Annotated in this window: 48 protein-coding genes (2 of these 48 cut by a window edge); 32 read left to right on the top strand and 16 right to left on the bottom strand. The window is 69.5% G+C overall.

Going from position 1 to position 56,702, the window contains the following annotated elements; genetic code table 11:
- The 10 genes from WIX39_RS01370 to WIX39_RS01325 form a co-directional block, all read left to right on the top strand.
- A protein-coding gene (locus tag WIX39_RS01370) for an FUSC family protein (protein WP_409194379.1) crosses the window boundary here: on the top strand, positions 1-453 show its 3' portion. The gene continues 585 nt to the left of window position 1, outside the view; 453 of the gene's 1,038 nt are visible here — the last part of the coding sequence; the start codon falls outside the window, past its left edge; it ends in the stop codon at positions 451-453.
- Positions 454-509: 56 nt separating this feature from the next.
- On the top strand, positions 510-1,028 hold the full coding sequence (locus tag WIX39_RS01365; RefSeq protein WP_409194378.1) for an RDD family protein: 519 nt from the start codon (positions 510-512) through the stop codon (positions 1,026-1,028).
- Between the two features lie 6 nt (positions 1,029-1,034).
- A complete protein-coding gene (locus tag WIX39_RS01360; RefSeq protein WP_106937653.1) occupies positions 1,035-1,772 on the top strand; it encodes an RDD family protein in 738 nt (245 codons plus the stop codon).
- A complete protein-coding gene (locus WIX39_RS01355; protein WP_409194377.1) occupies positions 1,769-2,770 on the top strand; it encodes a stage II sporulation protein M in 1,002 nt (333 codons plus the stop codon). Before WIX39_RS01360 ends, WIX39_RS01355 begins: the two co-directional genes overlap by 4 nt.
- On the top strand, positions 2,760-3,491 hold the full coding sequence (locus WIX39_RS01350) for a hypothetical protein (RefSeq protein WP_081266031.1): 732 nt from the start codon (positions 2,760-2,762) through the stop codon (positions 3,489-3,491). Before WIX39_RS01355 ends, WIX39_RS01350 begins: the two co-directional genes overlap by 11 nt.
- Positions 3,478-4,254: a DUF4129 domain-containing protein gene (locus WIX39_RS01345; RefSeq protein WP_409194376.1), complete on the top strand. Its 777-nt coding sequence runs from the start codon at positions 3,478-3,480 to the stop codon at positions 4,252-4,254. The genes WIX39_RS01350 and WIX39_RS01345 overlap by 14 nt, the downstream gene beginning before the upstream one ends.
- Positions 4,251-5,501: a DUF4350 domain-containing protein gene (locus WIX39_RS01340; protein WP_409194375.1), complete on the top strand. Its 1,251-nt coding sequence runs from the start codon at positions 4,251-4,253 to the stop codon at positions 5,499-5,501. The genes WIX39_RS01345 and WIX39_RS01340 overlap by 4 nt, the downstream gene beginning before the upstream one ends.
- A gap of 17 nt (positions 5,502-5,518) precedes the next feature.
- A complete protein-coding gene (locus WIX39_RS01335; RefSeq protein WP_409194374.1) occupies positions 5,519-6,514 on the top strand; it encodes an AAA family ATPase in 996 nt (331 codons plus the stop codon).
- Between the two features lie 14 nt (positions 6,515-6,528).
- On the top strand, positions 6,529-7,887 hold the full coding sequence (locus WIX39_RS01330) for a DUF58 domain-containing protein (RefSeq protein ID WP_285414392.1): 1,359 nt from the start codon (positions 6,529-6,531) through the stop codon (positions 7,885-7,887).
- Between the two features lie 69 nt (positions 7,888-7,956).
- The gene (locus tag WIX39_RS01325; RefSeq protein ID WP_409194373.1) at positions 7,957-8,487 is read left to right on the top strand and encodes a DUF805 domain-containing protein; all 531 of its coding nucleotides are present in this window, start codon (positions 7,957-7,959) and stop codon (positions 8,485-8,487) included.
- Here WIX39_RS01325 and rocF read toward each other — a convergent pair.
- Complete coding sequence (gene rocF, locus WIX39_RS01320; protein ID WP_409194372.1) at positions 8,484-9,401, bottom strand: arginase; 918 nt, start codon at positions 9,399-9,401, stop codon at positions 8,484-8,486. The two genes, WIX39_RS01325 and rocF, sit on opposite strands and share 4 nt — an antisense overlap.
- Positions 9,398-11,461 carry a prolyl oligopeptidase family serine peptidase gene (locus WIX39_RS01315; RefSeq protein WP_409194371.1) on the bottom strand — a complete coding sequence of 688 codons (2,064 nt, stop codon included), beginning with the start codon at positions 11,459-11,461 and terminating at the stop codon, positions 9,398-9,400. The genes rocF and WIX39_RS01315 overlap by 4 nt, the downstream gene beginning before the upstream one ends.
- A gap of 210 nt (positions 11,462-11,671) precedes the next feature.
- Here WIX39_RS01315 and WIX39_RS01310 point away from each other — a divergent pair, with 210 nt between their 5' ends.
- The 5 genes from WIX39_RS01310 (at position 11,672) to WIX39_RS01290 (ending at position 16,129) form a co-directional block, all read left to right on the top strand.
- Positions 11,672-13,396: a WS/DGAT/MGAT family O-acyltransferase gene (locus WIX39_RS01310; RefSeq protein WP_409194370.1), complete on the top strand. Its 1,725-nt coding sequence runs from the start codon at positions 11,672-11,674 to the stop codon at positions 13,394-13,396.
- Between the two features lie 137 nt (positions 13,397-13,533).
- Positions 13,534-14,091, top strand: coding sequence for a hypothetical protein (locus tag WIX39_RS01305; RefSeq protein WP_409194369.1), 558 nt, complete (start codon positions 13,534-13,536; stop codon positions 14,089-14,091).
- 127 nt (positions 14,092-14,218) lie between these two features.
- Positions 14,219-14,596, top strand: a complete 378-nt coding sequence (locus WIX39_RS01300; protein WP_234382289.1) for a phasin family protein — start codon at positions 14,219-14,221, stop codon at positions 14,594-14,596.
- Between the two features lie 25 nt (positions 14,597-14,621).
- Positions 14,622-15,257, top strand: coding sequence for a TetR/AcrR family transcriptional regulator (locus tag WIX39_RS01295; RefSeq protein WP_081269805.1), 636 nt, complete (start codon positions 14,622-14,624; stop codon positions 15,255-15,257).
- 86 nt (positions 15,258-15,343) lie between these two features.
- Positions 15,344-16,129 (top strand): esterase/lipase family protein, encoded by a 786-nt coding sequence (locus WIX39_RS01290; protein WP_106936657.1) that lies wholly within the window; start codon positions 15,344-15,346, stop codon positions 16,127-16,129.
- 143 nt (positions 16,130-16,272) lie between these two features.
- Here WIX39_RS01290 and WIX39_RS01285 read toward each other — a convergent pair whose 3' ends face one another.
- Entirely contained in the window at positions 16,273-16,515 is a 243-nt protein-coding gene (locus tag WIX39_RS01285) for a hypothetical protein (protein ID WP_106936658.1), read from the bottom strand.
- On the bottom strand, positions 16,512-17,000 hold the full coding sequence (locus WIX39_RS01280; protein WP_409196305.1) for a colicin D domain-containing protein: 489 nt from the start codon (positions 16,998-17,000) through the stop codon (positions 16,512-16,514). The genes WIX39_RS01285 and WIX39_RS01280 overlap by 4 nt, the downstream gene beginning before the upstream one ends.
- A 413-nt stretch (positions 17,001-17,413) precedes the next feature.
- Here WIX39_RS01280 and WIX39_RS01275 point away from each other — a divergent pair, with 413 nt between their 5' ends.
- Entirely contained in the window at positions 17,414-17,539 is a 126-nt protein-coding gene (locus WIX39_RS01275) for a hypothetical protein (RefSeq protein WP_285414400.1), read from the top strand.
- A gap of 28 nt (positions 17,540-17,567) precedes the next feature.
- On the opposite strand, the gene WIX39_RS01270 is transcribed toward WIX39_RS01275, so the two are convergent.
- The 3 genes from WIX39_RS01270 to WIX39_RS01260 form a co-directional block, all read right to left on the bottom strand.
- On the bottom strand, positions 17,568-20,789 hold the full coding sequence (locus WIX39_RS01270; protein WP_409194368.1) for a bifunctional cytochrome P450/NADPH--P450 reductase: 3,222 nt from the start codon (positions 20,787-20,789) through the stop codon (positions 17,568-17,570).
- 422 nt (positions 20,790-21,211) lie between these two features.
- The gene (locus tag WIX39_RS01265; RefSeq protein ID WP_409194367.1) at positions 21,212-22,474 is read right to left on the bottom strand and encodes a branched-chain amino acid ABC transporter substrate-binding protein; all 1,263 of its coding nucleotides are present in this window, start codon (positions 22,472-22,474) and stop codon (positions 21,212-21,214) included.
- Positions 22,475-22,499: 25 nt separating this feature from the next.
- Positions 22,500-23,192, bottom strand: coding sequence for a TetR/AcrR family transcriptional regulator (locus WIX39_RS01260; RefSeq protein WP_081269811.1), 693 nt, complete (start codon positions 23,190-23,192; stop codon positions 22,500-22,502).
- An 85-nt stretch (positions 23,193-23,277) separates the two neighbouring features.
- Between WIX39_RS01260 and WIX39_RS01255 the strand changes: the two genes are divergently transcribed.
- The 4 genes from WIX39_RS01255 (at position 23,278) to WIX39_RS01240 (ending at position 30,086) form a co-directional block, all read left to right on the top strand.
- Positions 23,278-24,891, top strand: a complete 1,614-nt coding sequence (locus tag WIX39_RS01255) for an AMP-binding protein (RefSeq protein WP_409194366.1) — start codon at positions 23,278-23,280, stop codon at positions 24,889-24,891.
- Positions 24,892-24,904: 13 nt separating this feature from the next.
- Positions 24,905-28,198 carry a carboxyl transferase domain-containing protein gene (locus WIX39_RS01250; protein WP_409196304.1) on the top strand — a complete coding sequence of 1,098 codons (3,294 nt, stop codon included), beginning with the start codon at positions 24,905-24,907 and terminating at the stop codon, positions 28,196-28,198.
- A 122-nt stretch (positions 28,199-28,320) separates the two neighbouring features.
- Positions 28,321-29,586: an SGNH/GDSL hydrolase family protein gene (locus tag WIX39_RS01245; RefSeq protein WP_234382291.1), complete on the top strand. Its 1,266-nt coding sequence runs from the start codon at positions 28,321-28,323 to the stop codon at positions 29,584-29,586.
- A 125-nt stretch (positions 29,587-29,711) separates the two neighbouring features.
- On the top strand, positions 29,712-30,086 hold the full coding sequence (locus WIX39_RS01240; protein ID WP_081269814.1) for a YXWGXW repeat-containing protein: 375 nt from the start codon (positions 29,712-29,714) through the stop codon (positions 30,084-30,086).
- A gap of 1 nt (position 30,087) precedes the next feature.
- Here the strand turns inward: WIX39_RS01240 and purU are convergent, their stop codons facing one another.
- Positions 30,088-30,954, bottom strand: coding sequence for a formyltetrahydrofolate deformylase (gene purU, locus WIX39_RS01235; RefSeq protein WP_081269815.1), 867 nt, complete (start codon positions 30,952-30,954; stop codon positions 30,088-30,090).
- Positions 30,955-31,024: 70 nt separating this feature from the next.
- Between purU and WIX39_RS01230 the strand changes: the two genes are divergently transcribed.
- The 4 genes from WIX39_RS01230 (at position 31,025) to WIX39_RS01215 (ending at position 40,067) form a co-directional block, all read left to right on the top strand.
- Positions 31,025-32,359, top strand: a complete 1,335-nt coding sequence (locus WIX39_RS01230; RefSeq protein WP_081269816.1) for an aminotransferase class III-fold pyridoxal phosphate-dependent enzyme — start codon at positions 31,025-31,027, stop codon at positions 32,357-32,359.
- A 276-nt stretch (positions 32,360-32,635) separates the two neighbouring features.
- Positions 32,636-33,217 carry a hypothetical protein gene (locus WIX39_RS01225; protein ID WP_234382294.1) on the top strand — a complete coding sequence of 194 codons (582 nt, stop codon included), beginning with the start codon at positions 32,636-32,638 and terminating at the stop codon, positions 33,215-33,217.
- Between the two features lie 17 nt (positions 33,218-33,234).
- Positions 33,235-34,629, top strand: a complete 1,395-nt coding sequence (locus WIX39_RS01220; RefSeq protein ID WP_106936665.1) for a CsgG/HfaB family protein — start codon at positions 33,235-33,237, stop codon at positions 34,627-34,629.
- 104 nt (positions 34,630-34,733) lie between these two features.
- A complete protein-coding gene (locus WIX39_RS01215; RefSeq protein WP_409194365.1) occupies positions 34,734-40,067 on the top strand; it encodes a beta strand repeat-containing protein in 5,334 nt (1,777 codons plus the stop codon).
- Between the two features lie 64 nt (positions 40,068-40,131).
- Here the strand turns inward: WIX39_RS01215 and WIX39_RS01210 are convergent, their stop codons facing one another.
- Complete coding sequence (locus tag WIX39_RS01210) at positions 40,132-40,992, bottom strand: ChaN family lipoprotein (RefSeq protein ID WP_409194364.1); 861 nt, start codon at positions 40,990-40,992, stop codon at positions 40,132-40,134.
- Between the two features lie 24 nt (positions 40,993-41,016).
- On the opposite strand from WIX39_RS01210, the gene WIX39_RS01205 reads away from it, so the two are divergent.
- Positions 41,017-42,114, top strand: a complete 1,098-nt coding sequence (locus tag WIX39_RS01205) for an AbrB family transcriptional regulator (RefSeq protein WP_409194363.1) — start codon at positions 41,017-41,019, stop codon at positions 42,112-42,114.
- Positions 42,115-42,175: 61 nt separating this feature from the next.
- Here WIX39_RS01205 and WIX39_RS01200 read toward each other — a convergent pair whose 3' ends face one another.
- Both WIX39_RS01200 and WIX39_RS01195 read right to left on the bottom strand, forming a co-directional pair.
- Entirely contained in the window at positions 42,176-42,454 is a 279-nt protein-coding gene (locus WIX39_RS01200) for a BTH_I0359 family protein (RefSeq protein ID WP_172839907.1), read from the bottom strand.
- Between the two features lie 115 nt (positions 42,455-42,569).
- On the bottom strand, positions 42,570-43,745 hold the full coding sequence (locus WIX39_RS01195) for a DUF3108 domain-containing protein (protein WP_409194362.1): 1,176 nt from the start codon (positions 43,743-43,745) through the stop codon (positions 42,570-42,572).
- A gap of 115 nt (positions 43,746-43,860) precedes the next feature.
- On the opposite strand from WIX39_RS01195, the gene WIX39_RS01190 reads away from it, so the two are divergent.
- Positions 43,861-44,961, top strand: coding sequence for a fumarylacetoacetate hydrolase family protein (locus tag WIX39_RS01190; protein WP_409194361.1), 1,101 nt, complete (start codon positions 43,861-43,863; stop codon positions 44,959-44,961).
- Positions 44,962-44,976: 15 nt separating this feature from the next.
- Here the strand turns inward: WIX39_RS01190 and WIX39_RS01185 are convergent, their stop codons facing one another.
- Positions 44,977-45,756, bottom strand: coding sequence for a helix-turn-helix transcriptional regulator (locus tag WIX39_RS01185; protein WP_106936672.1), 780 nt, complete (start codon positions 45,754-45,756; stop codon positions 44,977-44,979).
- A gap of 89 nt (positions 45,757-45,845) precedes the next feature.
- On the opposite strand from WIX39_RS01185, the gene WIX39_RS01180 reads away from it, so the two are divergent.
- From WIX39_RS01180 to WIX39_RS01170, 3 genes are read left to right on the top strand one after another with little or no spacing between them, the layout of a single operon-like run.
- Positions 45,846-47,603, top strand: coding sequence for an FAD-dependent monooxygenase (locus tag WIX39_RS01180; RefSeq protein WP_106936673.1), 1,758 nt, complete (start codon positions 45,846-45,848; stop codon positions 47,601-47,603).
- Positions 47,600-47,812: a DUF2783 domain-containing protein gene (locus WIX39_RS01175; protein WP_081268043.1), complete on the top strand. Its 213-nt coding sequence runs from the start codon at positions 47,600-47,602 to the stop codon at positions 47,810-47,812. The genes WIX39_RS01180 and WIX39_RS01175 overlap by 4 nt, the downstream gene beginning before the upstream one ends.
- A 25-nt stretch (positions 47,813-47,837) precedes the next feature.
- Positions 47,838-48,812: a Bug family tripartite tricarboxylate transporter substrate binding protein gene (locus WIX39_RS01170; RefSeq protein ID WP_106936674.1), complete on the top strand. Its 975-nt coding sequence runs from the start codon at positions 47,838-47,840 to the stop codon at positions 48,810-48,812.
- 116 nt (positions 48,813-48,928) lie between these two features.
- On the opposite strand, the gene WIX39_RS01165 is transcribed toward WIX39_RS01170, so the two are convergent.
- Both WIX39_RS01165 and WIX39_RS01160 read right to left on the bottom strand, forming a co-directional pair.
- The gene (locus tag WIX39_RS01165; RefSeq protein ID WP_081268045.1) at positions 48,929-50,104 is read right to left on the bottom strand and encodes a toxin-antitoxin system YwqK family antitoxin; all 1,176 of its coding nucleotides are present in this window, start codon (positions 50,102-50,104) and stop codon (positions 48,929-48,931) included.
- On the bottom strand, positions 50,101-50,514 hold the full coding sequence (locus WIX39_RS01160) for a VOC family protein (protein WP_081268046.1): 414 nt from the start codon (positions 50,512-50,514) through the stop codon (positions 50,101-50,103). Before WIX39_RS01160 ends, WIX39_RS01165 begins: the two co-directional genes overlap by 4 nt.
- Positions 50,515-50,578: 64 nt before the next feature.
- On the opposite strand from WIX39_RS01160, the gene WIX39_RS01155 reads away from it, so the two are divergent.
- The 3 genes from WIX39_RS01155 to WIX39_RS01145 all read left to right on the top strand — a co-directional run bounded on the left by WIX39_RS01155 (position 50,579) and on the right by WIX39_RS01145 (position 53,373).
- Entirely contained in the window at positions 50,579-51,871 is a 1,293-nt protein-coding gene (locus WIX39_RS01155; RefSeq protein ID WP_409194360.1) for a TraB/GumN family protein, read from the top strand.
- Positions 51,872-51,882: 11 nt separating this feature from the next.
- Positions 51,883-52,254, top strand: coding sequence for a DUF2946 family protein (locus WIX39_RS01150; protein WP_081268048.1), 372 nt, complete (start codon positions 51,883-51,885; stop codon positions 52,252-52,254).
- A gap of 204 nt (positions 52,255-52,458) precedes the next feature.
- On the top strand, positions 52,459-53,373 hold the full coding sequence (locus tag WIX39_RS01145) for a copper chaperone PCu(A)C (RefSeq protein WP_409194359.1): 915 nt from the start codon (positions 52,459-52,461) through the stop codon (positions 53,371-53,373).
- A gap of 14 nt (positions 53,374-53,387) precedes the next feature.
- Here WIX39_RS01145 and WIX39_RS01140 read toward each other — a convergent pair whose 3' ends face one another.
- Both WIX39_RS01140 and WIX39_RS01135 read right to left on the bottom strand, forming a co-directional pair.
- Positions 53,388-55,118, bottom strand: coding sequence for a phospholipase D family protein (locus tag WIX39_RS01140; protein WP_106936678.1), 1,731 nt, complete (start codon positions 55,116-55,118; stop codon positions 53,388-53,390).
- Between the two features lie 114 nt (positions 55,119-55,232).
- Positions 55,233-56,702, bottom strand: the 3' portion of a protein-coding gene (locus WIX39_RS01135) for an ATP-binding cassette domain-containing protein (protein WP_106936679.1). The gene runs 435 nt beyond the window's last position; the window shows 1,470 of its 1,905 coding nt (coding positions 436-1,905); the start codon falls outside the window, past its right edge; its stop codon occupies positions 55,233-55,235.

Here is a 56,702-nt window from a genome sequence, read left to right as displayed (position 1 = left end):
GAGCGCATCGACACCGGCACGCGCGCGGCGCTGGGGCGGCTGGCCGTGCTGGCCGGCAGCGCCGACCTGGAGGCGCGATGGTGGCGACGCGGCACGGCTGCGGGCAATGCGCGCACCTACCGCGACAGGGCGCGGCTGGCGGCGCGCATTTTCCAGGATGCGGTCGTGCTGGACCGCGTGTTCCGGCTGGAGAAGGGCGACGAAGCGCCGGACTCGTTCCGGCATGACGCGGCGCGAGCGGCCGCCAGGGCCATTGCCGCAATGGCCGACGCACTCGAGGGCAAGGGCGCGCCGCCGGACACCGCGGAACAGCTCGAACGCTGCGCGCAAGCGTCGCGCGGCACCCCGTCGAACGCGATGCTGGCCGCGCCGCTGAACCTGCTGCTCGACGACCTCCGGCTCTTCCGTCACACGCTCCAACCCGCCCGCCATAGCCCGTCCGGCGCCGGCTGAGTCTTCGAATCACCCTAGAATCTTCCGGAAATCAATCGTTTCGGAGAGGGACGGGCATGGAAGACCAGACGCAGGACGCGCGCTACGCGCCGCCGCAATCCCATGTGGAAGACGTGCAGCAACCCGGCCAGCCGCAGCCAGGGCAGCTCGCGACGCGCGGCAAGCGCTTCCTGGCAGCAATGGTCGACGGCGGCATCGCGGTCGGCGCGCTGTGGCTGCTGTCGATGTTCACGCCCTACGACATCTGGAGCGACGACGGTCTCGGCCTCTGGACACCCCGCGTGACCGACACCGCCATCGGCATCGTTCTCTACCTCGCATTGCACGGCTACCTGCTGGCCACGCGCGGCCAGACCATCGGCAAGGCACTGTTCAAGATCCGCATCGCGCGGCCCGACGGCTCGAAGCCGTCGATCGGCCGCATCCTCGGCTTGCGCGAGAGCCCGCTGTTCCTGGCGAACATCGTGCCGATGCTCGGGCAGATCTTCGTGCTGGTCGACAGCCTCCTCATCTTCCGTGAGTCACGCCGCTGCCTGCACGACCAGATCGCCGATACGGTCGTGCTGCAGGCCTGAGCGTTGGTGCGCCTCGACACCCTCCACACCGCCGAGACTCCGGAAGGCATCGCGCTCTCGCTGCGCCCGGCCGGGCTGTTCGCGCGCGGGCTGGCTTACCTGATCGACTTCGCGATCCGGCTGGGCATCTTCGTCGGCATCTCGATCACGGTCGGCATGCTGGGCAAGATGGGCTTCGGCATCCTGCTGGTCGCCTACTTCTGCCTCGAGTGGTTCTACCCGGTGATCTTCGAGCTCACGCGCGCGGCGGCCACGCCAGGCAAGCGCGTGATGGGCCTGCGCGTGGTGATGGACTCCGGCCTGCCCGTGACGCCCGCCGCCTCGCTCACCCGCAACCTGCTGCGCGCGGCCGACTTCGTGCCTTCCTTCTACGGCGCGGGCATCGTGTCGATGCTGTGGCGGCGCGACAGCAAGCGGCTGGGCGACCTGGCCGCCGGCACGCTGGTGGTGTTCAGCGACCAGGTGAGCCTGCACGGCAGCGTGCCCGCCGCCGAGCCGCAGGCGCCCGCGCGGCCGCTGACCGCGCGCGAGCAGATGGCAGTGGTCTCATGGGCTGGCCGCGCGACGCGCCTGACGCCCGAGCGTTTCGACGAACTCGCCCGCATCGCGCAGCCGGTGCTGGGCCCCGACACCTCCGCGGGCGGCGGTGCCTCCGCGTCGCAGCGCCTGCTGGGCGTGGCGCAGTGGGTGCTGGGCCGGCGCGGCGGCGGCGCAGCCCAAACCAGAGGAGGCACGACGCGATGACGCCGCTGGATTTCGAAGCCGCCTATGCGCCCCTGTGGGCCGAACTCGAAGCCGTCATCGGCGTGGCGGAGACCAAGCGCAAGTTCGACGGCGCGCGGCTCGCCACGCTGTACCGCCGCGTGTGCGAGCACCTCGCGCTGGCGCAGGCCAGGGCTTATCCGATCCACCTCACGCAGCGGCTCGAAAGCCTGACGCAGAGCGCGCACCGGCTGATCTACCGGCAGCACGACTACGGCCTGGCGCGCTTCGCCCGGCTGGCGCTGGTCGACTTTCCCGAAGCCGTGCGGGCGCACCGCGTCTACCTGTGGGTGTCGGCGCTGATGTTCGTGGTGCCGCTGCTGGTGGCGGGCTGGGCCGCCTGGCGCGACCCCGGCTTCATCCTGCACCTGCTGGACGCCGACAACGTGCAGCAGTTCGACGCGATGTACAGCGACGACGCCGACGCCTTCGGCCGCACGCGCAGCGCCGGCGACGACTGGCAGATGTTCGGCTTCTACGTGATGCACAACATCGGCATCGGCTTCCGCTGCTTCGCGGCCGGCATCTTCGCGGGCGTGGGCAGCGCGGCGCTGGTGGTGTTCAACGGCATCCAGATCGGCGCGGTCGGCGGCTACCTGATCGGCGCGGGGCATGCGCAGAACTTTCTCTCCTTCGTCGTCACGCATTCGGCCTTCGAGCTCACGGCCATCGTGCTGGCCGGCGCGGCCGGGCTGCGGCTGGGCTACGCGTGGATCGCGCCCGGGCGCCACACGCGGCTCGAAGCCCTGCGGCTGGCCGCGCGCCATGCGGTGGTGATCGTCTACGGCGTCATCGGGCTGCTGCTGATCGCCGCCGCGGTCGAGGCCTTCTGGTCTTCGGCGCGCTGGATCGCGCCGGCCGTGAAGTACGGCGTGGGCGGCGCCTGCTGGGTGCTGGTGCTGGCGTACCTGGGCTGGCAGGGACGGCCGCGCGGTGCCGCCGGCACGGCGGCGGAAAAGGAGCCCGGCCGTGCAGGTTGACGGCCTCGCCATCGCGCTGCGGCCACGCCCCATGGCCGAGGCTGCGGACCTGGGCGCGCAGCTCGTGCGCAGCCATGCACGCTCGGTCTGGCGCACCTTCCTGCCGGTGTACCTGGCCACGGTGCTGCTGGCCTTCTGCACCGTCGAGATCGCGGGCTGGCTGCCGAGCCTGCTGATCTTCTGGCTCAAGCCCTGGCTCGACCGCAGCCTGCTGTTCGTGCATTCGCGCGCGGTGTTCGGCCAGGAGACGCGCTGGGCCGACCTGTGGCAGAACCGCCGCGCCGTATGGGGCGGGCAACTGCTGCGCACGCTGGTGTGGCGGCGGCTGTCGCCCTGGCGCTCGTTCACCCAGGCGATCGACCAGCTCGAAGGCCAGCGCGGCGGCGCACGCAGCAAGCGGCGCGCGCAGCTGCTGCGCGGGCGGCGCGGCGCGGCCACGGGCATGCAGCTGGTGTATGCGAACGTGGAGATGGCGCTCGACATCTGCCTGCTGTCGCTGCTGTTCTGGTTCGCGCCGGAAGGCAGCGCGCGCGAACTGTTCGGCTGGCTCACGCAGTCGGACGCGCCGCTGCAGAGCCTGCTGGCCGCGGGCGCCTACGCCATCGTCGTCGGCGTGCTGGAGCCGTTCTACGTGGGCGCCGGTTTTGCGATGTACCTCAACCGCCGGGTCGAGCTGGAAGCCTGGGACATCGAACAGGAGTTCCGCCGTGGCTTCCGCTGACGTCCGCCGATGGCTGTTCGCTGCCGTGCTGGCCGTGTGCTGCGCGGGGGGCACGGCCTCGGCCGCGAGCGACGCAGCCCCGACGCGCGAGCAGGTCAGGGCGGCCGCCGACAAGGTGCGCGCCGACCCCAACATGCCCGGCGTCAAGACCGAGAAGAAGCTGCGCTTCAAGGAGCGCGACGACGACGAGGAAGAAGAGCCCGAGAAGAAGACCGACAGCCTCGACTGGCTGCGCGACTTCGTGAGGGCCGTGGCCGAAGGCGCGCGCTGGCTCATCTGGGGGCTGGCCGCTCTGGCGCTGGCCTGGCTGGCGATCCGCATCCACCGCTGGGCGCGGGTGCGTGCCGGCGGCGCGCGGCCCGGCAAGGCGCCGCTGCCCAGCCATGTGGGCAGCCTCGACATCCGGCCCGAGAGCCTGCCCGACGACGTCGGCAATGCCGCCGCGGCGCTCTGGCAGCGCGGCCAGCACCGGCCGGCGCTGTCGCTGCTGTATCGCGGCGCGCTGTCGCGCCTCGTGCATGCGCACGGCGTGCCGGTGCGCGCGGCGAGCACCGAGGGCGAGTGCGTGGCCCTTGCCGCCGGCCGGCTGCAGCCGCAGGCACAGGCCTTCTTCGTGCGGCTGGTGGATGCCTGGCAACTGGCGGCCTACGGCGGGCGCCTGCCTTCCACCGCGCAGGTGCTGGCGATCTGCGGCGAGTTCGACCTGCACCTGCCGGCAGTCGCCGCGCCCGTGCCCGGCTTCGCGCAGGAGGCCGCCGCATGAAGGCCTGGGCGGTCCGCATCGTCGCGGTGCTCGTGCTGGTGCTGGCCGGCGGCTGGCTGGTTTCCGCCACCGAATGGGCGGAGACCGAAGTGCCGACGCCCGCGAGCGAGGAGGTCAGGAAGAACTCCTTCTATGCCGTGCAGTCGCTGCTGCGCCACCTCGGCGCCGAGGTGGTCAGGCGCGAGAACCTGGACGAGCTGCCGCCCGCGCAGGCGCGGCTGGTGCTCGCCTCCAGCTACTGGGACATGTTCCCCGAGCGCGGGCAGCGCCTGCGCCGCTGGGTGGAGCAGGGCGGCCATCTCGTGATGCCGGGCCACCTCGCGAGCGGGGACATGCTGGAGAGCTGGATTCCGCTGGTCCGGGAAAAAACCGTGCGGCCGGACGAGTCCGACGAACCCGTCGCGCCGAAGAAGAAAAAGTCCCGCTCGCTGCGCGATGAACAACGCACCAAGGATGCCGACTGCCGCATGCTGGCCGAGCCCGACACCGTGCCCGCGAGCTTTGCGGGCGGGCGGGGCTTTCGCATCTGCACCTGGGCCGAGCCCGTGCAGTTCAGTCCCTCCGACAAGCGGCAGCCGCCGCTGTGGATGGCGCGCGGCGCACGCGGCGCCGAGGCGATCCGCGTGCGCGTCGGCCAGGGCACCGTCACCTTGCTGCCCTCCGGCGTGTGGCACAACCAGAACCTGCTGCGCGGCGACAACGCGCTGTTCGCCGTGGCCGCGCTGCAGCTGCGCACCGGCTCGCAGGTCTGGTTCGTCGCCGAGGAGGCGCGCGAGCCCTTCCTGCGCTGGCTCTGGCACAAGAGCTGGGTGGTCTGGGTCGTGGGCCTGCTGGCGCTGGCCGCCGCGCTCTGGCGCGCGGCCGTGCGCTTCGGCCCGCTCGCGCCTTCGGCCGGCACGCATCGGCGTTCCATGGCCGAGCAGGTGCGCGGCACCGCCGGCTTCCTGCACATGCACGGCGGCGACGCGCTGCATGCGGCGCAGCTGCGCGCACTGAACGAATCCGCCACCCGCCAGCTGCGCGGCTATGCCCACCGCGACGCGTCGGCACGCGCCGACGCCATCGCCAGGGCCACCGGCCTGGAAGCGGCCATGGTCGTGCGGGCGATGGCCGAGCGCGCCCGCAACCCCGGGGCCATGGCCCTCGACCTGGAAGTGCTGGAAACCGCGCGCCGGCGGCTCGATGCCAACGGGCCGTTCGTGCCTTCGCCTCCGTCCGCTTCTTCTTCTTCCCCCTCCATACCCTGAACCGAGAGACGACGCCCATGCAAGCCATCCAACCCGAAGAACTGACGCGCGCGGCCCAGTGGCTGCAGACGCTGCGCGCCGAGGTCGGCCAGGCCGTGGTCGGCCAGCTCGAGGCGGTCGACCAGACGCTGGTGGCGCTGGTCGCGTCGGGCCATGTGCTGATCGAAGGCGTGCCGGGCCTGGGCAAGACGCTGCTCGCGCGCGCGCTCGCGCAGGCCATGACGCTGCGCTATGCGCGCGTGCAGTTCACGCCCGACCTGATGCCCTCGGACATCACCGGCCACGCGGTGCTCGACATCGCCTCGCGCGGCGACGGCAGCCTCGGCACCCTGCGCGTGCACCAGGGGCCGGTGTTCACCAACCTGCTGCTGGCCGATGAAATCAACCGCGCGCCGGCCAAGACCCAGAGCGCGCTGCTCGAAGTCATGCAGGAGTACCAGGTCACGCTCGAAGGCACGGCCATGCCGCTGCCGCGTCCCTTCATGGTGATGGCCACGCAGAACCCGATCGACACCGAAGGCACCTACCCGTTGCCCGAAGCGCAGCTCGACCGCTTCCTGCTGAAGATCGACATCGGCTTTCCCAGCCACAGCGAAGAAAACGCCATCGTGCAGCTCACCACCAACCAGCGCGCCGGCAACCAGTTTCCGCTCGACGCGGTGCGCCCCTGCCTCGACGAGGCGCAGGTGCTCGAGCTGCAGCGGCTGGCCTGCCTGGTGCAGGCCGACGAGCGCGTGATCGACTACGCGGTGCGCATCGCGCGCGCCACGCGCGACTGGCCGGGTCTGTCTTCGGGCGCCGGGCCGCGCGGCACCATGGCGCTGGTGCGCGCCGCCCGCGCCGCCGCGCTGATGGCCGGGCGCGACTTCATCACGCCCGACGACGTGGCGCGCCAGGCGCTGCCCGCGCTGCGCCACCGCGTGATGATCTCGCCCGACGCGCAGCTCGAAGGCGTCGGCGTCGACGCGCTGCTGCGCGCCGCCCGCGACAGCGTCGAAGCCCCGAGGCTCTAGGCCAGCGGATGCGCATGGCTGTTCCGATCCCCGCGCGCGCGGCCGTGCTGGCGCTGGCCGGCCTGGCCGTGGCCGCCGCCGCGGCGCTGCTGCTGGGCGCGCCGCTGGGCTACGTGGCCGCGGTCGCGGGCGTGCTGCTCGCGCTGGGGCTCGTGCTCGCGGCGTTCGACCTGTTGCACAGCCTGAGGCTCTGGCGCGCCGCGCCGCTGCGCATCGAGCGCAGCCTGCCGGGCGCGTTCTCCCTCGGCGTGCCGACGGTGCTCACGCTCTCGCTGGTGAATGAAGGCGCGCAGCCTTGGCGGGTGGCGGTGTTCGACGAACTCGACGCGCACTTCAGCTTCGACGGGCTGCCGCAGTCCGTCACCGTGCCCGCGGGTTCGCGCGCCGTGCTGCGCTACACCGCCACGGCCACGCAGCGCGGCGTGGCGCAATTCGGCGCCACCCAGCTGCGCTGGCGCACCCGGCTCGGCTGCTTCGAGGTGCGGCAGACGCTGGGCGAGCCGCGCCGGCTGCGCGTGTATCCCAACTTCGCCGCGCTGGCGCGCTACGCATGGCTGTCGGGCGACCGGCGGCTCGCGCAGATCGGCATCAAGACCTATGCGCAGCGCGGGCTGGGCACCGACTTCCGCCAGCTCGCCGACTACAAGACCGGCGACTCGCTGCGCCACATCGACTGGAAGGCCACGCAGCGCCAGCGCCGCCCGATCGTGCGCGAGTTCCAGGACGACCGCGACCAGTGCGTGCTCTTCCTGCTCGACTGCGGCCGCCGCATGCGCGCAGACGAAGGCGCGCAGGCACAGAGGGCCAACAGCCACTTCGACGAGGCGCTCAACGCGCTGATGCTGCTGAGCTACGTGGCGCTGAAGGAGGGCGACGAGGTCGGCGCCATGACCTTCGGCTGCCCGCCCGAAGAGCGGCGCGACTTCGCGCCGCGCAAGGGCACCGCCACGCTCAATGCGCTGATGAACCGGCTGCACGACATCCAGCCCGGCGCCACCCACTCCGACTACCTGCTGGCCGCGCAGGAGCTGCTGCTCACGCAGAAGCGGCGCGCGCTCGTCATCGTGCTGACCAACTTCCGCGACGAAGACGCCACCGAGCTGCGCCCCGCCATCAAGCTGCTGCGCCGCAAGCACCTGGTGCTGGTTGCGAGCCTGCGCGAACGCGTGCTCGGGCGCATCGCCAGCCAGCCGCTGGCGCAGCCGCGCGACGCGGTCGACGTGGCGGCCGCGCACCTGTTCGACCAGTCGAGGCGGGATGCCTTCGCGCGCGTGGTCGGCAACGATCCGCTGTCGGTCGACGTCGAGCCGGCCGACCTGGCGGTGGCGTTGGTGAACCGCTATCACGCTGTCAAAAGGGCTGGCCTTTTGTAGCGATCCCTGTCCAAAATGTTTGCGTTCAGTCAATCGTTCAACTACCAACAGTCAGAGGAGAAGAAACACATGACGGATTTCACCAACGCCAATCCCAACCTCAACCCGAACCCCTATGCAGCGCCCCGCGCTGCCGTGGACGACGTCTACGACGACAACGCGAGCGTGCAGCCCGTGAAGCTCTGGTCCGCCAAGGGCCGCATCGGGCGGGTGCGCTTCCTGGCGTACATGATGTATTCGTACCTGCTGTGCGTCGCGGGGGCTGGCGTGCTGGGCGGCATCATCGGCGCGGCGGGCCTGGGCACGCCGGTCGGCATCGGCATCGTGACCGTGCTGGCCCTGATTCCCTATTTCATCTTCTATGTGCTGGTGGCGATCCAGCGCACGCATGACATGGACTGGTCGGGCTGGATGCTGCTGCTGGGACTGATCCCCCTGGTCGGGCTGATCTGGGTCTTCAAGGGCGGCACCAAGGGCCGCAACCGCTTCGGCGCGCCGCCGCCGCCCAATGGCATCGGCGTCATCATCGGTGCGTGGCTGCTGCCCGTGGTCGCGCTGGTCGGCGTCGTGCTGGCCATCGCGATGCCGGCCACCCGCTAACGCACCAGCGTCGACTTGCCGAACAGGCTCTCGATGAGTTCCACGGCCACCTCGGCCGTCTGGTTGCGCACGTCGAGGGCCGGGTTCAGCTCCACCACGTCGAGCGAGCAGAGCCGGCCGGTGTCCGAGATCATTTCCATGCACAGCTGCATCTCGCGGTAGGTCGGCCCGCCGCGCACCCCGGTGCCCACGCCGGGCGCGATGCCGGGGTCGAGGCAGTCGAGGTCGAAGCTCACGTGCAGGTGCGTGTCTTCGTCCACGTCCTGCAGCGCTTCCGTCATGGTGGTGCGCATGCCGTGCTCGTCGATGTGGCGCATGTCGAAAACGTTCAGGCCCAGCGTGCGGATGGCTTCCTTCTCGTCGCTGTCCACGCTGCGGATGCCTATGAAGCGGATGGCCTCGTGCGCCAGCGCCGCGCGCTCGCCGCTCCAGCCGGTGAGCACCGAAGGCCCGTGGCCCAGCAGGCACGACACCGGCATGCCGTGCAGGTTGCCGCTGGGGCTGGTGGTCTCGGTGTTGACGTCGGAGTGCGCGTCGAGCCACAGCACGCGCAGCTTCTTGCCGCGCCTGCGCGCATGCCACGCCACCGCGCTGATCGAACCGATGGCCAGGCAGTGGTCGCCGCCCATCATGAGCGGCACATGGCCGGCGCCGAGCGCGCTGTCGACGGCGGCGTAGACCGAGCGGTTCCACGTGACCACCTCGTCCAGATGGCGCAGCCCGTTGGCCGGTGGCGCCCACGGCGTGGCGGGGCCGGCGAGGTTGCCGCGGTCGATCACCGCGAAGCCCTGTTTCGCCAGCGCCTCGGGCAGGCCCGCCACGCGCAGCGCATCGGGCCCCATGCCGGCGCCGCGCACGCTGGCGCCGATGTCGGTGGGGGCGCCTATCAGTTCGAGGGTGGTGGTGTTGGTCATGCCGGCTTCCCCAGGTGTTGCCACAGATATGCATAGCCCAGCGCATCCATGAACGCCGATTCCTTGTTGTCCGCAGCCGCGCTGTGGCCGCCTTCCATGTTCTCGTAGAAGCTGCTGTCGCAGCCCAGCGCCAGCATCTTCGCGTGCATCTTGCGCGCATGCACCGGCCCCACGCGGTCGTCGCGCGTCGACGTGGTGAAGAGCGCCGGCGGGTAGGCCTGGCCCGGCTTCGCGTTCTCGTAGGGCGAGAAGGTGCGGATGAACTCCCACTCGTCGGGCTGCTCCGGGTCGCCGTATTCCGCGATCCACGAGGCACCGGCCGACAGCTGCGTATAGCGCCGCATGTCGAGCAACGCGACCTCGCTCACGATCGCGCCGTAGAGCTGCGGGTACAGCGTGAGCATGTTGCCCATCAGCAGCCCGCCGTTGCTGCCGCCCATCGCGCCCAGGTGGGCGGGCGAGGTGATCTTGCGCGCGATGAGGTCCTCGGACACCGCCGCGAAGTCTTCGCAGGTGCGCAGCCGGTTCTCCTGCAGCGCGGCCTGGTGCCAGCGCGGGCCGTACTCGCCGCCGCCGCGGATGTTGGCGATGACGTACACGCCGCCCCGGTCCAGCCATGCGCGGCCGATGCTGCCGCTGTAGCTGGGCTGCAATGAAATCTCGAAGCCGCCGTAGGCGTACTGCAGCGTGGGGTTCCTGCCGTTGGCCTGCAGGTCCTTGGCGGCGATCTCGAAGTAGGGCACGCGGGTGCCGTCCTTCGACTGCACGAAGTGCTGGCTCACGCGGTAGCGCGAGGCGTCGAAGAACGCCGGGCTGTGCTTCAGCACCTGGGGCTCGCCCTGGCCGATGGTGCCGATGTAGAGCGTGGTCGGCTGCAGGAAGCCGCTCACCGTGAGGAAGTAGTCGTCGTTCTCGTCCTCGTCGATGCCGCCGGCCGCGATGGTCGAGAGCGCGGGCGCGCCGCCCAGGCTCTCGCGCTTCCACGGCCCCTTTCCATCGGCGGGCGGCGTGAGCACCTCGAGGCGGTTCACCACGTCGTGCATCACGTTGAGGATCAGGTGGTTGCGCGTCCACGAGTGGTCGTCCAGCGCGGTGGTGTCGTCGGGCTCGAACAGCACCGTCAGCTCGCGCCTGCCGGCCATGTAGTCGTCGAACTTCGCGGCCAGCAGCGAGCCTGATGCGTAGGTGCGGCCACCCACCGTCCAGTCCTCGCGCGGCTCGATCAGCATCCACTCGCGCGTGATGTCGGTGTTGGAGTCGTCGGGCACGTCGATCTTCACGAGCTGGCCGTCGGCGCCGCGCAGCCATGTCTCGCTCTCGTAGAAGTCGATCTGCCGCGTGACGAAGTCGCGCTCGAAGCCGGGCGTGTTGTCGCGCCAGGCACTGACGGACATGTCCTCGTGCAGGCCCTCGTACACCGTCACTGCATCGGCCAGCGGCGTGCCGCGCCGCCATTCCTTCACGATGCGCGGGTAGCTGGAGCTGGTCATCGAGCCGGGGCCGAAGTCGGTGGCCACGTAGAGGTGGTCGATGTCTTTCCAGCCCACGTGGTTCTTGGCCTCGGGCAGCGAGAAGCCGCCTTCGACGAACTGCGCGGTTTCCAGGTCGAACTCGCGCACCACGTCGGCGTCGGCGCCGCCGCGAGACAGCGAGATCAGGCAGCGCCTGTAGTCGGGCTCCAGGCAGTCGGCACCGTGCCAGACCCAGTTCTCGCCGTCGGCCGCGGCCAGCGCGTCGAGGTCGAGCACGGTCTCCCAGGCGGGCTGCGGCTTGCGGTACTCGTCCAGCGTGGTGCGGCGCCAGAGGCCCTTCGGATGGTCCTTGTCGCGCCAGAAGTTGTAGAAGCGCGCGCCGATCTTGCGCACCATCGGAATGCGTTCGTCCGAGTCGAGCACCTCGAGGATGCCCTGCTGGAGCGCATCGAACGCGGGCGACCGCGCATAGGCCTGCACGGTGCGGGCGTTCTGCGCGCGGGCCCAGTCGAGCGGCTTGTCGCCGTCGATGTCTTCGAGCCAGAGATGGTCGTCCTGGGCTTGCTGCGGGGGGAGGCTGGATGTCATGGCCTCAGTGTACGGAGGCTGTGTGAAACGGGCGACGCGAGCAGTCGCGGCCCTGCCCGCCGGCACATGGCACTTTTTCGCTACTTCGGGCAAACCCCTGCCTCCCGAGTGCCTTCCCCCGGTGGAAACACTGAATAACCAGCGGCCCCGGAACGCGGTGCCCGCGCTATCCTGCCAAGCGGCGCACGCCCCACCAAGGAGACACAACACATGAAACACCTGAGCGGACTTGATGCCACTTTCCTGCACCTGGAAACGCCGGAAATGCCGATGCACGTGGGCTCCCTGAACGTGCTCGACCTGCCCAAGGGCTACAAGGGCGACTTCTACGAAGACGCCAAGAACTTCATGGCCAGCCGCATCCACCTGGCCGACGTGTTCACGCGCAAGCTCGCGCTGATGCCCTTCGACATGACCAACCCGGTGTGGGTCGAGGACGACGACATCGACCTCGACTACCACGTGCGCCACATCACCCTGCCCAAGCCCGGAACCAACCGGCAGTTGCAGCAATACGTGGCGCGGCTGCATTCCACGCTCATCGACCGCAGCCGGCCGATGTGGGAGTTCTTCATCATCGACGGCTTGAAGAGCGGGCAGGTGGCGCTCTACACCAAGGTGCACCATGCGGGCATCGACGGGCAGGCCGGCGTGGAAGTGGGCAAGGCCATCTTCGACCTGGAGCCCACGGGCCGCGTGGTGAAGCCGCCGCGCTCGCGACCGCGCAGCAGCGGCTACCAGCTGGGCATGGCCGAGCTCGCGAGCGCCGCGCTGCGCAACACGGCGCAGCAATACGTGAAGCTCTTCAAGATGGCGCCGGCCATCGCGCGCGCCATCGGCGGCCTGGCCAAGCCCGACGAGAAGGCGGCCGAGAAGAACACGACCGCCGCGCCGAAGAAGTTCAACCTCTTCGCGCCGCGCACCTCGCTCAACGTGTCGATCACCAACCAGCGCACCTTCGCCGGGCGCACCATCTCGCTGGCCGAGACCAAGTACATCGCCAAGCACTTCGGCGTGTCGCTCAACGACGTGGTCATGGCCACGGTGGCCGGCGCGCTGCGCCACTACCTGGCCGACAACAACGAGCTGCCGGCCAAGCCGCTGGTGGCCGGCGTGCCGGTGAGCCTGCGCGAGGCCGGCGACCAGACGGCCAACAACCAGGCCAGCATGATCCTGGTGAGCCTGGCCACCGACATCACCGACCCGCTGCAGCGGCTGAAAGCGATCAATGCGTCTTCCACCGCGTCGAAGTCGACCATGAACCGCTTCAAGGCGGTGATCCTCGACGACTTCCCGACCTTCGCCGCGCCCTGGCTGGTGTCGGGCATCGCGTCGATGGTGGGGCGCTCGGGCATCGTCAACCTGCTGCCGCCGGCGGCCAACGTGGCCATCTCCAACGTGGCCGGCGCGCCGTTCCCGATGTACTTTGCCGGCGCGCTCGTCACCTGCTACTACCCGGTATCGATCGCCAGCCACGGCACGGCGCTGAACGTGACGGTGCAGAGCTACAACGGCCGCATGGACTACGGCCTGATCGCCTGCCGCCGCGCCGTGCCCGACATCACCGAGATCGGCGACTACCTGCTGGCCGAGCACAAGCTGCTGATGGAGCTGACGCAGAAGCACCCGGCCGCCGCGGGCGCCGCGCCCGCGCCGGTGCCTCCGAAGACGGTCGAGGCGCCTGCCGACGAGGCGGCGGCCGCCGCGCCGGTTGCCGCGAAGAAGAAGCCGGCCGCGCGCAAGAAGGCCCCGGTGAAGGTCGCGGCGGCGGGGAAGGCGGTGAAGGCCGTGAAGGCGAAGGCGCCCGCCAAGGCTCCTCCCAAGGCGGTGGCGAGGAAGGCCAAGCCCGCCCCCAAGCCCACGGCCCCCAAGCCGCCGGCGCGCAAGGCCGCTCCGGCCAAGCGTTCCGGCGCTTCGCGGGCCGCGGCGGCATGAAAAGAAAATTGGGGCAGTTGGACTAGTTTTCCGACCGTTCTAGTTTTCCAGGCCTAGGCCTTGCGGAAGAAGATGGGTCCATCGCGAAAGACACCCCGTTTCCTTCGCGAACCTTTCAACTTCAAGGAAACCACACCATGTCCACGCAAACCACCATCGCTTCCGCAGCCGTCCACGTCGTCGGCCAGTACAACGACGCGGGCAAGACCCTGGTCGGCGCCTACCGCGCCGGCGTGCATCGCCTGCTGAACGGCGCCGCTTCGCGCTACAGCGACTTCCTGGGCAGCCGCCAGATCCCGATGGTGAGCGAGAAGGTCAAGGCCAACCTGATCGGCGCGCAGGAGAAGGTCAACGGCTTCCTGGCCAACCGCTTGGACATCGACACCAGCCGCATCGTGAACGTGATGGACCGCGTGGCCGCGGGCACCACGACCGGCATCGAAACGGTCGCCGCCCGCGTGGCGCGCGTCGAATCGCCGGTGGCCACCTCGGTCATCAACACGCTGAGCGCCATCAACCAGCCGATCGCCACCGTCTCGGTGCAGATCGCCGACAAGATCGTCGCCGGTACCAGGCAGATCGAAGCCCGTGTGAGCGGCGCCGAAGAAGCCGCCAAGCCGGTTCGCACGGTGAAGTCCAAGGCTGCCGTCGCCAAGAAGCCGGTTCGCCGCGCTGCTGCCCGCAAGGCGGCCTGACCCCCGGGGCGCCTCTCGGCGCCCTTTTCATTTTTCCGGCATCTGGAGCACCTGCATGGCGACCCGTCCTGACGAAACCGCAAACGCGAAGAAGAGGGCGGCGCCTGCCAAAAAGAGGGCTCCGGCCGTGAAGAAGAAAGCGCCCGCCGCCAGGAAGCCCGCGGCGCAGCCCGGCAAGGCCGAAGGCCTGCTGCGCGCCGGCCTCAAGGCGCTGGACAACGTGCGCAACGACGTCGCCAAGCGCCAGGCCAACGTGATCGAAGGCCTGCTCGGCATCGGGCAGGGCAAGGTGCCCGGCCTCGGCCTCGACGGCTTCGGCATCCGCAAGTTCGAGGACGTGTTCGACCAGCGCGTCGCCACCGCCCTGCAGCGCCTGGGCATGCCCGGCGCGGACGAAGTGCAGGCCCTGCGCGACGAGGTTGCGCAACTGCGCGAACGCGTGGCGCAGCTCGAAGGCTCCGCCACTGTCGCCACGGCCGCCCCGCGCGCGCGCGGCAAACGCTGAGCGGCCACAACGCAACGCCCCGGTTGTGGCCAGCTCCAACACCACGCGCGACCGCATCCTGCAGGCCAGCCTTGCGCTGTTCAACGCACAGGGCCTCGCGGCCGTGTCGACACACAAGATCGCTGCGGAGCTGGGCATCAGCCCCGGCAACCTGCACTACCACTTCAAGGCCAAGCAGCTCATCGTCGAATGGCTGTTCCGGCGCTTCGAGCAGCGCATGGAAGCGCTGAACGGCTCGTCGGCCTCCATCGCCGCCATCGACGACCTGTGGCTGGCCCTGCACCTGCGCTTCGAGGCCATCGACGAGTACCGCTTCATCTACCGCGACATGGCCTTCCTGGCCGGCGAATACCCCGCGCTCGGCCAGCGCGCGCAGGCGCTGACGGCGCAGAACCTGCTGGCCGCGCAGGCGCTGTGCGAAGGGCTGGTGGCATCGGGCGTGATCGAGACCAGTGCCGAGCAGGCCCGCATCCTGGCGCTTCAGATGGTGTTCACCACCACCTGCTGGCTGTCGTTCGAGCGGCTCGTGCCGGGGCGCGACGCCCTGGCGCAGGCCGACCCCGGCCTGGCGGCCTTCTATACGCTCACGCTGGTTTCTCCGTATGTTTCGAGCGAATCGAGGGCTTACCTCGATTACCTGAGGGGCAAATACCTCGGATAAATGTCGTTGTTGTCCGACGGGGCATTGGCTGCTGCAGCCCCAACTTCGTCTTGAAGAAGATAAAAACCAGCAAGGATCCATCCACTATGTCCACCGCCACCCACGCCCGAGCCCACGACTCCATCGCGCCGCCGTCGCGCCTGCTGCTGCTTGCCGAAGCCCGCGCGCTGTGGGAAACCGGCGCGGGCATCGCGATGTGGCCGCTGCTGCAGCTCACGCCGCGCGGCGACGGCCATCCGGTGCTGGTGCTGCCGGGGCTGGTGGCGGGCGACGGTTCCACGCTGCTGCTGCGCCGCTACCTCTGCAGCCGCGGCTACGACGCGCACGGCTGGGGCCTGGGCCGCAACCTGGGTCCGCGCGAGGGCGTGGAAGACGGCATGGTCGAATTGCTCAAGACCCTGCACGAGAAGAGCGGCAAGAAGGTCAGCGTGATCGGCTGGAGCCTGGGCGGTGTCTACGCACGGCTGCTGGCTTCTTCCTATGCGCCGATGATCCGCAACGTCATCACGCTGGGCAGTCCGTTTTCGGGCAGCCCGCGCGCCACCAACGCATGGCGGGTGTACGAAGGCGTGAGCGGGCAGAGCTCGCACGATCCGCGCCGCATGAAGTTCGTGCAGCCCACGCCGCCGGTGCCGACGACCTCGATCTTCAGCCGCACCGACGGTGTGGTGGCATGGCGCTGCAGCATCGAGAAGACCGGGCCGCAGTCGGAGAACATCGAGGTGCTGGCCAGCCACCTGGGGCTGGGCGGGCATCCGGCGGTGCTCTATGCGGTGGCTGACCGGCTGGCGCAGCCCGAGGGGCAGTGGAAGCCGTTCAATCGCGGGTTGCTCGGGCCGCTGGTGTATCCGGATCCGGACCGCGACGCCTGACAAGACCTGGCTGGTGGCTGGCCGAGTGGATCGGCGCCGTCAATCGAATTGACTCGTTCGGGAACATCCGAACCCGTCTTCAAAATCCATCCGGTCCGAACTGTGCCGCTGCCACTCGGCCCAGCGCGGCCGATGTCCGGGCTCTAAAGGTCTAGCTCGGCTCGGAGCTTGCTCCTGATACTTTCCATCATCGACTTGTAGTCCGGGTCCAAGATGAAGTCGATCTCCGACTCGGCTGCAGATTCGATCTCCCTCAGGACGTGCTCCTCTTCCGGGGCGAGCCCGAACCGGGCAATCTTGGTGCAGATCTCCATCAGGATGGCCATCTTGGCTTGCGACAGGGTGATGTTCACTTCCTTGTCGAAATCGTACTTGTCGTTCGTCACAGGCTGCCTCTTGTTTGGACGTTGGTGATCTGGGCCGGATTGAGCCGCCATCCGGAAAGAAAGTTGTGCGAAGTATCTGTCATGACGTTCAAGCCCGTGGAGGGGTTGAGATAGTGGATGACAGGATCGCCACGATACGTTCCGCCGATCATCTGCGTGCCCGCACCCTGCACGTGTGCATCGAGGGCCGACTGATAGTTTGCGGCAGCATTCCTGCTCCAAGGATCGTTCACGCCGAAGTCTCTGGCATGTTTGTATTTGGCTTGTAGCTGCTTCTTGTCGTATTGAACCGTGGGCCGGGGCGGCGGTGCCGGGGGTGGAAGGCGTCGAACAACAGTGCCCTGCGCAGGGGGCTCTGGTGGTGGACTCTGCGTCGAAAACTTTCCTCCGACGGGCCGGCCGACTGGTTCGAGAGGAGCGCCGCGAGCGCTTTCCCCGGGTCTTGTCAGAGGCTCGGAACCACGCTTTCCGCCCCCAAGCCCCACGTGTGCAGCGGCCGCATCGAATGCGGCCGCGCCGACCTGATTGGCCGCTGCCACCTGCTCCTCGCTTCCTCCGAGAACACGTGTTGCTGCACCGGGCGCACCGAAGATCGGCCCCAGCAGGGCAATGCCCAGCGTATTGCCGAAGCGCAGGTTCTGCTCGCTCAGCCAGGCACTCTCGGCGCCGGACCTGCTGTTCTCCCAGCGCGGCCCCGGCGTATAGACGTCCTGCTTCCGTGGCTTGCGGCATCTCCGGCCTGCCTAAAACAATAGTGGCACCATGCACAGCCCGTCACCTGTCTATTCCCGCATAAAGCATGTCGGCTTCCTGGAGTCGATGCGCTCGATGCTCAAGCAGGTCGAGTCGTCACGCCGACCGGGGAGGGCATGGTGGAGACAGGGCTCGACCCACAGCGATGTATGAGCTGGCCATCGTCTCGGTCACCGAGGCGCTGGTTCGCATGTGCCGAGCCGCCATCGGTGTCAAGGCCGACGCCGGGCCGCACGGCCTCTCCGACAAGGTGATGGCGCTCGACGCCTGAGCGCCGCCGGGCCCTCGGGACTCCTTCTTCAGCTGCCCGCCCACACGTCCAGCACATAACGCTGGTCCGCAATCATCCTGTCCATCCACGCGGCGCTGTCGTGCCCATGCTCGCGCGCCAGGTCGCTCAGCGTGCGCCGCACGTCGGGCTCCATGCGCGAGCCGTCGCCGCACACATAGACCACGGCCCCTGCTTCGAGCAGTTTCCACACATGGGCTGACTGCTCGCGGATCAGGTCCTGCACGTAGACCTTGCGCTCGCCCGCGCGCGAGAACGCGGTGTGCAGCTTCATCACGCCGCGGTGCGCCCAGGCCTGGAGTTCGTCGGCGTAGATGAAGTCCTGCTCCGGATGGCGGCAGCCGAAGAACAGCAGCGCCTCGCCGAGCGCGTTGCCGGCTTCTATCTGCGCCGCGCGCTCCTGCAGGAAGCCGCGGAACGGCGCGAGGCCGGTGCCGGGGCCGATCATGATGAGCGGGCGGCTCGCATCTTCCGGCAGCCTGAAGCCCTCGGCGGTGGTCTCGCGCACCACGCCGTGCACCGTGTCGCCGGCCTCGGCGCGCGCCAGGAAGTTGGAGCACACGCCCTCGAAGGTGCCGATGCCCGACTTGGCCGGGCCGCTCACCACGCCCACCGTCACGCTGCACCTGCCCGGCGTCATCGTCGGCGACGAGGAGATCGAGTAGTAGCGCGGCGACAGCGGCGACAGCATTTCGAGGAACACCGCGAACGGCACCTGGCAGGCGCGGTGCTCTTCCAGCAGGTCGAGCAGCGACTTGCGCTTGTGGAGCACGTCGGCCTTGTATGCGGCCTGCGAAGCCTCGTCGCTGCCCGAGAGGGCCACCAGCTTGGGCTTGGTGAACGGGCACTCGGTGTAGGCCGCGAGCGTGGCGATCTGCTTTCGCGTGGCCACGTCCTGCAGCTCGACGTAGTCGCCCAGCAGGCGGTCGACCGCAATCACCTGCTCCACCGGCAGCGCTGCCTTGCGGCCCGCGACGGCATGCAGGCGCACATGCGCAGTGCGGTCGAAGCCGAAGCGCGCCATGGCACGCTCGACCTGCGCCGGGCTGTTGCGCGGCACCACGCTCAGGTGGTCGCCGGCGCGGTAGACCAGGCCCTCGGGCAGCATCAGCTCGACGTGGCGGGTGGAGCGGCCGGCTTCTCCATTGCCGCCTTTCTGCAGCTCGCGGTTCTCGATGACCCGCAGCGCCACCGCGCCCAGCGCATCGACGATGGCGTTCTTCTGCGGCGGCGGCAGCTCTTCCAGCGTGTAGAGCGGCTCGCTCTGCGCGGGCGTGTCGGCGCCGGTCTTGATGTCGAAGGCCTTCACCAGTTCGGGCCAGAGCGCGTCGCTCCAGTCCTGGAAGGCGCCGTCCATGTCTTCGCGCGCATCGCCCTCGCCGCGCGGATGCACCCGCGTGGCGCCCAGTGCCTCGAGCCGTTCGTCGATGCGGCGCGGCACGGCCTGGTAGGTGGCGGCCCAGTCGGTGTTGCCGCAGCCGAACACGCTGAAGCGCACGCCGTTGAGCGCGTCGTCGGCCTTGTCGAGCCAGCGGTGGAACTCGGCCGCGTTGTCGGGCGCCACGCCGTTGTAGGAAGCGCAGACGATCGCCACCGCGCCGTTGGCCGGCAGCCGCTCTGCATAGTCGTCGAGCGAGGCCAGCTGCGTGGAGAAGCCGCGCATCTCGCCCGCTTCGGCGAGCTGGCGCGCCAGGTCTTCGGCGGTGCCGAGGTTGGAGCCCTGCAGCACCAGCAGCGAGGTGCCGTGGCGCGCGGCCTGCGGCTTGCGCGCCGCGGCGGCCTGAACGGGCTGCACCGGCGCGGCCGCCGCGTCGGTCATGTTGCCGCGCGGGCGCGTGGCCGGGTCGCGCAACAGCGCCTTGATCCTGAAGCCCTCGGGCTTGATGGTGAGCGCTTCCTTGATCTTCAGCTTGTAGCCCGTGTGGTCCACCAGGTTGAAGCGCTGCAGGATCATGCCCAGCGTGAGCACCGCCTCCTGCAGTGCGAACTGCCGCCCGATGCAGGCGCGCTGCCCGTTGCCGAAAGGCTTGAAGGCGTTCACCGGCCGCTCGCGCTCGGCCTCGCGGCTGAAGTTGTCGGGGTCGAACCGGTCGGCGTTCTCGCCCCAGATGCCTTTGTCACGATGCAGCGCCAGCGCATGCATGATGACCATGTTGTTCTTCTTGATGGTGTACTGGCCGCCGATCTTCGTGTCTTCCTTGGCGCGCATCGAGATGGCCGGCGCGGTCGGGAACAGGCGCAGCGATTCCTTCAGCACCTGCATCACGTACTGCAGGCGGTTGACCTGCGCATAGGTGGGCTTCTGTGTGGTGTCGGGGCCGAACACGTTGTCGACCTCGGCCTGCGCCTTGGCCATGGCCTCGGGGTTGTTCAGCAGGAAGTAGATGGCGAACGAGAGCAGGCCGCTGGTGGTTTCATGCCCCGCGATGAGGAATTCGATGCACTCGTCGCGGATCATCTTGTCGGTGAGCTGCTCGCCGCTCTTCTTGTCCACGCCCGCGATCATGTAGCTCAGCAGGTCGGGCTTGGTGGCGATGTCGGCGCCGCTCGCGCGCCGCTCCTCGATGATGTCTTCCACCATCTTGTGCATGTAGCGGATGTCCTTGCGCTGCTGCGCAAGCTCCTTCTTCAGCATCAGCTCTTCGAGCGGCAGTCCGCGGCGGTTCTGCACCGTCTCCAGCGTGCGTACCATCGCGTCGACGAAGGGATGGAAGCCTTCGCGGTAGAAGGAGTTGAAGCGATAGCCGAAGCCGCACAGGCCGATGGTGTCGAGCGTGAGCGCGGTCATGTCGCGCACCACGTCCACCTCTTCGTCGAAGTTCAGGCGCTCCCACTTGGTGACCAGTTGCCCGGCGATGTCCAGCATCATCGGGTGGTAGGCCTGCATCGCGCGCTGGCTGAAGTTGGCCAGCAAAATGTTGTGCGGCTTCGACCAGGTCTCTTCGTGCGTGTCCGATGTGAAGAGGCCATGCGACGCGGCGCGCAACCGGCGCAAGGCACCGCGTGTGCTCTTGTCGAAGCGGGCTTCCTCGCACAGCTCGTCGACCAGCGCGGGCGAAGACACCACGATCACCGGCATGCCCGGCATGTCGAGCCAGTAGATGCCACCGAGGTCTTGCGCGATCTTCCACATGTCGAGCACGGGAGAATCGGAGCCGATCGACAGCAGGTTCCCGACGAAGGGCTTCTTCGCCGGATGCGGGATCGGGTGGAGCGAGTTTTTGCCTGCCATCGTTGTTGTGCCTTCGGGTTGGACCCGCTTCGGATGTCCGGGGTGTAACAACCGGAGTATCCCGACGGCACGGGGGCAGGGAGGACGGGGTTTCCCTTAGCTTCCGGGTTCGTTTCTCGGGTTCATTCAGGGCGCGTTCAGGGCGTTCAGGGTGCGCTCACGCCGGCGGGGTACCTTGCTCCGCGAATGTCCCCCGGCCTGCGGCCTCCTCCTTTATTTCGCTGCGCAAGGCACCCCGCCGGCGTGAGCGTTCGGAGCACTGGTTGATCAGCCAGCACAACGGCAGCGCTCGTTGTGCACAGGACACCGGGTGCTCCCCGCAGCGAAATAAAGGAGGAGGGGCGCAGCCCCGGGGGACATTCGCGGAGGGGAGTACCCGGTGGCCTGCGCACACGCCCTGAACCTGAAGCCACTGGGAAGAATCAGGGCCGAACCATCTTGCACTCAGTACCCTGAGCCAGCTCGTTCCCGGTATAGACCGCGTCAGTTCGGAATCCGTAGTTGGTGCCCTCCCAGCCCACCTTCACGGTCTTGCCGTCCACCGGCGCAATGGTGTTCACCACCTGCGGCAGCAGCAACTGATGGTCTTCGCCGCGCATGCGCACCGGTCCCACCACCGAATCGAAAGTCAGGTCTTCGAGTGCATGCGCCAACTTCACCGTGTCCGTGGAGCCTGCCTTGTTGATGGCCGCGGCCAGCAGGCGCGGCGTCATGTCGATGCGCGGCGCGAGGAAGTCCTTGCCCGTCTTCGACTTGTAGGCCCTGGCCAGCGCGTCCACCTTCGGCGTGTCGGCCTCGCCCGGATGCCATTCGGCCACCCACGTCAGCTGCCCCAGCTTCGCCTGCGACACCGCGGTCACCGTGCCCGGCACCGAACCCGCGCTGTGGTTGAAGTACCGCAGGTTGTAGCCCGCGTCGCCCGCGGCCTTCAGCAGCAGCGTCATGTCCTGGCCCCAGTTGCCGGTGATGACCGAGTCGGCCCCGCTCTGCTTCACGTTGGCGATGTACGGCGCGAAGTCCTTCACCCGGCCGATGGGGTGCAGCGTCTCGCCGACGAACTGGATGTCGGGCCGCGCCAAGCCCACCATCTGGCGGCCATAGCTGGCCCACTGCTTGCCGTGCGCATAGTCCTGGTTCAGCAGGTAGACCTTCTTCACATCGGGCGTCTTCTTGATGTAGTTGGCCAGCGCCTTCATCTTCATCGCCGTGTTCGCTTCGGTCTGGAAGTGCCAGAAGCTGCAGGCCTTGCCCGTCATCTCCGGGTCGATGGAGGAATGGTTCAGCACGATCAGCTCCTTGCCCGGGTTGCGCTGGTTCCAGCGCGCCACCGACTGCACCAGCGCCGTGACCACCGACGAGCCCGAGCCGCCCGTCACGATCGCCTTCGCACCCTGGTCGATGGCCGCCTGCAGCGCGCTCTGGCTTTCCTGCGCCGACAGCTTGCTGTCGAACTGCAGCAGCTGCAGCTTGGTGCCGCCGAGCACGCCGCCCTTGGCGTTGATGTCCTCGATGGCGTACTGCGTGTGCATCAGCATCAGCTCGCCGACGTTGGCGAAGGGGCCCGAGAGCGGGTCGATGTAGGCGATCTTGTAGGTCTGCTGTTGCTGCTGGGCATGCGCAGCGCCCGCAATGCAAAGCACAGAGGCAAGGGCGATCCGCGCCAATGGCGCACGGTTGAACTTCATGGTCTGTCTCCGGAGGTTGTTGTCGTCAGGTCTTCGTTCGCAGCCCGATCACGCGGCTGGCCAGCCTGGTGAGCTCGGCCACCACCTCGTCGGGCGACAGGCGTCCGCCCGGCCGGTACCAGCTGTACAGGAAGCCCGGCAGGCTGCAGGCCGCGAGCGCGGTGATCTTGGTCTCGGTGAAGTCGAGGTCGCCGTCGCGCCGCGCTTCTTCGAGCAGCGGGCACAGCAGGTCGTAGAAGTGATGCGCGAGCTTCTTCTGCGCGGCGAGGTATTCGGGCCGGTACACCTGCGGCTCGCGGTAGGCGAAGAAGGCGGCCGGGTGATGCGTGATGGTCGCGCGGATCAGCCGCTCGATGCCTTCGAGCACCTTCTCGCTGGCGCGTCGCGGGTCGGTGGCCGCGAAGTCGAGCGCGGTGAAGCAGTCGACCGCCGGGGCCCACGAGAGCGTCTCGAAGATCTCCTGCTTGTCGCGGAAGTAGTAGTAAACGAAAGGCTTGGTCACGCCCAGTGCGCGAACGATCTGCGCCATGGTCGTGTTGGCGTAGCCCTGCGCCGCGAACAGCTGCGCCGCCGCCTGCAGGATGCGCTCGCGCTGCAGGTCGGTGCCTTGCGTGGCGGCGCGCTGCCGGCCGGTGCCCTGCGGCAGGTGCGGCTGCGTGGTCGTTGTCTCGCTCTGGTCTCCAGAGGGTTTTTGCCGTGTCGCGGAAGTTATACCCATGGGTAGGATTGTTCGTGCACCATGCGGCATTGGCAAGCGCCCGCCCTGCATGGGCGGCTATCGATAACCCTGAGAAAGTGACGCCATGGAGACATTGCCCGACCGCCCCCAGCAGCCCCTGCACGAGTACCTGCGCACCCACGCGCGCGAGCGCGGCGCGAGCCCCGCGTGCATCTGGTACGGCCACGCCATGAGTTGGGCCGAGCTCGACCGCGCGAGCGATGCCTTCGCGGCGCGGCTGCAGGCCCTGGGCGTGAAAAAGGGCGAGCCGGTGGTGCTCTTCCTCAACAACTGCCCGCAGTACCTGGTGGCGCACTTCGGCATCCAGAAGATCGGCGCCATCGTCTGCCCGAGCGGCCCGCTCAACAAGGAGCACGAGCTGGCCTACCAGGTCAACGACCTGAAGGCGCGGGTGATCGTAGCGGCTGCGCCGCTGCTGCCGGTGGTGCGCAAGGTGCAGCCGGAGAGCGCACTCGCGCATGTGTTCGCCGTGCACTACGCCGACCTGCTGCCCGCGCAGCCCTCGCTCGGCCTGCCGGCCGAACTGGCCGCCGAGCACGACGCAGCGCGCACCGTGCCCGAGGGCTGCGAAGACTTCCTCGCCGTGATGAAGGCCGACGCCAGGCCCCAGCCCGTGGCCATCGACATGGACGACGTGGCGCTCATGACCTACACCTCGGGCACCACGGGCCTGCCGAAGGGCGCGATGCTCACTTACGCCAACGCGCTCTTCAAGACGCGCGCGGCGGCCGACTGCAACGGCGTGGGGCCGGCCGACGTGCTTCTGTCCATCGCGCCGCTGTATCACATCGCCGGCATGCTGATGGGCGTGAACGTGCCGGTGCTCAGCGGCGCGGCCTCGGTGCTGCTGCACCGCTTCGACCCGCGCACCGTGCTGCAGGCCATCGCCGCGTACAAGGTGAGCTGGTGGTACAGCATCGCGCCGATGAACGTGGCCTGCATGCAGGTGCCGGACATCGCGGCCTTCGACCTGGGCAGCCTGAAGATGAACCCGGTAACCAGCTTCGGCATCACCTTCACCGAGCCGCTCGCGCAGCAGTGGCGCTCGCATGCGCCCAACTGCACCTCGTTCGAAGCCGCCTACGGCCTGAGCGAGACCCACACCTGCGACACCTACACGCCGCACCATGCGCCGCGCTGGGGCACGCAGGGCATCGCGGTGCCGGGCGTGACCATCTGCATCATCGACACCGAGACCCAGGCCGACATGCCCGTGGGCGAAGTCGGCGAGATCGTGCTGACCAGCAAGGGCTCGTTCAAGGGCTACTGGAACAAGCCCGAGGCCACCGCCGCCACGCTGCGCAACGGCTGGGTGCACACCGGCGACATGGGCAAGCTCGACGCCGACGGCTACCTCACCTTCATCGGCCGCTTCAAGGAAATGATCAAGGTCTCGGGCTACAGCGTGTTCCCGGAAGAGGTCGAGACCATCCTCATCAAGCATCCGGCGGTGGCGCAGGCGGCGGTCATCGCGCAGCCCGATGCGGAGAAGGGCGAGGTCGTGAAGGCCTTCATCGTGCGCAAGCCCGGCGCCGCGCTGGAGGCCGACGCGCTCGTGGCCTGGGCGCGCGACAACATGGCGAGCTACAAGGCGCCGCGCGCCGTGAGCTTCATCGACGCACTGCCGACCACCGGCGCCGGCAAGGTGCTGCGCCGGCTGCTCAAAGACAAAAGCTGAGAGGTTCCGTTTGCTGTTTTCCAAAGTTCTGATTGCCAACCGCGGCGAGATCGCCGTGCGGCTGGTGCGCGCGCTGCGCGACCTGGACATCGCCAGCGTGGCGGTGCATGCGCGCGACGACGCGGCGGCGCTGCACGCGCAACTGGCCGACGTGGCGGTGGCGCTCGATGCCACCGGGCCCGCCGCCTATCTCGATGTCGCGGCGCTGATCGCGGTGGCGAGGGCGCAGGGTTGCGATGCGGTGCATCCCGGCTACGGCTTCCTCAGCGAGCGCGCCGACTTCGCACAGGCCTGCGCGGACGCCGGCCTGGTCTTCATCGGCCCCACGCCGGAGCAGCTCGGCCTGTTCGGCGACAAGGCACGCGCGCGCGCGCTGGCCACGCAATGCGACGTGCCGGTGATGCCCGGCAGCGCCGGCGCCGTGACGCTCGCGCAGGCGCAGGCCTTCTTCGCCGAGCAGCATGCGCAGGGCGCGGGCGTGATGGTCAAGGCCATCAGCGGCGGCGGCGGCCGCGGCATGCGCGCGGTGCTCGACGCGCAGGAGCTGCCGCAGGCGCACGCGCGCTGCATGTCGGAGGCCAAGGCCGCCTTCGGCATCGAGGGCGTGTATGTGGAGCGGCTGATGCGCAACGCGCGGCACATCGAAGTGCAGGTGCTGGGCGACGGCAAGGATGTGGCCAGCCTGGGCGAGCGCGAATGCACGCTGCAGCGGCGCTTCCAGAAGCTGGTGGAAATCGCGCCCAGCCCTTCGCTGCCCGAAGCCTTGCGCGCGCAGGTCACGCAGGCCGCGTTGCGCATGGCCAGGACGGTGGGCTATCGCGGGCTCGGCACCTTCGAATTCCTGGTCGACGTGGAATCGCCGACGCTGCCCTTCGTCTTCATCGAGGCCAATCCGCGCCTGCAGGTCGAGCACACGGTGACGGAGGCGGTCACGGGGCTGGACCTCGTGCAACTGCAGATTTCGGTGGCAGCGGGCGAGCCGCTCGGCGCACTGGGCGTGGAGGCCGATCGCACGGCGGCGCAGCGCGGCTTTGCGGTGCAGTGGCGCATCAATGCGGAGACGCTCGATGCGCAGGGCAATGCGCGGCCTTCCGGCGGCACGCTGGCTCGCTTCGACCTGCCCGCGGGGCCGGGCGTGCGCGTCGACACGCACGGCTATGCGGGGCTCGCGCCTTCGCCGCACTACGACACGCTGCTCGCGAAGCTGATCGTGCATTCGCCGTCGCCGCGATTCGCGGATGCGCTGCGGCGCTCGCTGCGCGCGCTGGACGAATGCCACATCGAAGGCATCGCCACCAACCTGTCGCTGCTGCGTGCCATTGCCGCGCGGCCCGAGTTCGCGACGCAGGCGGTGCACACACGTTTCGTCGAGGCGCACCTGGGCGACCTGCTTGCCGCCTCGGCGTTGCTTGAGAAGAAGGCAAGGAAGACCGCTGCCGCGCCTGCAGCCGAAGCCGCCATCGCGGACGACGGCTCGGACGAACTCACGGTGAAGGCGCCGATGCCCGCGCGCCTCGTGCAGTTCGAAGTCGCCGTGGGCGACGTGCTGCCGGCCGGCGCGCAGCTCGGCGTGCTCGAAGCGATGAAGATGGAGCATCTGCTGCACGCGCCCGTGGCGGGCCGCGTGGTCGCGTTGCTGGCCGCGCCCGGCGACTACCTCGTCGAAAGCCAGTCGCTGGTGCAACTCGAAGCCGTCGATGCGCAGGCCGTGGAAGCCGAAGCGCGCGCCGAGCACGACCTCGATGCCATCCGCCCCGACCTGCAGAAGGTCATCGACCGCCACGCGCCCACGCTGGACGTCAACCGCCAGGCCGCCGTCGGCAAGCGCCATGCGCAGGGCGGCCGCACCGCGCGCGAGAACATCGCGGACCTGTGCGACACCGCATCAGACCCCGGCAACTTCATCGAGTACGGTGCGCTCGCCATCGCCGCGCAGACGCGCCGCCGCACGCTGGAAGACCTGATCGCCAACACGCCGGCCGACGGCATGGTCACCGGCCTGGGCAGCGTCAACGCCAAGCAGTTCGGCCCCGAGGCATCGCGCTGCGCCGTGCTGGCCTACGACTACACCGTGCTGGCCGGCACGCAGGGCATGCGCAATCACCACAAGACCGACCGGCTGTTGGCGGTGGCGCACCAGCTGAAGCTGCCGGTCGTGCTGTTCGCCGAAGGCGGCGGCGGGCGGCCGGGCGACACCGACATGCCGATCGTGGCGGGCCTGAACAACCACACCTTCAGCCAGTTCGCGGCGCTGTCGGGCAAGGTGCCGGTGGTCGGCATCGTGCATGGCCGCTGCTTCGCGGGCAACGCGGCGCTGCTGGGCTGTGCCGACGTGATCATCGCCACCAGGGGCAGCAACATCGGCATGAGCGGCCCCGCCATGATCGAAGGCGGCGGTCTCGGCACCTTCGCGCCCGAGCAGATCGGGCCGAGCAGCGTGCAGTCGCGCAATGGCGTGATCGACATCCTGGTGGACGACGAGGCGGCGGCCGTGGCGGCGGCGAAGCAATATCTCTCGTACTTCCAGGGCCCGACCTCCGACTGGCAGTGCGCCGACCCGCGCACGCTGCGCCACGTGGTGCCCGAGAACCGCCTTCGCGTGTACGACGTGCGCGCCGCCATGCGCGGCGTGGCCGACACCGGCTCGCTGCTCGAACTGCGCGCGGGTTTCGGCGCCGGTGTGGTCACCGCGCTGGCACGCATCGAGGGCAGGCCGGTGGGCCTGATGGCCAACAACCCGCATCACCTGGGCGGCGCGATCGACGTCGAGGCGGCCGACAAGTCCGCGCGCTTCATGCAGTTGTGCAATGCGCACGGGCTTCCGATTGTTTCGTTGTGCGACACGCCCGGCTTCATGGTCGGCCCCGAAATCGAGGCGCAGGCGCAGGTGCGGCACGTGTGCCGCATGTTCATGGTGGCCTCGCATCTGCGCGTGCCGTTCTTCGCGGTGGTACTGCGCAAGGGCTACGGCCTGGGCGCGCAGGCGATGACGGCGGGCGGCTTCGACGCGCCGGTCTTCACCGTGGCCTGGCCGACCGGCGAGTTCGGCGCAATGGGGCTGGAAGGCGCCGTGCGGCTGGGTTTCCGCAAGGAACTGGCCGCCGTGCCGGAAGGCGACGAGCGCGACGCGCTGTTCAAGAAGCTCGTGGCGCAGCAGTACGCCAACGGCGAGGCGATCCACATGGCGCAGACCCTGGAGATCGACGCGGTGATCGATCCGGCGGACACGCGCACCTGGCTGGTGCGCGGGCTGGATTCGGCCGCGGGGCGCCACGAGGCCGTCTCGCCCTACGTGGACACCTGGTAACCGCGCGCTAGACCTCGTAACGACCGGGGTAAAGGCGGCTCCGTAAACTGGGCGGCTTTGCGCGCATGGAATTGATTTCACGTTGGCGGGCCCGGTTCTGCGCGGGCGCCGCAACGCATTGGATGGTCGCATGGCTCCTTGCCGCGGTGGGTGCCGGCGTGTGGGCATTGCCATCCGCCGGCCAGCCGCCCCGGCAGCCCGCCGAGGCCCATTGGGTCGCGAGCTGGGCGGCGGCGCCCATGGAGTTCAGCGAGCTCATGGCGAACCCCACCACCGCACCGCTGGCAGGGCCCGGCAAGCACGTGTTTCGCGGCCAGACGCTGCGCCAGCTGGTGCAGCCCGCGCTCGACGGAAGCCGCGTGCGCGTGCGCTTCTCCAACCGCTTCGGCAAGGCGCCGCTGCGCATCGCCGCGGCGAGCGTGGGGCTGGTCACGGGCGGGAACGCGGTGTCTCCGGCCACGCTCGGCCCGCTGCGCTTCGGCGGCCGCGGCAGCCTCACCATCGCGCCGGGCGCGGACGCCTGGAGCGACGGCATCGACCTGAAGGCCGAGGCCGGCCAGACCCTGGCGGTGAGCACCTACCTCGACCAGCCGACGCCCTTCGCGACCATCCACCAGAACGGCCAGGGCACGAGCTGGGTCGTCCCTGGCAACGCCACCGGGACGGCCAAACTGCAAGGCGCGGCGCCGCTGGCGCTCAATCACATCGTGACCGGCCTCGACGTGATGACGAGCCAGCCGGCCCGCATCGTGGTGGCCTTCGGCGACTCCATCACGGCGGGCGGCAACGACGCCAGCGGCGGTTCCTACCCCGTCATGCTGGCCACGCGGCTGCGCGACAGCCCGCAGGTGCCGGCCGGGCTGTCGGTGATCAACATGGGCATCGGCGGCAACCGGCTGCTGCTCGACAGCTCGGGGCCCAGCGGCATGTCGCGCTTCGCGAAGGACGTGCTGGCGCAAAGCGGCGTGACGCACGTGATCGTGCTGATGGGCACCAACGACATCGGCCGCGCAGCCTTCGCCGGCGTGCCGGGGTTCCCGCACATCGCGTCAGAGGCGCCCACTGCCGAGCGCATCACCGAAGGCCTCGAGCAGCTCATCAAGCAGGCGCGCGCCAAGGGCGTGAAGCTGATGATCGGCACCGTGCCGCCGTTCCGGAACACGCCCTACTGGACGCAGGCGACCGAGGCCATGCGCGGCGCGGTCAACACCTGGATCCGCGGCCGGCAGGACGTGGACGGCGTGATCGATTTCGACGCCGTCCTGCGCGACCCCGCCGATCCGCTCGCGCTGAACCCGAAGTACGACAGCGGCGACCACCTGCACCCGAACAAGGCCGGGCATGCGGCGATGGCTTCTGCCGTCGACCTGAAGGAACTGATGGAGTGAATGTGCGCGATTGCCCCGGGAGAATCGCGAAACAGCTCTACATAAGACTTCGTGTCCCGCTTACAGGCGGTTCACATGAGCCCGGCAGCATGAAGGCTCTTCCAACTACTCATGAGGAGTCCTTCATGAAAAAAATCGCATTGGCTCTTTCCATCGGTACGGCTTCGCTTCTGTCCGTGGGCGCTCTGACCGTTCCCACCGCCGCGCAGGCGCAACCCGTGGTCACCGTCCAGGTGGCGCCGCCTCCGCCACGCTTCGAGCGCGTGCCGCCGCCGCGCCGCGGTTTCGTCTGGGCGCCGGGGCACTATGAATGGCGTGGCGGCCGCCATGTGTGGGTGCGCGGCAACTGGGTGCGCGCCCGTCCGGGCTATGCGTACCGTGCGCCTGAATGGCGCCAGGATGGCGGCCGCTGGGTGTACAACGCCGGCCGCTGGGACCGCGACGGCGACGGGGTGCCCAACCGCTACGACCGCCGGCCGAACAACCCCTACAGGAACTGACCTAGCGGAAGACGACGGTGCGGTGGCCGTTCAGCAGCACCCGGTGCTCGCTGTGCCACTTCACCGCGCGGGCCAGCACTTGGCTCTCGGTGTCGCGGCCGCGCGCCGTCAGGTCTTCCACGGTGTCGGTGTGGTCGGCGCGGGCCACGTCCTGCTCGATGATCGGGCCTTCGTCCAGGTCGGCCGTCACGTAGTGGGCGGTGGCGCCGATCAGCTTCACGCCGCGGTCGTGCGCCTGGTAGTAGGGCTTGGCGCCCTTGAAGCTGGGCAGGAACGAATGGTGGATGTTGATCGCGCGCCCGGCCAGGCTGCGGCACAGGTCGTTGCTCAGGATCTGCATGTAGCGCGCCAGCACCACCAGCTCGGCGCCCTCGGACTCGATGATTTCCAGCTGCTTCGCCTCGGCCTGGGCCTTGGTGGCGGCCGTCACCGGGATGTGGTGGAACGGCACGTTGTAGCTGGCGGCCAGCTGGTAGAAGTCGCGGTGGTTCGAGATGATGGCGCGCACGTCGATGGCGAGCAGGCCGCTCTTCCAGCGGAACAGCAGGTCGTTGAGGCAGTGGCCTTCCTTGCTGACCAGCAGCACGGTCTTCATCGGCTCGGCGGCGGCGTGCAGCTGCAGCGTCATGCCGAAGCCGGCGGCGAAGGTCTTCAGCTCTTCGCGCAGCGTGGCTTCGCTGTGGTCGCCGCAGGCGAAGCGCACGCGCATGAAGAACAGGCCGGTGCCGTGGTCGTTGTACTGGGCTGCCTCTTCGATGTTGGCGCCACGCTCGAGCAGAAAGCCCGAGACGGCGTGCACGATGCCTGTCCGGTCGGGGCAGGAGAGGTTCAGGATGTAGGCGGGCGAGGTAGGCGTAGAGGTCGTCATCTGGGTGGAATTGTCGCAGGGGTGCCAGAATCGCGATTTTCCCCGACCCCATAACCCGCAGGAGCGAGACATGGCCTTCCAGGACTTCAACATGGACAACCAGTGGTTGCCCTTCACCCCCAACCGTCATTTCCGCAAGGATCCGCGCGTTTTCGTGGCGGCCGACGGCATGGAATTCACCACCCATGACGGCAAGAAGGTGATCGACGGCATCTCGTCGCTGTGGTGCGTGGGCGCGGGCCACAACAGGAAGCCGATCAACGAGGCGATCAAGAAGCAGCTCGACACGCTCGACTACGCCACCGCCTTCCAGGTCAGCAACGACAGGGCCTTCAAGGCGGCCGAGATGATCGCCTCGCTGGCGCCCGGCGACCTCAACAAGGTGCTGTTCTGCAACTCGGGCTCCGAAGCCGCCGACACCTCCATGAAGGTGGCGCTGGCCTACCACCGCGCGCGCGGCGAAGGCCACCGCAACGTGTTCATCGGCCGCGAGAAGGGCTACCACGGCGTGGGCTTCGGCGGCATGTCGGTGGGCGGCATCCCGGGCAACCGCAAGGTGTTCGGCTCGGCCTTCCTGCCGCGCGTGGACCACATGCGCTTCATCCATGATCCGGTGAACCATGCCTACATCCACAACGAGGAGCCGGTGTGGGCCGAAGACCCGCTGGTCGAGCTCGAGACCCGCATCCTGCCGCTGCACGACCCGAGCAACGTGGCCGCGATCATCGTGGAGCCCGTGGCAGGTTCGGCCGGCTGGTACCTGCCGCCCAAGGGCTACCTCCAGCGCCTGCGCGAGATCTGCGACAAGCACGGCATCCTGCTGATCTTCGACGAGGTCATCACCGGCTTCGGCCGCATGGGCACCAACTTCGCGTCCGACTATTTCGGCGTGGTGCCCGACATGCTGAACTTCGCCAAGTGCGTGACCAACGGCGTCATCCCGCTGGGCGGCGTGATCTGCCGCGACAAGCTCTACGACGCGATGATGAAGACCGACGCACCCGAGCATGTGGTCGAGTTCTTCCACGGCTACACCTATTCGGGCCATCCGGTGGCCTGCGCCGCGGCCATCGCCACGCTCGACCTGTTCAAGCAGGAGAACCTGTTCGCGCGCGCAGGCGAAATGGGCAAGGTGCTGGGCGATGCCTTCCACAGCACATTCAAGGGCCTGCCGAACGTCATCAGCATCCGCAGCCTCGGCCTGGCCGCGGCGGTGGAGCTGGCGCCCATCGCGGGCACGCCGGGCAAGCGCGCCTATGAAATCTTCCTGGACTGCTTCCACAAGGGCGCGCTGGTGCGCCCCGCCGGCGACGTGCTGGTGATCGCGCCGCCGTACATCGTGGAGAAGTCGCACATCGACACGCTCGTGAACACGCTCGCGGACTCGATCAAGGCTCACGCCTGAGGTCTGCCCGCACACGCCGCCGCGGCACCGCGGCGGCGTGACCTCCTCGCTGGCCACCCGTCCTCTTCCTTCGCGGCAACACCCGCGATGCACACGAAGAACCCACGGATAACGGTGGCCGGCAGCACCGGCGAAGGCATGGGTTTGTTCCCGCCACTTCTACCGGTTCTCGGGATACCGGCTGTTTCCTGCCGTCCCTAGCATCCCTCCTCGCAGAACGCCGACCGCGAATCCAATGACGGATTCAAGGCGTGCGAATTCCAGAGAGGAGCAGTCATGCAGCGCGTCTTTTTCCATGCCGGCCTCGTCGAAGCCGGCTGTCGCCGCCGTCGGGTCCCGAGGCTGATCGCACTGGCGTTCGCGGCCTGCGGCTGCGCGTCTTCTTCCATGGCGCTGGCCAACAACGTCGGCGAGAACGCCGCGTGGCAATTCCAGTCGAGCGCCGACAAGGTCAACCAGGCCGCGGTGCAGGACATGATCCGCAAGCAGAAGAGCGGCTACTACGCCGCTCCGGTCTACAACACGACCATCGGCCGGCAATACAACTGCAACGTCTCGGCCACCTCGACCGGCAACGACGGCAACAACAGCACGGTCGCGAATTCGCCGTCGAACGCGGGCGCGAATTCGAGTGCCTCGGGCAACGACAGCCGCACCGGCGTGGGCACGCTCGGCGGCGCGACGGTGGGCACCTCGCAGGCCAACAGCGGCGCGGTGGGCTCGGCCGTCGTCGGCGGCACCAGCACGCAAGTGCAGGGCGCGGCCAACCAGGCGCTGAACTCGGCACAGGGCAACGCCGGCGCGCAGACCGCCAGCGTGGGCGGCAGCTCGGCATGCGCGTTCGGGGTGCTCAATTGAAAACCGGGGCACGCGACATGCACACCACCAGAACATTCGCACTCGCCGCGGTCGCGGCCGTGGCGCTCGCCGGTTGCGTCTCTGCACCGCAGCAGCGCTTTGCGCCCAACGAGGCGCCCGTGGTGCTCGGCCCCGCCGTGCGCGACAACGTCACGCCGATGGAGGCCGTGCTCGCCTGCTACGCCGACCACATCGCGGCCACGCGCCGCCCGCCCATCGTGGTGGGCGTGGGCGACGTGAAGGACTACACCGGCAAGTACAGCATCAACGAAGGCAACGCCATCACGCAGGGCGGCGCGCTGATGGTGTATTCGGCGCTCGGCAAGCTCGGCGGCGCCGTGAGCATCGCGGAGCGCTTCGACCCGGTGATCGCCGAGCGCGAGCTCGCGTACGCGGACCGCCGCCAGCTCGGCGACGGCCGCACGCATCAGCTCGGCGGACCCAACGGCGGGCAGACCGTGCCGTGGATGCCGTACTTCGGCGGCACCATCAACAAGTCCGACTACTTCATCGTCGGCGGCATCACCGAGCTCAACTACAACATCAACTCGGGCGGTGCCGAGTTCGCGGTGAACCAGGTGGGCGTGAAAGCGCGCACCTTCAGCCAGTCGGTGAGCGTGGACCTGCGCATCGTCGACACCAAGTCGCTGATGGTGGTGCGCACGGTGAGCCTCACCAAGCAGTTCAACGGCTACGAGGTGGGCCTGAACGTGTTCCGCTTCTTCGGCAGCAAGCTGTACGACGTGGACATTGGCGCCAAGGGCCAGGAGCCGGTGCAGATGGGCGTGCGCGCCGCGCTCGAAGAAGGCGTGGTGCGGCTCATGGCGGCCGTCACGCAGGTCGACCACCGGCCCTGCATGACGATGCGCCCGGGCGGCGGCGAAGCCATCCCGCTCACGCCCGCCGCAGATCTGCGCAAGGTCGACAACCCGGGCGATGCCACGGTGGGCGGCGCGGCCGTCGCTTCGCCGGTGGTGCAGGGCGGCGTGGCCGTCAACGCGGGCGGCCCTGGCGGCGCCCGCCTCACCGGCACGGCCACGCAGGTGGCGTTCGACTTCGGCGCGACCACGCTCGGCGGCAGCTCGCTCGCGCTCATCGACCAGATCGCGGGCCTGGCCAAGAAGGGCGCGACCGACATCGTGCTGGTGGCGCGCGACACCGAGAACTGGGACGCCCGCAAGCGCGACGAACTGACCGACCAGCGCATTGCCGCCGTCACTTCGGCGCTGGCCAACCGCGGCGTGGCGCCGGGCGCCATCAGCGTCACCTGGCGGCCCGATGCGGCCGACACCTCGATCCACCGCGACGGCCCGGGGCTGCAGGAGATCGCCAAGCTGCGCATCGGCAGCGTGGCGGTCGGCAGCGCGGCGCCGCGCGCTTCCGCCGACGACGGCGCCACGAAGGGCGACTGAAGACCACTTCATCCAGAGCGACCGACCGCGCCTTGCAGCGCACAGCCTCCCATCCGTTTTTTTCAGCCGAGCCAGAACGCTTCCAACATCCGAGGAGTCACGACATGAAAGCACGCAAGATCCAGAGCCGGGCCGCACGCGCGCCCATGTTCAGCCGCAGCAGCGTCGGCACCGCAGTGGCGATGGCGCTGATAGCCGCCGCTTCCGGTGCGCAGGCCGCAGAGACCACTGTCGGTGCCGCGTACAACGGCAGCGCCAACGGTACGCCGTCGGTGAACGCGGGCAGCAACAACACCGCCAACGTCAACGCCGCGATCACCGGCGCCAGCGTGGGCACCACCTCCACGGGCACGCCGTCCACGCCCAATCCGGTGGCGATGAGCACCAGCGGCAACCTGATCGGCGCGACCGCCACCGGCAACAGCTTTGCCAACGGCATCCAGCCCGCGCCCGGCCTGCCGGTGAACAACGCGGCGACGCTGGGCGTGGCGACCAACAGCGGCGTGATCAACAGCAGCGTCACGGGCAGCAAGCTCGCGGTCGAGTCGAGCACGCTGCAAAGCGGCAGCGTGGTCAACGCCGACAACACCATCTCGGCCACCACCACGCTCAACAGCGGCAGTTCGGTGGTCTCGGGCGCGGCGCCGGTGGGCGCGCCGGCGCAGGCCGGCACCTCGGTGCTGACCTATCCGGCGGGCGCGCAATTGTTCGACGCCAAGGGCAACATCGTCGTGACCTCGCTGCAGTCGGCCACCGGCGCAGGCTCCGGCGCGGTCCTGCTGAACAACACGGTCGACCTGATGCTGACGGCCAACGCCGGCAACACCATCACCACCGCGGCCGCGCTCGAGCGCAACTCGATCGCCGCGGTGCTCAAGGCCAACAGCGCCAGCAACACGGCCGAGATCCAGTCGGGCGGCGCGCCGTCCTTCGCGGGCTCGGCGGTGGTGGCGAACCTTCAGGCCAACGGCAACGGCATCCTCGCGGTCACGCACAGCGCGACCAACACGGGCTCGGTGGTCATGGGCATCGTGAGCGGGGCGCCCGCTGGCGGCGCCAACGTGCTCCAGGGGTCGCTGTCGGTGCAGGGCAATGCCATCTCCAGCGCGGCCACCGGCAACGAGGCGCTCGGCGCCACCGCCGGGGTGGCGGGCAACCGCATCCTGATCGACGACGTGAGCATCGCCGGCACCGGCACGGCCGCCACGGCGGCCAACAACAGCACGCACAACGGCGTGGGCGTGACCAGCAACGTCAACAGCGACCTGGCCATCGTCAACAGCCAGGGCAACATCGGCGTGACCACCTTCGCCCAGACCGTGGGCGCGCGGGTGCTCGCGGGCGTGCAGTCGAGCAAGAGCAGCCAGCTCACGCTCGCGGACAACAGCATCACGGCGGCCGCCACGGGCAACACCGCCTCGAGCGCCATCGCCAGCGGCCAGAACGCGGCGTCGTTCACCGGCACCGCCGCGGTGTCGAACCAGCAGGCCAATTCCGCCGCGGGCGTGTCAGCCTTCGTCATGCCATCGATCATCGCGGCGCAGACCGGCGAGTCGCCCGGCAACGGCCAGACCACCGGCAGCACGGTGACCGTGTCCGACAACACCACGGCCGCCACCGCGCAGGGCAACCAGGTCACGCAGAGCCTGGCGCTGCAGGCGGCTACCGTGGCGCTGGGCAACGGCAACGCGGTGCTCTCGGGCGGCACCGCCACCGACGGGCGCGTGTCGGCAAGCGGCGCGGCCACCCTCACCAACCTGCAGGGCAACTACAACGACGGCGGCGCCGCGGCGCTGAACCTCGGCTCGCAGATTCACCTGACCGCCAACGGCGGCGGCGCGCCGGTGGCGAACAACACGCTGGCGCTCAGCGGCAACCGGCAGGAGGCCGTGGCGCTCGGCAGCGGCGCGTCCAACACGCTGACGCTCACCGGCAATTCGGTGGGCACCGGCGCCGGCATTGCCAGCGTGCAAATGAACGACGCAAGCTCCGGCGTGGGCGCGGGGCTGTCGGATCCGGAGGCGCGCATCGGGGTCGACGGCAACCTCTCGGGCGGCTCGGCCGCGGTCGCCGGCAACCTGCAGCGCGCCATCGCCTACGGCAACTCGGCCACGAACACGCTGGGCGTGAGCGCAGGCAACCTGGCTGCGGCACCGGGTCCGATCCTGCTGGGCGCGGCGGCCTCGACGGTCACTGTCGACCTGGCCAGCGGGCTGCCGTTCAGCAACGCCGCCGGGGCACTGCCCACGGTGCGCGCGGCCTACGGAGTGCTGAACGACCAGTCGGTGCAGGCGACGGTCAACAGCGCGGCCACCGGGCCCAACACCTTCGCGGCGACCGTCAACGGCAACGTGTCGGCCGCCAGCGTCTCGAACAGCGGCAACGCCTTCGTCGGCGCCGCCTACGGCAACGACGCGGCCAGCGGCGTGGCGCTGGGGCTGAACAACGTGAGCGGCTCGAACGCCTCGATCGCGAACGTCACCAACACGCAGGCGGTGGCGGGGGCAAACACCAAAGTCTCGGCCATCGCGGCCGGCGGCATCGTGGCGCGCACCACCGTGGCGGGCACGCTCGCCAACGGCTCCGTGTCCAGCACGGGCAACACCGCCGAGGCGCTGGCCTACGGCAGCCGCGCCACCGCCAACACGGTGAAGGTGACGGGCAACAACATCGACACGGCGGGCCTCTTGCTGTCGGGCGCGACCTTGGTGGGCAACGCGCTCTCCACCACCGCGGCCTTCAGCGTGCAGAGCGCGCAATCGGGCCAGGGCTCGGTGTCGGCGCAGCGCAGCGGCGGGCCCGAAGTGCAGGTCGCGGTCGCGGGCGCGGTCAACAACTCGAAGGTGGATGCCAGCGGCAACACCACGCTGGCCGGCGCCACCAGCAACAGCGCCGCCAACGGCGTGAGCGTGAATGCGGTGGGCGTCTCGACCACCACCGCGGTGCAGAACCTGCAGCTCACCAGCGCGACCGTCGCCTCGCTGACGGGGCAGGAGGGCGCGTTCCTCACCAACAAGGACGGCGTGCAGGTGGTGCTGGGCGGGAGCATCCAGGGCTCGCAGGTCACGGTTGACGGCAACACCGCCGGCGGCTCGGCCACCGGCAACGCGGCGGCCAACGGCATCGACGTGAAGGGCAACACCATTGCCGTGGGCAACGGACTGCCGCTGGCCGGCGCGAGCAGCCTCGCCGGTACGGCGGGCGCGGTCGGCGACCATGCCGTCTCGAACATCCAGCTGGTGACGAGCCCGACGATCTCCTCCAGGGTGGCTGCCGCATTCGGCGTGGACACCGCCCCCGGCGCGGCGATCGGCGGCTCCACGCTGAGCGCGTCGGGCAACACCCAGGGCGCGAGGGCCGTGGCCAACACCGGCAGCAACGCCATCGCGCTCGCGGCCACCGATGTCTCCGCCCGCTCGGCGCTGCTGTCGGCGCAGGGCAGCACGGCGGCGGTGGAGTCGCGCTCGTTCCAGCAGGTGTTTGCGCCTGCCTCGGTGTCCGGCTCTTCGGTGAAGCTCTCGAACAACGGCAACACGGCGCTGGGCGTGATCAACGACGTGAGCAACAAGGTGTCCGTCGCGGGCGGTACCTCCGGCGGGATCGGGATTCCCGCGGTCATCACCCAGGGCGCGCTGCCCGGCAACACCATCGCGCTGGGCGACCAGGTGCTGGTGAACCGCCAGTCGGCCGGAACCTCCGTCACCAGCACCGCCGACACCGCGATCTACAACGAAGACCGCCTGGTGCCCGCCAACGCCGGCCTGAACGGCAGCAGCTTCACGGCATCGGGCAACAGCACCTACTCGGAAGCCTCGGCCAACCGCGCGACCAACGCGGCCTCGCTGGTGGGCGGCGCGTCGCAGTCGGCCAAAGTCGCGGTGCTGAATGCGCAGGACAGCAGCGCGGCCGTGACGGCCAGCGCCAACAACGCGACGAAGCTCACGCTGACCGGCAACAGCGCCCTCGTCGGCAGCAGCGCCACGCTGGACGGCAACAGCACCAGCGCCGCCGCCACCGGCAGCGCGGCCACCAACAGCATCGACGTGAAGAGCGGCGGCGCCATCGCCGGCGGCCTGGCGGCGCTGCCCGCGACCACGACCGGCCCGGCATCGTCGGTGACCGTGTCGGCCGACCAGGCGCTGGCCAACGTGCAGCTGGGGGCGGGCGCCGTGTCGGCCACCGCCACGGGCGTCGTCGGCATCGACACCGCACCGCTGTCGAACGTCGGCACCTCGACGCTGGGCGTGACGAACAACAGCCAGAGCGCGAAGGCGGTGTCGAACACCGCGCTCAACAGCGTGGCGCTGGCGGGTTCGAACGTGGGCGCGCGCTCGGCGCTGCAGTCGACGCAGTCGGGCACCGCGCCGGTGACGGCATCGTCCACGCTGGAACTGTTCGCGCCGGTGGCTTCCTCCGCTTCGACCATCCGCATCTCCGGCAACAGCAACACGGCGCTGGGCGTGATGAACGACGCGGCCAACTCGCTGAGCGTGAGCGCGGTCAACGCCTTGCCGCCGGGCGCGACGGGCTCGGCCACGCTGAGCGAGACCGGCAGCGCCGACAACCTCGTGGCCAGCGGCGACCATGTGCTGTCTAACCGCCAGTCGGCTTCCTCGACGGTTTCCAGCACCGCCAGCACCTCGATCCACAACGACGACAACAGCGTGCCCGGTACGCAAGGCCTGGCCAATGGCGCGCTCACGATCTCCGGCAACAGCACCTTCGCCGAGGCCTCGGCCAACCGCGCAGCCAACACCGTCACGGTGGCGGGCAGCGCGGCGCAGGGGGCCAGCACCGGCATCGCGAACGTGCAGGGCAGCACGGCGACCGTGACGGCGACGGCCGGCACCGTGGCCGACACCACCCTGGCCGGCGCGGCGCCGCTCAACGGCAGCAGCGTTTCGCTCGACGGCAACACCACGGCCGCTCTGGCGCGCGGCAACTCGGCGACCAACCTGCTCGAATCCGGCGGCGGCAGCGGCTACGGCGTGGCGGCAGCGGCGGGCTCGTCCAGCCTCGTGGCTTCGCCGCTGGCGCTCAACGTGGGCGCCAGCGCGGCGATCCTCAACAGCCAGAACAATGCGGGCATGGTCACGGCCACCAGCACGGGCACGAGCTACCAGGTGGCGCTCAACGGCACCGGCGCGGGCGTGTCGAACGGCACGGTCGGGGTCACCGGCAACGCGCTGGCGGCGCAGGCCTTCGGCAACAGCGCGACCAACCGCGTGACGCAGACGGCGCTGAACACCGGCACGCCGAGCGCGGCCATCGCCAACTACCAGGTCAACACCGGCGCGGTGACGGCCACGGTGACGAGCGTGAACTTCGGGGTCGGCGTGACGGGCGCGGTGGGCAACAGCACGCTGCGCACCACGGGCAACCAGATCACCGCATCGGCGACCGGCAACTCGTCGGTGTCGACGATCACCGCGCGCTGAAATCGCGCGCCGCCGGCGGGCTGCAAAAGCCGCGGACCTTTCGAGGCCCGCGGCTTTTTTTCGCTTACTGCGGGCTCGCCTTGGCAGGCCGGCGCAGATCGGCGCAGTAGTCCTGCGGGGGCAGCGCCGGCGTCTGCCAGATGCGGTCGTATTCGCCGGGCACCACGTTCGCCAGCGTGGGTGCGGCCAGCATGCGCACCGTGGCGATCCTTACGTCGTTCGGCAAGTGCTGCGGCACGCCGAGGGTGCGCACCACATGGCCGGAGCCGGCGATCAGCAGCACCGTCTTGCCGGGCTGCCGCGCCTTGACGATGGCCTGCGCCATCGCGCGGTCGCGGCCCACCTGGATGCGGGTCATGGGAATGATCTGCGACTCGGGCAAGAGCTTGCAGTGGCCCTCGCGCACCGCGTCCTGCTGCGCGACGTAGGCATCGTTGCCGAGCTGCGCGTCGAGCGAGACGTCCGCCATCGCGTCTTTCATGCGGGCGCGCGGCAGGTTGGCGCCGACCACGGGCACGCCCGCGCGCACGGCGGCCATCACGGCCGGGCCGTAACTGGCCCAGGGCCAGGCCTTGTCGCTCCAGTCGAGCGCGGCCCGCACCTGGGCTTCGGTGGCGGTGGGTGCCACGTGGGCGGTGCCGCGGCCTTCTTCCGCCATCTCGAGCGCCAGCGCGGCGAGCTGGCCGCGCGCGACCAGCGCCTCGACGGTTTCGCGCTCGATGACGTGGTGCTCGGGTGCGTCATGCTGCTCGCCGAGCAGCAGGGCGTCAACCGGCAGCAGCGCGGCGACGCGGCGTGCGACGGGGGCGTCGGGCGCGTCGGACGACAGCGCCGAGCAGCCGGCGAGGGCGGCCGCAACCAGCGTGGCGACGAGGAGAAAGGGAAGGCGGGGAGCCCGCGCTGGCGAGAATCGTGAAAGAGCCATCGCGCCATACTAGGCCTTCGGCGCATGCGCGCCCTGCCGTCCAATCCCGCTACTTCCTGTCCGTCCGTGCCTCTCCCCTTCATCGTCCGCGTGACCGCCACGCTGCTGCTGGCGCTCGCCGCCGCGGGTGTCTGCCTGGCGCTGCACACGCCGCTGCCCTGGATGATCGGCCCGCTGATCGCGGTGTCGCTGGCTTCCATCGCCGGCCTGCCGACCGCCAGCCTCACACCGCTGCGCAACGCGGGCCAGTGGACCATCGGCACCGCGCTGGGGCTGTACTTCACGCCGCACGTGGTGTCGCTGGTGGCCGGTGTGTGGTGGGCGATCGCGCTGGCGATCGGCTGGGCGCTGCTGCTGGGCTGGGGCTTCGGGCGCTGGCTGCACGGGGTGCATGCGGCGCGCATGCCGCATGTGCCGGCGAAGTCCATGAGAGCCACGACTTACTTCGCGGGCGCCATCGGCGGCGCCTCCGAGATGACGCTGATGGCCGAGTCGGCCGGCGCGCGCACCGATCTCGTGGCGGCGGCGCACAGCCTGCGGCTGGTGGTGGTGACGGTCACCATTCCGTTCGCGATGCAGTGGAGCGGGCTGCACGGGCTGGAGATCAGTCCGCCCGGCGCGCGCGAGGTGAACCCGGGCGGGCTCGCGCTGCTTGCGGTGGCGACCGGCATCGGCGCTCTGGCGATGCGCGCGCTGAAGCGCACCAACCCGTGGTTCATGGGACCGCTGCTGGTGGCGATGGGCTTCACCGTGGCCGGGCATTCGCTGTCGGCGGTGCCGGCATGGATGTCGAACACGGCGCAGCTGGTGATCGCGGTGAGCCTGGGCGTGCGCTTCAGCCGGGAGTTCCTTCACACGGCGCCGCGCTGGCTAGGCTCGGTGGCGCTCGGCACCTTCGGCATGCTGGCGCTGTGCGGCGCGGTGGCCTGGCTGCTGGCATGGGCAACCGGGCTGCACCCGGCCACCATGATCCTGGGCACCTCGCCGGGCGGCATCGCAGAGATGTCGATCACGGCCAAGGTGCTGCAGCTGGGCGTGCCGGTGGTCACGGCGTTCCAGGTGTGCCGGCTGGTGGCGGTGCTGCTGCTGGTGGGGCCGATGTACCGGTGGATCTACCGCTGAAGAGCGGCTGCCCATGAAAAAAGCGCCCTGAGAGGCGCTTTTTGCTGGGGACAGGAGCGAATCAGTGCACGAGCACCGGCGTGTGGGCCAGCTCGGCATAGCCTTCCAGCGTGTCTTCGACTTCTTCCTGGGTGGGGGTGTTGAGCTGCCAGGCGGCGATCTGCTGCTGGAAAAGCTCGGCCCAGGAGCCGTCGAGGTAGACCTCCTTGCCTGAACGCTTGTCCACGATTTCGAAGCCGTGGCGTTCGAGGACCGGCATGTTCGGCTGCGCGGGTTCGTCGCCTTCGGTGGGTTGCACGTGGACGACGACGAAAGACTCCGAGTCATAAAGCATGTTCATGGCGGGCCCCGTAAGGATGTCGATGGCATTCATGGAGAGTACTTAGCAATCAACGCGCCAGTTTCAAGACCCGTTGTCTTTTGTTTACTTTCAACGTCGATATGTGCGTTTTGCCTCAATTTGTGGGGCTCGTGGGTAGGGATTTGCGCAACTGCGCGTCGGCGAAGTTGCCGTTGGGCTCGGTTTGCTTGATTCGCACGGGCAGATAGCCGTAGTCCGGCGCCAGCCAGAGCTCCAGCTTGCTGTCGAACTGCTGGCGCGGACTGCGGGTGAGCTTGCGCGCCCGGTATTCGCCGGCCGGCAGGCTCAGCTGCTCCTCGTCGCCGACCACGAAGACCCAGACGCCCGCGTCGCGCGGACCCACGGTCTGCACCGAAATCTGGGTGCCCGCCGGGTAGCGGCCCGGGTCGCCCGCCAGCAGGCCTCCGAGCTGCATCATGATGCTCAGCCGGTCCTGCGCGCCGGCCAGCAGCGGCACGGAGGGCGCGTTGTTGCTGAACACCACCTGCCCCTGGTCGCGCACGAAATGCGACGCCACCTCGGACTTGCGGCTCTCCGAGTAACGGTCCGGCTCGATGCCCGACGGGCCGATGCGGCCGGTGCTGTGCTGGCTGCGGATGGTGCTGAACAGCACCTTCAGCGTCAGCCGGGCGTCGTAGCGGCTGCCGTCCTGCAGCCAGGTCAGCTCGCCGAACACGCCCTGCATGGGAGACGAGCCGTCTTGCCCGGTGGCCGTGAAGTCGAGCGTCACCGAACCCGGAATGCGCAGCGACTGGGTACCGACGATGTTGCCGGACGCGGGATTCGCAGCGCCGGCGGACGCGCCCGCCGCGCCGTCGCCGGTGCCTGCGCCGCTCCCCGCGGCGGCGGCCGGGGCTTCAGCCGGCGTTGCTCCTGAATCCGTAGCGGGCTGCGCCGTCAGGTCGGGCGTTTCCGGTTCCTTGGGCGCCGCGTTGTCGGCCTGGGGCACGGGCGCCGGTGCCGGCTTGGGCTTCGGCACCGACGGCGCGCGGGCCCGGCGCGGCTTCACCGGGGCCGGCGGCCGGGCTTCAGGCGGCGCTGCGGCGGCCGGCGCGGCCGGCTTTTCGGAAGCGGGCGGCGCGATCACGATCGTGCGCGTGATGAACTTGTTGGCCAGCGGCGAGGGCTCCGGCCCGATGGCCGTCGGCGCCAGCCCGAGCACCAGCAGGTGGATCACCGCCACCAGCAGCGTCAGGGCAGCCAGTACCCGCCATGACGGGCGCCCGGGCAGGCCGGCGGGCAGCGGAGGGGGGGCGACGAGCGTCGGCATCAGAGTGTGGAGTGGGGCGCCGGCGCGGAGGTTCACCGAGACCACCTCGGTACACTGCCGCCCGTCCAACCAGTTTAAGTGGGAGCGGCAGCCGCCCTCACACACCTACCGCATCATGAAACTCGCCACCCTGAAGGACGGCTCGCGCGACGGCCAGCTCGTCGTCGTTTCCCGCGACCTCACGCTCGCCCACTACGCCACCGGCATCGCGAACCGGCTGCAGCAGGTGCTGGACGACTGGGGCTTCATGAGCCCGCAGCTGCAGGACCTGTACGACTCGCTCAACCACGGCCGCGCCCGCCATGCATTTCCGTTCGATCCCTCGATGTGCATGGCCCCGCTGCCGCGCGCCTACCAATGGGCCGACGGTTCGGCCTACCTGAACCACGTCGAGCTGGTGCGCAAGGCGCGCAACGCCGAAGTGCCCGAGAGCTTCTACACCGACCCGCTGATGTACCAGGGCGGCAGCGACGACTTCCTCGGCCCGGTCGACGACATCGTGGTGCCCAGCGAGGCCATGGGCATCGACTTCGAGGCGGAGATCGCCGTCATCACCGGCGACGTGAAGATGGGCACCACGCCCGACAAGGCGCTGGACGGCATCCGCCTGGTGATGCTGGCCAACGACGTGAGCCTGCGCAACCTCATTCCGGCCGAGCTGGCCAAGGGATTCGGCTTCTTCCAGAGCAAGCCCGCCACCGCCTTCAGCCCCGTGGCGGTGACGCTCGACGAGCTCGGCGAAGCCTGGCAGCACGGCCGCGTGCACCTGACGCTGCAAAGCAGCTGGAACGGCCGCAAGGTCGGCATGTGCGACGCCGGCCCGGAGATGACCTTCCACTTCGGCCAGCTCATCGCCCACATCGCCAAGACGCGCAACGTGCGCGCCGGCAGCATCGTCGGCAGCGGCACCGTGAGCAACAAGGGCGTCGAGAAGAAGGACGGCCAGATGGACTGGCCCAAGGGCTATTCGTGCATCGCCGAGAAGCGCTGCATCGAGACCATCCAGGGCGGCGCCCCCGTCACCGAGTTCATGAAGTTCGGCGACACCATCCGCATCGAGATGAAGGGGCTGGACGGCCGCTCGCTGTTCGGCGCGATCGACCAGGAGGTCGTGTCGACCGCCGGGCGTCCGAAGGAGGCGCCGGTGTCGCTGGTGAAGCCGGCCGCCGACGCGCAGCAGGACGAGGCGCCGGAAGAAGCGGCCTCCGAAGACTGACCCGGGCTCGCCCCCTCAGTGCGGCCCCGCGCCGCGCAGCAGCTCCTTCTGCGACCGTATTCCCAGCCGCCGGAACGCCCGGTACTGGTGGGTGCGCACGGTCGTCAGCTCCACGCCGATTTCCCGTGCCGCCTCTTTCGCGGTCTTGCCCGCCATCAGGTGGCCGATGACTTCGCGCTCGCGCAGGCTCAATGTCAGCAGCCGCGAGGCCAGCGCGGGCTCCACGGCTTCGCGCACGGCCATTGCGCTGCGGCCGTGCGCCGCGGTCGCGTCGGCCAGCAGCGCGGCATGCGCTTCGATGCGATGGAAAGCCTCCGCATCGAACTCGGGCTGCGCCAGACTCCGGTAGAAGCTCACCGCCACGCGCTGGCCGGTGGGCAGGAGCAACAGCACCGATGCCCGCTCGCGGATGCCCACGTCCCCGTAGCAGGCCGCGCGGTAGGCCGGGTCGGCCACTTCGTCGGCGCGCTGGTGGCCCAGCCAGAGCTGCGCGCGCTGCGGCAGCTTGCGCGCGGCGAGCCACGCCATGTTCGGATCGAGCAGGTCGAAGCGCTGTGCCACGTAGCGTTCCGACGTGCGCTCGGCCGTGCTGCCGTAGCTGCTCGCGGCCGACACCGCCTCGATGCGCCCCGCCGCGCTGACCGCGAACACGGTGCAGAAGGTGACGGGCATCACGCGCTGCATCGCCTTCAGGTAGCTGGTGGCCAGGTGCGCCGTGCCCACGCCGCCGAGCACGTCGCTGACCACGGCGGCGGCCAGCGCGGTGTCGGTGGGGTGGATGCGCCAGCGTCTCATGGGAAGGGAAAAAGGTCAGGGATTGGGGTAACTACCTCGTACGAAGTTATGACATCGGCAGCCCGCGCGCATCGGGACAATCCCGTCGCATGACGAACTCTCCCGCAGCCGCTCCGGGCGATGCCGCCGGCGGCCCCGTGCCGCCTCCGGCCAGCGCCACCGAACTCCCGCCCTCCGTCGGCGCCTTTCACTACACGCGCTACAAGCCGTGGACGCCGCCGCTCGAGCAGGACGGCGTGGAGCCCGGCCGCCACCCGGTGGTGATCGCCGGCGGCGGGCCGGTGGGCATGGCGCTCGCGCTGGGGCTCGCGAACCACGGCGTGCGCTGCGTGATCCTGGAAGCCGACGACACCGTGTGCGTCGGCAGCCGCGCGGCCTGCATCTCGCGCCGCAGCCTGGAGATCATGGAGCGGCTCGGCGTGCTGCCCGACTTCATGGCCAAGGGCCTGCCGTGGACCGGCGGGCGCAGCTTCTACAAGACGGCCGAGGTGTTCCGCTTCGAGATGCCGCACGACGCGCGGCAGAAGCTGCCGCCGATGATCAACCTCGAGCAGTACTACGCAGAGCACTATCTGCTGGAAGAAATCTTCCGCCGCAACGAGGCGACGCCGGGGCTCATCGACATCCGCTGGGGCACCGAGCTCACCGGCCTCGCGCAGGACGGCGAGGGCGTGACGCTCGACGTGCGCAATGCCGAGGGCAGCTACCGGCTGCACGGCCAGTGGCTCGCGGCCTGCGACGGCGGCCAGAGCTTCGTGCGCAAGGCGATGGGGCTCGCACTGGAGGGAACCGGCTACGAGGGCCGCTACGTCATCATCGACATCGAGCTGCACAGCGGCCATCCCACCGAGCGCCGCGCCTGGTTCGACCCGCCGTGGAACCCCGGCTCGACCGTGCTGATGCACCGCCAGCCCGACGACATCTGGCGCATCGACTACCAGCTGCGCCCCGGCCAGAGCACCGAAGAAGCGCTGCAGCCGGCGGCCGTGGCCGAGTTCGTGCAGCGCCACCTCGACGCCATCGGCGAAGGCCACCTGCCGTGGAAGACGGTGTGGACCTCGGTCTACCGCGCCGGCGCGATGACGCTCGACAGCTACCGCCACGGCCGCGTCGTCTTCGCGGGCAACGCGGCGCATGCGATGCCGATCTTCGGCGTGCGCGGGCTCAACTCGGGCTTCGACGATGCCGACAACCTGGCATGGAAACTGGCCTTCGTGGCCAAGGGGCTGTCCGGCGCGCCGCTGCTCGACAGCTATTCGCAGGAGCGCATCGAGGCTTTCCACGTGAACGCCGAGAACGCGATGCGCAGCACCGAGTTCATGTCGCCGCCGTCGCGCGGCTTCGACCTGCTGCGCGAGGCGGCGCTGTCGCTGTCCGAGGCGCACCGGGGCATCGCGCAGCTGATCAACCCGCGCCAGACGCAGGCCGTGCGCTATGCCGCTTCGCCGCTGTCGAGCCCGGGCGACGAACTGCCGGCGGGCCCGCTGCCGGGCGAGGCGGTGCCGGAGCAGCAGCTCGAGCGCGGCCACCTCACCGACTGGATCGCGCCCACCTTCACCCTGCTGGTGCTGCGCCCCGACGTGGCCGCGCTGCCGGCCGCCGACGTCGTGCGCGCGCAGCAGGGGGCGCTGCCCTTCGTCGTGCGCACCATCGCCAGCCCGGGCATCGCCGGTGTCGACGCGCATGCCTCGGCCGACGTGTTCGAGGCGCTCGGTGCGCAAGACGGCGCGGTCTACCTGCTGCGCCCCGACGGCCACGTGGCCGCGCGCTGGCGGCGGCTGCCGCCCGGCGCCCTGCAACCCGCGCTGGCACTTGCCGCCGCTGCCCTGGAGACCCTTTCAGCATGACCAACCCTGCTCTTCCCCCCGATGCCCGCGACCGCCTCTACGCCGAGTGCGCGCGCGCCATCAGCGAAGCGGGCGCCGAGCGCGAATCGCTGTTCCTGGCGCGGCTCGCGCTGCTGCTGTTCGAGCAGGTCGGCGACGAGGCGCGCTGCCGCGAGGCGCTGTCCGATGCATTGCACGCGCTGCCCGTACCATCGCTGTCCGCTTCCTGATTTACAAACGACTGGAGACTGATCCATGGATCGCCGCACCCTTCTCGCCACGCTCGCCTCCGGCGCCGCAATGGCCGCATCGCCCTTCGCCCGCGCGCAGGAATATCCCGCACAGCTCATCAAGTGGGTCGTGCCCTATCCGGCGGGCGGCGGCACCGACGTGATCGCACGCGTGCTGGCCGAATCCATGCGCCAGACGCTGGGCCAGCAGATCGTGGTCGACAACCGCCCCGGCGCCTCGACCAACATCGGCGCCGACCTGGTCGCCAAGAGCAAGCCCGACGGCTACACCATCCTGTCGGCCGACAACGCCGTGCTGGCCTTCAACGAGCACCTGTTCAGCAAGCTGCCGTTCAACCCCGAAAAAGACTTCACCTACATCGGCGCCATCGGCAAGTTCCCGCTCGCGCTGGTGGTGCACCCGGACTTCCCGGCCAAGACCTTCAAGGAGTTCCTGGCCTACGTGAAGGCCAACCCCGGCAAGGTCAACTACGCCTCGCCCGGCAACGGCTCGCCGCACCACCTGGCCATGGAAATGTTCAAGGTGCGCACCGGCACTTTCATCACCCACATTCCCTACCGCGGCGCCGCGCCGGCCATGGCCGACGTGATGGGCGGGCAGGTGCCTTGCATGTTCCTCGACCTGGCCTCGGGCCTGTCGATCATGCAGAGCAACAAGGTGCGGGTGCTGGCCATCGGCTCGGGCGCGCGCAGCAAGCTGCTGCCCAACGTGCCGACGCTGGCCGAAGTGGGCGTGCCCAACACCGAGGTGTTCGCGTTCCAGGGCATCCTCGGCCCGGCGGGCCTGCCGCCCGCGGTGGTGAACAAGCTCAACGGCGACCTGAACAAGGCCTTCGGCACGCCGGCCGTGCAGAAGCGCTTCGAGGACTTCGGCATGGAAGCGATGCCCGGCACGCCGGCGCAGTTCGCGGCGCTGTCGCGCGCGGAATCGAAGCGCTGGGGCCCGATCATCAAGCAGGCTGGAATCAAGCTCGACTGAACTCGCCAAGGGCTTTTTTTCTCGCGTAACACCGCGGAACCGGCTTCGCCGGGCCGCAGGTGTTGCCCCCGGGTAGGGGGGGCGCAGCGACACGAAGTGCGCGGAGCCTGGGGGCGTTACTTTGTGTATGCCTTGCGCGAGCCGTCCTCGAAGACTTCGTCGTCTCGCTGCAGCTCGCCGTTTTCGTCCCAGGCGCGTTCGCGCGTCACGCGGCCCTTGGCATCGAAGCTCGATTCGGCAATGAGCGTGCCTTTTTCGTTGAAGCGCTGGTGCGTGCCGATCGGCACCTGCCGGCTTCGGCCGACGAGCTGGTAGCGGCCCTGCGCGGCGCGCTGGCCGCTGTCGTAGAACTCGGTGATGTCGACCACGCGGCCATTGCCGTTGCCGCTGTAGGCCGACTTGCTGCTCGGCTGGCCGTTCAGGTAGTAGCTGTCGTCGCCGATGGGCTCGCCCGCGCTGTTCCAGCGCTGGTCGCGCACCAGCGTGCCTTTTTCGGAGAAAGCCTGCTCGCGCTGGCGGATCGAGGCGCGCTCCACCAGCAGGTACACCGTCTCGCGGCGCTTGACGCCTTCTGATGAATAGGCCTGCTCGGTGCGCTGGTTGCCCATGGTCTCGTCGAGCGACGCTGTCTTGCCGTTGTCGTAGAAGCTCTGCGAACGCACCCGCTTGCCCGACAGGTAAGACAGCCGCGAGCGCAGGTTGCCGCGCGCATCGAACAGGTCGACCTGCGACGGGCCGCCGCTGAAGCCGCAGAGCTTGGCGTCGTCGACCACCGGCGCCAGCGTGGGCGCGTCGGCGCAGCGCAATGCCGAGAGCTGGCCGCGTTCGGTGAACTCCACCGAGCTGCCGCTGCCGGTGTCCGGATAGAAGATGACGCGGCGCAGCTTGCCGTCGGGGTAGTAGCTGCGCGCCAGCCCGCGCTCCTGGCCGTCGTCGTAGGTGGCCTCGCGCAGTACCTTGCCGTTGGGCGAGAACTCGCGGGCTCGGCCCTGCAGGTTGCCCTTGGCATTGAGGGTGTGCTCCTTGGCGAGCTTGCCTTTCTCGTAGATGCGCACGAGGCCCATGAAGACGCCGTTCTGCACCTGCTCCTCGCGCTGCAGCTCGCCCGTCTCGCGGGCCTTGCAGCGCAGGATGCCCGTCTGGCCGGCGGTGGTGGCGCCGTTGGCCGGGTTCACGCTGCGACCGTTGAGCTCGCAGTCCTGCTGGGCATGGGCCGCCGAGGCCGCGAGCAGCGGCACGAGGACGGCAAGCCCGGACCCGAGCTGCCTCAGGCGCAGGCGCGGACTTGTCACTTGTCGTAAAGAGTGTCTAGTGAACGGAAGCCCTTGACCTCGATCGGATTGCCGAACGGGTCGCAGAAGAACATCGTCCATTGCTCGCCCGGCTGGCCTTCGAAGCGCACCTGGGGCTTGAGCACGAAGTCGGTGCCGGCGGCTTCGAGGCGCCCGGCCAGTGCCTGCCAGTCGGGCAGGGCGAGCGCGAGGCCGAAGTGCGGCATCGGCACCATCACGTCGCCCACGCGGCCGGTGCGGGTGGTGGCGAAGGGCTCGCCGAGGTGCAGGGAAATCTGGTGGCCGAAGAAGTCGAAGTCGACCCAGGTGTCGGTGCTGCGGCCTTCGGCGCAACCGAGGACATCGCCATAGAAGCGGCGGGCACCGTCGAGGTCGCGAACGTGGAAGGCAAGGTGGAAGATGCTTTGCATGGTTTCGGATTATGGGCAACGGTGCTGTGAGAATGCCGGACTTTCTTTCATCGTGGAGCAAGCCTTGCGGATACTCCGGATCCTCGCCGCGCGGATGCGCGGCATCTATATGTCGGCGCGGATGCGCGCCGTCGATTTCTCGGCGCCCTCGCGCCTCGTGCAGCGGGCACCGCGCCAGATCCTGGCGGGCGTGTGCTGCGTCTTTACATTCGGCGCCGCCCATGCGGCCTGCCCGCCCTCGGCCATCGCCAGCCTCGAGAAGCCGGGCGTCGGCCTGCGCAACGGCGTCGACCGCGGCATGCTGTGGCGCATCGAGCGCGACGGCCGCACTTCATGGCTCTACGGCACCCTGCATGTGGGCCGCGGCGACTGGGTGCGGCCCGGGCCGACCATCCAGAAGGCGCTGACGCAGAGCGACCTGCTCGCGCTGGAGCTCGACTCGCGCGACGAGGCCACCGCCCGCACCATGGCCCAGCCGGCAGACCCGGCGCTGGTGGCCCGGGTACTCAGCGGCGAGCGTGCCCGCCGGCTCGAGCGCCAGAACGCCGAGGCCTGCGTGCCGCCCGGCACCACCTCGAAGCTGCAGCCCATCCTGCAGGTCACGGCGCTGGCCGGCCTGGCGGGCCGCGCCGACGGGCTGTACCCCGAATTCGGCGTGGACGAGACGCTGGCCGTGTCCGCCCGCAACAGCAGCAAGCCGATCGTCGCCCTCGAGAACGCGGCCGACCAGCTGCGCGTGCTGACCGGCGAGTCGGAAGACGAAGAAGGCCAGCAGATCGACGCCGCGCTCGACGAACTGGAGTCGGGCAAGCTGCGCGGCCAGCTCAAGGAACTGGCCGACGTCTGGGCCCGCAGCGACGCGGCCCGGCTCGCGCGCTATGCCGACTGGTGCGACTGCCTCAACACGCCCGCCGAGCAGCGGCTGCTCAAGCGCCTGCTCGACGACCGCAACCCCGGCCTGGCCGACGGCATCGAGCGGCTGCACGCGAGCGGCAAGGGCGTGTTCGCGGCAGTGGGCGCGCTGCACATGATCGGGCCGCAGGGGCTGCCCGCGCTGATGGCGTCGCGCGGCTTCACCGTGACGCCGGTGCTGACCAGCGCGCAGGAGCAGACGGCGGTGCCGATGCCCGCGCTCGCGGCCCCGTCGCCTGCGCCGAGGGCGCGCGGTGGCAAGGCCGTGAAGGGCCAGCGCGTGCAGAAGGGCCAGAAGGGCGCACCGGCTGCCGCGGCCAAGGGCGGCAGGCCTGCGGCAGCTGCCAAGGCCGCGCCCGCCGCCAAGGGCGCGAAAGCGCCGGCCAAGGCAGCCGGCAAGGCGCCCGCCAAGGCCCCGGCCGCCAAGGGCAAAGTGAGCCGATAATCGCGACCGCCATGCACGCGCTGCGCCTTCCCACCCGCTTCCTCGGCCTCATCGGCCGCTGGGTGCTGCTGTGGTTCGTGCTCTCGCTGGGTGTGGCGGTGGCGTCTCCGCTGGTGCATCCGCAGTCGATGGAACTGGTGTGTTCCGGTGCCGGCCCCGTCAAGGTGGTGGTCCACACCGACGACGGCGCGCGCGAAATGGGCGCCTCGCACATGGACTGCCCGCTGTGCGTGCTGACCGGCGCCCCGCCGCCGGCCATGGTGGCGCCGGCTTTCGATCTTCCCCTTCCGCTGGGCCGCGTGGTCCAGTCGATTCCCGCCGCGCGACTGGCCGCGGCCACCGCCGCGCCCCTGCCGGCGCGCGGCCCCCCGACTTTCTCCTGACGCTCTCGAAACGATAGCTGCATTCGCGCGCCCGGCGTGCGCACGCGGCTTGTCCGGTTTGAAGTTCGATGGAGAAGGCTCCTCTTGAAAAAAGCAATCCCGCGCCCTGCCGTTGCTGCTCGGCGCAACCCCGCAACCCACCTGTGTGGCCGAACGCAAGTTCGACCTTTGACTTTCCCGTTCCAACCCCAAAGGATCCGCGACATGACGAAACCGATGGCCGCCATCACCCTGCGAACCCTCGCCGCCTGCGCCATGCTGGCCGGCACCACCGCCGCGCTGGCGCACGTGACGCTGCCGCCCGGCGGCGCCACCGTCGGCAGCGACTACAACGCCGCCTTCCGCGTCGGCCACGCCTGCGAAGGCGCCAAGGCCACGACTGGGCTGGCCGTGCGCCTGCCCAAGGGCTTCGTGCTGAGCGACGCCCAGGCGCGCAAGGGCTGGAAGCTCGACGTGACGAAAAGCGGCGACGGCGAAGTGCGCTGGACCGCCGAGACCCCCGGCAACGCCTTGCCCGGCAGCGAGCGCTCCGAATTCGTCCTGCGCGGCAAGGTGCCGGCCACGCCGGGCACGCTGTGGTTCAAGGTGCTGCAGACCTGCGACACCGGCGTGGCCGACTGGGCCGAGGTACCGGCATCGGGCAACTCGACCGCCGGCCTGAAGAGCCCGGCCGCCAGGCTCGTGGTGGTGGCGCAAGGCGTGGCCACTGTCGACGTGCGCGACGGCTGGGTGCGCCAGTCGGTGCCGGGCCAGAGCGGCACCGGCGCCTTCATGAAGCTCACCGCGCCTACCGGCACGAAGCTGGTGAGCATCTCCACGCCCGCGGCCGGCACCGCCGAAGTGCACGAGATGAAGATGGAAGGCGACGTCATGAAGATGCGCGAGCTGCCCGGCGGCCTCGACCTGCCCGCGGGCCAGACCGTCGAGCTCAAGCCCGGCGGCTATCACGTGATGATGATGGACCTCAAGGGTGCGCTGGCCAAGGGCGCGACCGTGCCGATGACGCTGAAGTTCGAGGACGCCAAGGGCGTGAAGACCGCGCTGGACGTGACGCTGCCCGTGGGCGCGCCCGAGGGTGCCGATGCCGCCGGTTCGTCGGCGCACCAGCACAAGCACTGAGCGCCGCGTCGCGGCTACAGCAGCTGGTCGGGCGCGAGCGGGCCGAACAGCTTGAGCATCAGCCGCAGGCTGGCGCTGGTGTCGGGCTCGGTGGTCGCGTCCTTCAGGCCGCTGCCTTCGGGGGCGCGCCACACCAGCGAGCCGTCCGTCAGCTCGACGTGCCATGAGCGCTCGCGCATGCCGCGCTCTATCTGGGCCGATGCGGCGCGCGAGAGCTCGTCGCTGCGGATCAGCAGGGCGATCTCGGTGTTCTGCAATTGGGAGCGCAGGTCGAGGTTCATCGAGCCGACCACCAGCAGCCGGCCGTCCATCACCAGCACCTTCGAGTGCAGCATCGCCCGCGACTGCCCGGTGACGCCACCGCTGCCGGTGCTTCCCGAGGAGCCGAACACGTTGCCGAAGTTCGACTGCTCGCTGCGCAGCTCATAAAGCTCGATGCCCATCTTGAGCAGCGCCTCGCGATGGCGCGCATAGCCCACGTGCGCCACCGGGGCGTCGTTCGAGGCCAGGGAGTTGGTCAGCACCCTGATCTTCACTCCCCGTGCGCGAGCCTCGCCGAAGGCCTTGAGCATGTCTTTCCCGGGTACGAAGTAGGGCGAGATGATGAGCAGGCTGGAGCGCGCCTGGCCGATCATCTGCAGCAGGCCCTCGACCACCGTGTCGCCGTTGGCGGCCAGGTCGGAGGCTGCCTCGAGCGATGCCGCACCGCGCGAGGCCGCGGGTTTGTCGTCGGGCTGGCTGACCACGAGACCGGGGGCCTTCGCGGTGTCCGGGCCGGAGTCGGCGGGGATCTTGCCGGGCTTGTCGGCCAGCATCACGGCCGGCGCCCAGACGAAATCGGCGGTGCGCAGGTCGAGCGCCTTCTGGTCCCAGGCGCGGGCGCGTTGCTCGGCGGTGGGGGGCGCATCGGCGCTGGGCGGGTCGTCGCGGTCGCGGGTGGCCTGTTCGACCAGCTCCTGGTCGGCCTTCTTCGCGCGCTCGCGCATCGACTGCAATTCCTCGCGCGTGACCAGCGATTGCACGGGGTAGGCGCGCTCGTTGTTCCAGTAGCTGTCGAAGCTGCGCGACAGGTCCTGCACGATCGGGCCGATTGCCAGCACGTCGACATCGACGAAGTTGCCGTTGGCCGCGTTGCCGAAATAGGCGTCGCCCAGGTTGCGGCCGCCCGCCACCCCCATCACGTTGTCGGCCAGGAACAGCTTGTTGTGCATGCGCTGCTGGATGCGCGAGGCGTCGTCGATCGAGTTGACCAGGCGGCTGAAGGTGGAGTCGCGCGAGCCGGCCAGCGGGTTGAAGAGCCGCATCTCGATGTTGGGAATGAAGGCCAGGCCCAGCACCAGTGCGTCGCGGCCGGTGGTGTGGAAGTCGTCGAGCAGCACCCGCACCCGCACGCCGCGCTCGGCGGCGGCGCGCAGGCCCCTGACGAGGCGGCCTGTGCTGGCGTCGGCGTGGATGGCGTAGTACTGGAGGTCGAGCGTCTTCTGGGCGCCTTCGATCAGCGCGAGCCGGCTGCCGTAGGCGGCCTGCGGCCCGCCCAGCAGCAGGAAGCCGGATTCGTAGCGGGCGTTGGCGGCGCGCCGGCGCTGCTGCACGAGGTCGGCCAGCGCGGAGCCGGTGGCCGGCGCGGCGATGGCGGTCGAGACGGGGCGCTCGACGTTCTGCGGCAATTGCGCGCAGGCCCCGAGTATCAGCAGCGCCAGGAGCGCGGTGGACCGACGAAAGAAGGCTTGGAATGAAGAAGGCATGCAGCTTTCCCGGGGCTTGGGGGGCGAAGCCGCATATATAGCCTAGTCCGCGTCCCGCCGGCGTCGGACGGCGGGACGGGCGCGGCGCGGCGGGCGCGCTTTGGTTCGCGCCGGTCAGCGGCCGGCGCCCAGTTCTTCCTGGCGCTCGAGCGCTGCGAGCAGTTCGTCGTCGATCTTCGCGTGGCGCTCGGCGAGTTCGGTGGCGCGCGAGGAGTCGGTGGCATAGATGGCGCCGCCGTCGAGTTCGAGCATCTCGGTGATGCGCTTCTGTTCCGCTTCCAGGCTTTCGATCTGGGCGGGGAGCGCTTCCAGCTCGCGCTGCTCCTTGTAAGAGAGCTTCTTGCGCGCAGCGGTCGCCTTGGGCGCGACGGGTTCCGCGGGCGCGGCCGGCGCTGCTGGGGCCGGTGCCGCAGCGGGGGCCGCAGCCTGGCGCTGTTCGGCGATCTCTCGCGCACGCTTGGACTGGACCAGCCAATCCTGCACGCTGCCTTCGTACTCGCGCCAGCGGCCGTCGCCTTCATAGGCGATGGTGCTGGTCACCACGTTGTCGAGGAAGGTCCGGTCGTGGCTCACCAGGAACACTGTGCCGTCGTAGTCCTGCAGCAGGTTCTCGAGCAGTTCCAGGGTGTCGATGTCGAGGTCGTTGGTCGGCTCGTCGAGCACCAGCACGTTGGCGGGGCGGGCGAACAGCCGGGCCAGCAGCAGGCGGTTGCGTTCGCCGCCGCTGAGCGAGCGCACGGGAGAGTTGGCGCGCGCCGGGGAGAACAGGAAGTCGGAGAGGTAGCTCTTCACGTGCTTCTTCTGGCTGCCGATCTCGATCCATTCGCTGCCGGGGCTGATGAAGTCTTCCAGCGTGGCGTCGAGGTCGAGCTTGTCACGCATCTGGTCGAAGTACGCCACCTGGAGGTTGGTGCCGCGGCGGATCTTGCCGCTGTCGGGTTCGAGCTCGCCGAGGATCAGCTTCAGCAGGGTGGTCTTGCCCGCGCCGTTGGGGCCGAGCAGGCCGACCTTGTCGCCGCGCAGGATGGTGCCGCTGAAGTTGCGGATGACGGTCTTGGGGCCGAACGACTTGGTGGCCTCTGTGAGTTCCGCCACGATCTTGCCGCTGGACTGGCCCGAGGCCACGTCCATGTTGACGCTGCCCTGCACCTCGCGGCGCGCCGCGCGGCTGGCGCGCAGTTCCTGCAGGCGGGTGATGCGGCTCTGGCTGCGGGTGCGGCGCGCTTCCACGCCCTTGCGGATCCAGATTTCTTCCTGGGCGAGCAGCTTGTCGGCCTTGGCGCTGATCACGGCTTCCTGGGCGAGTTGCTCTTCCTTCTGCACGAGGTACTGCTCGAAGTTGCCGGGATAGGAACCCAGCTTGCCCCGATCCAGCTCGACGATGCGGGTGGCGACACGGTTCAGGAAGCTGCGGTCATGGGTGACGGTGACGACGCTGCCCTTGAAGTCGATCAGCAGTTGTTCGAGCCACTCGATGGAGTCGAGGTCCAGGTGGTTGGTGGGCTCGTCCAGCAGGAGCACGTCGGGCGCGGCCACCAGGGCCTGCGCCAGCGCGACGCGCTTGCGGGTACCGCCGGAGAGAGA

This window comes from Variovorax sp. AB1(2024) (assembly GCF_037482385.2).
Taxonomy (GTDB): domain Bacteria; phylum Pseudomonadota; class Gammaproteobacteria; order Burkholderiales; family Burkholderiaceae_C; genus Variovorax.
This window is presented reverse-complemented; position numbering and strand designations above follow the sequence as displayed.

Excerpts from the sequence above, each read along its gene's own strand:
- WIX39_RS01365 (WP_409194378.1), top strand. The coding sequence starts at position 510 with ATGGAAGACCAGACGCAGGACGCGCGCTACGCGCCGCCGCAATCCCAT.
- WIX39_RS01355 (WP_409194377.1), top strand. The coding sequence starts at position 1,769 with ATGACGCCGCTGGATTTCGAAGCCGCCTATGCGCCCCTGTGGGCCGAA.
- WIX39_RS01340 (WP_409194375.1), top strand. The coding sequence starts at position 4,251 with ATGAAGGCCTGGGCGGTCCGCATCGTCGCGGTGCTCGTGCTGGTGCTG.
- WIX39_RS01335 (WP_409194374.1), top strand. The coding sequence starts at position 5,519 with ATGCAAGCCATCCAACCCGAAGAACTGACGCGCGCGGCCCAGTGGCTG.
- WIX39_RS01330 (WP_285414392.1), top strand. The coding sequence starts at position 6,529 with ATGGCTGTTCCGATCCCCGCGCGCGCGGCCGTGCTGGCGCTGGCCGGC.
- WIX39_RS01325 (WP_409194373.1), top strand. The coding sequence starts at position 7,957 with ATGACGGATTTCACCAACGCCAATCCCAACCTCAACCCGAACCCCTAT.
- rocF (WP_409194372.1), bottom strand. The coding sequence starts at position 9,401 with ATGACCAACACCACCACCCTCGAACTGATAGGCGCCCCCACCGACATC.
- WIX39_RS01315 (WP_409194371.1), bottom strand. The coding sequence starts at position 11,461 with ATGACATCCAGCCTCCCCCCGCAGCAAGCCCAGGACGACCATCTCTGG.
- WIX39_RS01310 (WP_409194370.1), top strand. The coding sequence starts at position 11,672 with ATGAAACACCTGAGCGGACTTGATGCCACTTTCCTGCACCTGGAAACG.
- WIX39_RS01305 (WP_409194369.1), top strand. The coding sequence starts at position 13,534 with ATGTCCACGCAAACCACCATCGCTTCCGCAGCCGTCCACGTCGTCGGC.
- WIX39_RS01290 (WP_106936657.1), top strand. The coding sequence starts at position 15,344 with ATGTCCACCGCCACCCACGCCCGAGCCCACGACTCCATCGCGCCGCCG.
- WIX39_RS01275 (WP_285414400.1), top strand. The coding sequence starts at position 17,414 with ATGTATGAGCTGGCCATCGTCTCGGTCACCGAGGCGCTGGTTCGCATG.
- WIX39_RS01270 (WP_409194368.1), bottom strand. The coding sequence starts at position 20,789 with ATGGCAGGCAAAAACTCGCTCCACCCGATCCCGCATCCGGCGAAGAAG.
- WIX39_RS01265 (WP_409194367.1), bottom strand. The coding sequence starts at position 22,474 with ATGAAGTTCAACCGTGCGCCATTGGCGCGGATCGCCCTTGCCTCTGTG.
- WIX39_RS01260 (WP_081269811.1), bottom strand. The coding sequence starts at position 23,192 with ATGGGTATAACTTCCGCGACACGGCAAAAACCCTCTGGAGACCAGAGC.
- WIX39_RS01255 (WP_409194366.1), top strand. The coding sequence starts at position 23,278 with ATGGAGACATTGCCCGACCGCCCCCAGCAGCCCCTGCACGAGTACCTG.
- WIX39_RS01245 (WP_234382291.1), top strand. The coding sequence starts at position 28,321 with ATGGTCGCATGGCTCCTTGCCGCGGTGGGTGCCGGCGTGTGGGCATTG.
- WIX39_RS01240 (WP_081269814.1), top strand. The coding sequence starts at position 29,712 with ATGAAAAAAATCGCATTGGCTCTTTCCATCGGTACGGCTTCGCTTCTG.
- purU (WP_081269815.1), bottom strand. The coding sequence starts at position 30,954 with ATGACGACCTCTACGCCTACCTCGCCCGCCTACATCCTGAACCTCTCC.
- WIX39_RS01230 (WP_081269816.1), top strand. The coding sequence starts at position 31,025 with ATGGCCTTCCAGGACTTCAACATGGACAACCAGTGGTTGCCCTTCACC.
- WIX39_RS01225 (WP_234382294.1), top strand. The coding sequence starts at position 32,636 with ATGCAGCGCGTCTTTTTCCATGCCGGCCTCGTCGAAGCCGGCTGTCGC.
- WIX39_RS01220 (WP_106936665.1), top strand. The coding sequence starts at position 33,235 with ATGCACACCACCAGAACATTCGCACTCGCCGCGGTCGCGGCCGTGGCG.
- WIX39_RS01215 (WP_409194365.1), top strand. The coding sequence starts at position 34,734 with ATGAAAGCACGCAAGATCCAGAGCCGGGCCGCACGCGCGCCCATGTTC.
- WIX39_RS01210 (WP_409194364.1), bottom strand. The coding sequence starts at position 40,992 with ATGGCTCTTTCACGATTCTCGCCAGCGCGGGCTCCCCGCCTTCCCTTT.
- WIX39_RS01205 (WP_409194363.1), top strand. The coding sequence starts at position 41,017 with ATGCGCGCCCTGCCGTCCAATCCCGCTACTTCCTGTCCGTCCGTGCCT.
- WIX39_RS01200 (WP_172839907.1), bottom strand. The coding sequence starts at position 42,454 with ATGAACATGCTTTATGACTCGGAGTCTTTCGTCGTCGTCCACGTGCAA.
- WIX39_RS01195 (WP_409194362.1), bottom strand. The coding sequence starts at position 43,745 with ATGCCGACGCTCGTCGCCCCCCCTCCGCTGCCCGCCGGCCTGCCCGGG.
- WIX39_RS01190 (WP_409194361.1), top strand. The coding sequence starts at position 43,861 with ATGAAACTCGCCACCCTGAAGGACGGCTCGCGCGACGGCCAGCTCGTC.
- WIX39_RS01185 (WP_106936672.1), bottom strand. The coding sequence starts at position 45,756 with ATGAGACGCTGGCGCATCCACCCCACCGACACCGCGCTGGCCGCCGCC.
- WIX39_RS01180 (WP_106936673.1), top strand. The coding sequence starts at position 45,846 with ATGACGAACTCTCCCGCAGCCGCTCCGGGCGATGCCGCCGGCGGCCCC.
- WIX39_RS01175 (WP_081268043.1), top strand. The coding sequence starts at position 47,600 with ATGACCAACCCTGCTCTTCCCCCCGATGCCCGCGACCGCCTCTACGCC.
- WIX39_RS01170 (WP_106936674.1), top strand. The coding sequence starts at position 47,838 with ATGGATCGCCGCACCCTTCTCGCCACGCTCGCCTCCGGCGCCGCAATG.
- WIX39_RS01160 (WP_081268046.1), bottom strand. The coding sequence starts at position 50,514 with ATGCAAAGCATCTTCCACCTTGCCTTCCACGTTCGCGACCTCGACGGT.
- WIX39_RS01150 (WP_081268048.1), top strand. The coding sequence starts at position 51,883 with ATGCACGCGCTGCGCCTTCCCACCCGCTTCCTCGGCCTCATCGGCCGC.
- WIX39_RS01145 (WP_409194359.1), top strand. The coding sequence starts at position 52,459 with ATGACGAAACCGATGGCCGCCATCACCCTGCGAACCCTCGCCGCCTGC.
- WIX39_RS01140 (WP_106936678.1), bottom strand. The coding sequence starts at position 55,118 with ATGCCTTCTTCATTCCAAGCCTTCTTTCGTCGGTCCACCGCGCTCCTG.